The organism is Pseudomonas sp. R2-37-08W, from assembly GCF_003851705.1.
GTDB lineage: Bacteria > Pseudomonadota > Gammaproteobacteria > Pseudomonadales > Pseudomonadaceae > Aquipseudomonas.
Window position 1 is genome coordinate 5570389 of sequence record NZ_CP027728.1, and the last position, 56014, is coordinate 5626402.

57 protein-coding genes and 2 pseudogenes (2 of these 59 running past the window's edge) are annotated in these 56014 nt (G+C 60.9%); 23 read left to right on the forward strand and 36 right to left on the reverse strand.

The window, feature by feature from the left end; all coding sequences use genetic code 11:
• Positions 1-261, forward strand: partial view of a glycerol-3-phosphate transporter gene (gene glpT, locus C4J93_RS25845; protein WP_124364901.1) — the final stretch only. The gene continues 1077 nt to the left of window position 1, outside the view; only the last 261 of its 1338 coding nucleotides appear in the window; its start codon lies beyond the left edge, outside the window; it ends in the stop codon at positions 259-261.
• Here glpT and C4J93_RS25850 read toward each other — a convergent pair.
• Complete coding sequence (locus tag C4J93_RS25850; protein WP_124364902.1) at positions 258-911, reverse strand: gamma-glutamylcyclotransferase; 654 nt, start codon at positions 909-911, stop codon at positions 258-260. The two genes, glpT and C4J93_RS25850, sit on opposite strands and share 4 nt — an antisense overlap.
• A 153-nt stretch (positions 912-1064) precedes the next feature.
• Here C4J93_RS25850 and C4J93_RS25855 point away from each other — a divergent pair.
• Positions 1065-1136 (forward strand): annotated as a pseudogene (locus C4J93_RS25855) (sn-glycerol-3-phosphate transporter); the annotation flags it as partial.
• Positions 1137-1167: 31 nt separating this feature from the next.
• Here C4J93_RS25855 and C4J93_RS25860 read toward each other — a convergent pair.
• From C4J93_RS25860 to C4J93_RS25885, 6 genes are all read right to left on the reverse strand, one after another.
• Complete coding sequence (locus C4J93_RS25860) at positions 1168-2136, reverse strand: CDP-6-deoxy-delta-3,4-glucoseen reductase (protein ID WP_124372238.1); 969 nt, start codon at positions 2134-2136, stop codon at positions 1168-1170.
• Entirely contained in the window at positions 2136-3602 is a 1467-nt protein-coding gene (gene ubiD, locus C4J93_RS25865; RefSeq protein ID WP_124430751.1) for a 4-hydroxy-3-polyprenylbenzoate decarboxylase, read from the reverse strand. The genes C4J93_RS25860 and ubiD overlap by 1 nt, the downstream gene beginning before the upstream one ends.
• 59 nt (positions 3603-3661) lie before the next feature.
• Positions 3662-5644, reverse strand: coding sequence for an acyltransferase family protein (locus tag C4J93_RS25870; protein ID WP_124430752.1), 1983 nt, complete (start codon positions 5642-5644; stop codon positions 3662-3664).
• 156 nt (positions 5645-5800) lie between these two features.
• On the reverse strand, positions 5801-7060 hold the full coding sequence (gene rho, locus C4J93_RS25875; RefSeq protein WP_003176825.1) for a transcription termination factor Rho: 1260 nt from the start codon (positions 7058-7060) through the stop codon (positions 5801-5803).
• Positions 7061-7294: 234 nt separating this feature from the next.
• On the reverse strand, positions 7295-7624 hold the full coding sequence (trxA, locus tag C4J93_RS25880; RefSeq protein ID WP_124368772.1) for a thioredoxin TrxA: 330 nt from the start codon (positions 7622-7624) through the stop codon (positions 7295-7297).
• Between the two features lie 120 nt (positions 7625-7744).
• Complete coding sequence (locus C4J93_RS25885) at positions 7745-8440, reverse strand: FadR/GntR family transcriptional regulator (RefSeq protein WP_124364910.1); 696 nt, start codon at positions 8438-8440, stop codon at positions 7745-7747.
• Between the two features lie 254 nt (positions 8441-8694).
• Between C4J93_RS25885 and C4J93_RS25890 the strand changes: the two genes are divergently transcribed.
• Genes C4J93_RS25890 through C4J93_RS25905 form a run of 4 tightly spaced genes read left to right on the forward strand, consistent with a single transcriptional unit; the run spans position 8695 to position 11537 of the window.
• Positions 8695-9480 (forward strand): transporter substrate-binding domain-containing protein, encoded by a 786-nt coding sequence (locus C4J93_RS25890; RefSeq protein ID WP_064454657.1) that lies wholly within the window; start codon positions 8695-8697, stop codon positions 9478-9480.
• Positions 9481-9497: 17 nt separating this feature from the next.
• Complete coding sequence (locus C4J93_RS25895) at positions 9498-10166, forward strand: amino acid ABC transporter permease (RefSeq protein WP_124364912.1); 669 nt, start codon at positions 9498-9500, stop codon at positions 10164-10166.
• Positions 10163-10813 (forward strand): amino acid ABC transporter permease, encoded by a 651-nt coding sequence (locus tag C4J93_RS25900; protein WP_124372243.1) that lies wholly within the window; start codon positions 10163-10165, stop codon positions 10811-10813. Before C4J93_RS25895 ends, C4J93_RS25900 begins: the two co-directional genes overlap by 4 nt.
• Positions 10800-11537 (forward strand): amino acid ABC transporter ATP-binding protein, encoded by a 738-nt coding sequence (locus tag C4J93_RS25905; RefSeq protein ID WP_124411050.1) that lies wholly within the window; start codon positions 10800-10802, stop codon positions 11535-11537. Before C4J93_RS25900 ends, C4J93_RS25905 begins: the two co-directional genes overlap by 14 nt.
• On the opposite strand, the gene C4J93_RS25910 is transcribed toward C4J93_RS25905, so the two are convergent.
• The 4 genes from C4J93_RS25910 to C4J93_RS25925 all read right to left on the reverse strand — a co-directional run bounded on the left by C4J93_RS25910 (position 11509) and on the right by C4J93_RS25925 (position 16023).
• Complete coding sequence (locus C4J93_RS25910) at positions 11509-12048, reverse strand: hypothetical protein (protein ID WP_124430753.1); 540 nt, start codon at positions 12046-12048, stop codon at positions 11509-11511. The genes C4J93_RS25905 and C4J93_RS25910 overlap by 29 nt on opposite strands.
• Positions 12038-14539 (reverse strand): fimbria/pilus outer membrane usher protein, encoded by a 2502-nt coding sequence (locus tag C4J93_RS25915; protein ID WP_124430754.1) that lies wholly within the window; start codon positions 14537-14539, stop codon positions 12038-12040. The genes C4J93_RS25910 and C4J93_RS25915 overlap by 11 nt, the downstream gene beginning before the upstream one ends.
• Before the next feature lie 7 nt (positions 14540-14546).
• On the reverse strand, positions 14547-15176 hold the full coding sequence (locus C4J93_RS25920; protein WP_372238187.1) for a fimbria/pilus chaperone family protein: 630 nt from the start codon (positions 15174-15176) through the stop codon (positions 14547-14549).
• Between the two features lie 190 nt (positions 15177-15366).
• The gene (locus C4J93_RS25925) at positions 15367-16023 is read right to left on the reverse strand and encodes a DUF1120 domain-containing protein (RefSeq protein WP_124368777.1); all 657 of its coding nucleotides are present in this window, start codon (positions 16021-16023) and stop codon (positions 15367-15369) included.
• 483 nt (positions 16024-16506) lie between these two features.
• Here C4J93_RS25925 and ppx point away from each other — a divergent pair, with 483 nt between their 5' ends.
• Positions 16507-18009, forward strand: a complete 1503-nt coding sequence (gene ppx / locus C4J93_RS25930) for an exopolyphosphatase (RefSeq protein ID WP_124364918.1) — start codon at positions 16507-16509, stop codon at positions 18007-18009.
• A gap of 128 nt (positions 18010-18137) precedes the next feature.
• Here the strand turns inward: ppx and ppk1 are convergent, their stop codons facing one another.
• Both ppk1 and C4J93_RS25940 read right to left on the reverse strand, forming a co-directional pair.
• Positions 18138-20360 (reverse strand): polyphosphate kinase 1, encoded by a 2223-nt coding sequence (ppk1, locus tag C4J93_RS25935; RefSeq protein WP_124372247.1) that lies wholly within the window; start codon positions 20358-20360, stop codon positions 18138-18140.
• 44 nt (positions 20361-20404) lie between these two features.
• Positions 20405-20653: pseudogene (locus C4J93_RS25940) on the reverse strand (porphobilinogen synthase); the annotation flags it as partial.
• 208 nt (positions 20654-20861) lie between these two features.
• Between C4J93_RS25940 and C4J93_RS25945 the strand changes: the two are divergent.
• The gene (locus C4J93_RS25945; protein WP_124364920.1) at positions 20862-21497 is read left to right on the forward strand and encodes a DedA family protein; all 636 of its coding nucleotides are present in this window, start codon (positions 20862-20864) and stop codon (positions 21495-21497) included.
• Here the strand turns inward: C4J93_RS25945 and C4J93_RS25950 are convergent.
• Positions 21478-22713 carry a sterol desaturase family protein gene (locus tag C4J93_RS25950; RefSeq protein ID WP_124430755.1) on the reverse strand — a complete coding sequence of 412 codons (1236 nt, stop codon included), beginning with the start codon at positions 22711-22713 and terminating at the stop codon, positions 21478-21480. The genes C4J93_RS25945 and C4J93_RS25950 overlap by 20 nt on opposite strands.
• Positions 22714-22826: 113 nt before the next feature.
• Between C4J93_RS25950 and elbB the strand changes: the two genes are divergently transcribed.
• Positions 22827-23492 carry an isoprenoid biosynthesis glyoxalase ElbB gene (gene elbB, locus C4J93_RS25955; RefSeq protein WP_124430756.1) on the forward strand — a complete coding sequence of 222 codons (666 nt, stop codon included), beginning with the start codon at positions 22827-22829 and terminating at the stop codon, positions 23490-23492.
• A 106-nt stretch (positions 23493-23598) separates the two neighbouring features.
• Here elbB and C4J93_RS25960 read toward each other — a convergent pair whose 3' ends face one another.
• From C4J93_RS25960 to C4J93_RS25980, 5 genes are all read right to left on the reverse strand, one after another.
• Positions 23599-24054 (reverse strand): YaiI/YqxD family protein, encoded by a 456-nt coding sequence (locus C4J93_RS25960; protein WP_124430757.1) that lies wholly within the window; start codon positions 24052-24054, stop codon positions 23599-23601.
• A gap of 2 nt (positions 24055-24056) precedes the next feature.
• Positions 24057-25949, reverse strand: a complete 1893-nt coding sequence (locus tag C4J93_RS25965) for a cytochrome c/FTR1 family iron permease (protein ID WP_124430758.1) — start codon at positions 25947-25949, stop codon at positions 24057-24059.
• Positions 25950-26150: 201 nt separating this feature from the next.
• The gene (locus C4J93_RS25970) at positions 26151-26783 is read right to left on the reverse strand and encodes a LysE family transporter (RefSeq protein WP_124430759.1); all 633 of its coding nucleotides are present in this window, start codon (positions 26781-26783) and stop codon (positions 26151-26153) included.
• An 88-nt stretch (positions 26784-26871) separates the two neighbouring features.
• Positions 26872-27444 (reverse strand): mechanosensitive ion channel family protein, encoded by a 573-nt coding sequence (locus C4J93_RS25975; protein WP_015886482.1) that lies wholly within the window; start codon positions 27442-27444, stop codon positions 26872-26874.
• Positions 27444-29354, reverse strand: coding sequence for an ATP-binding cassette domain-containing protein (locus C4J93_RS25980; protein WP_124368784.1), 1911 nt, complete (start codon positions 29352-29354; stop codon positions 27444-27446). Before C4J93_RS25980 ends, C4J93_RS25975 begins: the two co-directional genes overlap by 1 nt.
• 50 nt (positions 29355-29404) lie before the next feature.
• On the opposite strand from C4J93_RS25980, the gene C4J93_RS25985 reads away from it, so the two are divergent.
• A complete protein-coding gene (locus C4J93_RS25985; RefSeq protein ID WP_177413542.1) occupies positions 29405-29869 on the forward strand; it encodes a TIGR02444 family protein in 465 nt (154 codons plus the stop codon).
• Here the strand turns inward: C4J93_RS25985 and C4J93_RS25990 are convergent.
• Complete coding sequence (locus C4J93_RS25990) at positions 29866-30918, reverse strand: AlgP family protein (RefSeq protein WP_124430761.1); 1053 nt, start codon at positions 30916-30918, stop codon at positions 29866-29868. The two genes, C4J93_RS25985 and C4J93_RS25990, sit on opposite strands and share 4 nt — an antisense overlap.
• Before the next feature lie 191 nt (positions 30919-31109).
• Here C4J93_RS25990 and C4J93_RS25995 point away from each other — a divergent pair, with 191 nt between their 5' ends.
• Complete coding sequence (locus C4J93_RS25995) at positions 31110-31787, forward strand: FKBP-type peptidyl-prolyl cis-trans isomerase (RefSeq protein ID WP_124430762.1); 678 nt, start codon at positions 31110-31112, stop codon at positions 31785-31787.
• Positions 31788-31839: 52 nt separating this feature from the next.
• On the opposite strand, the gene rsd is transcribed toward C4J93_RS25995, so the two are convergent.
• The 7 genes from rsd to C4J93_RS26025 all read right to left on the reverse strand — a co-directional run bounded on the left by rsd (position 31840) and on the right by C4J93_RS26025 (position 38228).
• Positions 31840-32298, reverse strand: coding sequence for a sigma D regulator (gene rsd / locus C4J93_RS26000; RefSeq protein ID WP_124430763.1), 459 nt, complete (start codon positions 32296-32298; stop codon positions 31840-31842).
• Between the two features lie 217 nt (positions 32299-32515).
• A complete protein-coding gene (locus tag C4J93_RS26005; RefSeq protein WP_124372255.1) occupies positions 32516-33028 on the reverse strand; it encodes a disulfide bond formation protein B in 513 nt (170 codons plus the stop codon).
• A gap of 237 nt (positions 33029-33265) precedes the next feature.
• Positions 33266-34507, reverse strand: coding sequence for a heme biosynthesis protein HemY (locus C4J93_RS26010; RefSeq protein ID WP_124430764.1), 1242 nt, complete (start codon positions 34505-34507; stop codon positions 33266-33268).
• Positions 34508-34512: 5 nt separating this feature from the next.
• The gene (locus C4J93_RS27535) at positions 34513-35628 is read right to left on the reverse strand and encodes a uroporphyrinogen-III C-methyltransferase (RefSeq protein WP_256660116.1); all 1116 of its coding nucleotides are present in this window, start codon (positions 35626-35628) and stop codon (positions 34513-34515) included.
• Between the two features lie 18 nt (positions 35629-35646).
• The gene (locus C4J93_RS27540; protein ID WP_256660117.1) at positions 35647-36405 is read right to left on the reverse strand and encodes a uroporphyrinogen-III synthase; all 759 of its coding nucleotides are present in this window, start codon (positions 36403-36405) and stop codon (positions 35647-35649) included.
• Entirely contained in the window at positions 36402-37343 is a 942-nt protein-coding gene (gene hemC / locus C4J93_RS26020; RefSeq protein ID WP_124430765.1) for a hydroxymethylbilane synthase, read from the reverse strand. The genes C4J93_RS27540 and hemC overlap by 4 nt, the downstream gene beginning before the upstream one ends.
• Positions 37344-37481: 138 nt before the next feature.
• Complete coding sequence (locus C4J93_RS26025) at positions 37482-38228, reverse strand: LytTR family DNA-binding domain-containing protein (RefSeq protein WP_124364935.1); 747 nt, start codon at positions 38226-38228, stop codon at positions 37482-37484.
• 503 nt (positions 38229-38731) lie between these two features.
• Here C4J93_RS26025 and argH point away from each other — a divergent pair.
• Entirely contained in the window at positions 38732-40126 is a 1395-nt protein-coding gene (argH, locus tag C4J93_RS26030) for an argininosuccinate lyase (protein WP_124411062.1), read from the forward strand.
• 38 nt (positions 40127-40164) lie between these two features.
• Here argH and C4J93_RS26035 read toward each other — a convergent pair whose 3' ends face one another.
• On the reverse strand, positions 40165-40824 hold the full coding sequence (locus tag C4J93_RS26035; protein ID WP_124430766.1) for a glutathione S-transferase family protein: 660 nt from the start codon (positions 40822-40824) through the stop codon (positions 40165-40167).
• Positions 40825-40950: 126 nt separating this feature from the next.
• Between C4J93_RS26035 and C4J93_RS26040 the strand changes: the two genes are divergently transcribed.
• The 3 genes from C4J93_RS26040 (at position 40951) to C4J93_RS26050 (ending at position 44597) form a co-directional block, all read left to right on the forward strand.
• Positions 40951-41235 carry a hypothetical protein gene (locus tag C4J93_RS26040; RefSeq protein WP_124430767.1) on the forward strand — a complete coding sequence of 95 codons (285 nt, stop codon included), beginning with the start codon at positions 40951-40953 and terminating at the stop codon, positions 41233-41235.
• 97 nt (positions 41236-41332) lie between these two features.
• A complete protein-coding gene (locus C4J93_RS26045; protein ID WP_003195403.1) occupies positions 41333-41587 on the forward strand; it encodes a TIGR02647 family protein in 255 nt (84 codons plus the stop codon).
• A gap of 169 nt (positions 41588-41756) precedes the next feature.
• Positions 41757-44597, forward strand: a complete 2841-nt coding sequence (locus tag C4J93_RS26050) for a class I adenylate cyclase (protein ID WP_124430768.1) — start codon at positions 41757-41759, stop codon at positions 44595-44597.
• Here the strand turns inward: C4J93_RS26050 and rnk are convergent.
• The 3 genes from rnk to cyaY all read right to left on the reverse strand — a co-directional run bounded on the left by rnk (position 44594) and on the right by cyaY (position 45692).
• A complete protein-coding gene (rnk, locus tag C4J93_RS26055; RefSeq protein WP_124364940.1) occupies positions 44594-45007 on the reverse strand; it encodes a nucleoside diphosphate kinase regulator in 414 nt (137 codons plus the stop codon). The genes C4J93_RS26050 and rnk overlap by 4 nt on opposite strands.
• A gap of 131 nt (positions 45008-45138) precedes the next feature.
• The gene (locus tag C4J93_RS26060) at positions 45139-45357 is read right to left on the reverse strand and encodes a DUF1289 domain-containing protein (RefSeq protein ID WP_003176868.1); all 219 of its coding nucleotides are present in this window, start codon (positions 45355-45357) and stop codon (positions 45139-45141) included.
• Between the two features lie 2 nt (positions 45358-45359).
• Entirely contained in the window at positions 45360-45692 is a 333-nt protein-coding gene (cyaY, locus tag C4J93_RS26065) for an iron donor protein CyaY (RefSeq protein ID WP_124364942.1), read from the reverse strand.
• Between the two features lie 238 nt (positions 45693-45930).
• Here cyaY and C4J93_RS26070 point away from each other — a divergent pair, with 238 nt between their 5' ends.
• From C4J93_RS26070 to C4J93_RS26095, 6 genes are read left to right on the forward strand one after another with little or no spacing between them, the layout of a single operon-like run.
• Entirely contained in the window at positions 45931-46098 is a 168-nt protein-coding gene (locus C4J93_RS26070; protein WP_003195417.1) for a lipoprotein, read from the forward strand.
• 9 nt (positions 46099-46107) lie between these two features.
• Positions 46108-47355, forward strand: a complete 1248-nt coding sequence (lysA, locus tag C4J93_RS26075) for a diaminopimelate decarboxylase (protein ID WP_124411065.1) — start codon at positions 46108-46110, stop codon at positions 47353-47355.
• Positions 47356-47358: 3 nt separating this feature from the next.
• A complete protein-coding gene (gene dapF, locus C4J93_RS26080) occupies positions 47359-48189 on the forward strand; it encodes a diaminopimelate epimerase (RefSeq protein WP_124364944.1) in 831 nt (276 codons plus the stop codon).
• Positions 48190-48202: 13 nt separating this feature from the next.
• A complete protein-coding gene (locus C4J93_RS26085) occupies positions 48203-48919 on the forward strand; it encodes a DUF484 family protein (protein ID WP_124430769.1) in 717 nt (238 codons plus the stop codon).
• A 2-nt stretch (positions 48920-48921) separates the two neighbouring features.
• The gene (xerC, locus tag C4J93_RS26090) at positions 48922-49821 is read left to right on the forward strand and encodes a tyrosine recombinase XerC (RefSeq protein ID WP_124430770.1); all 900 of its coding nucleotides are present in this window, start codon (positions 48922-48924) and stop codon (positions 49819-49821) included.
• Positions 49818-50513, forward strand: coding sequence for an HAD family hydrolase (locus C4J93_RS26095; RefSeq protein WP_124430771.1), 696 nt, complete (start codon positions 49818-49820; stop codon positions 50511-50513). The genes xerC and C4J93_RS26095 overlap by 4 nt, the downstream gene beginning before the upstream one ends.
• A gap of 271 nt (positions 50514-50784) precedes the next feature.
• Here the strand turns inward: C4J93_RS26095 and sutA are convergent, their stop codons facing one another.
• The 4 genes from sutA to glnK form a co-directional block, all read right to left on the reverse strand.
• Positions 50785-51117: a transcriptional regulator SutA gene (gene sutA / locus C4J93_RS26100; RefSeq protein WP_124364948.1), complete on the reverse strand. Its 333-nt coding sequence runs from the start codon at positions 51115-51117 to the stop codon at positions 50785-50787.
• Positions 51118-51219: 102 nt separating this feature from the next.
• Positions 51220-51645: a secondary thiamine-phosphate synthase enzyme YjbQ gene (locus C4J93_RS26105; protein ID WP_124368800.1), complete on the reverse strand. Its 426-nt coding sequence runs from the start codon at positions 51643-51645 to the stop codon at positions 51220-51222.
• Positions 51646-51855: 210 nt separating this feature from the next.
• Positions 51856-53196, reverse strand: a complete 1341-nt coding sequence (locus tag C4J93_RS26110; RefSeq protein ID WP_124430772.1) for an ammonium transporter — start codon at positions 53194-53196, stop codon at positions 51856-51858.
• A 35-nt stretch (positions 53197-53231) separates the two neighbouring features.
• A complete protein-coding gene (gene glnK, locus C4J93_RS26115) occupies positions 53232-53570 on the reverse strand; it encodes a P-II family nitrogen regulator (RefSeq protein WP_002555808.1) in 339 nt (112 codons plus the stop codon).
• Positions 53571-53992: 422 nt separating this feature from the next.
• On the opposite strand from glnK, the gene C4J93_RS26120 reads away from it, so the two are divergent.
• Both C4J93_RS26120 and C4J93_RS26125 read left to right on the forward strand, forming a co-directional pair.
• Positions 53993-54256 (forward strand): accessory factor UbiK family protein, encoded by a 264-nt coding sequence (locus C4J93_RS26120; protein WP_124364951.1) that lies wholly within the window; start codon positions 53993-53995, stop codon positions 54254-54256.
• Between the two features lie 201 nt (positions 54257-54457).
• Positions 54458-55954 carry a YifB family Mg chelatase-like AAA ATPase gene (locus C4J93_RS26125; RefSeq protein WP_124430773.1) on the forward strand — a complete coding sequence of 499 codons (1497 nt, stop codon included), beginning with the start codon at positions 54458-54460 and terminating at the stop codon, positions 55952-55954.
• Positions 55955-55987: 33 nt separating this feature from the next.
• Here C4J93_RS26125 and C4J93_RS26130 read toward each other — a convergent pair whose 3' ends face one another.
• Positions 55988-56014: the 3' portion of a methyl-accepting chemotaxis protein gene (locus tag C4J93_RS26130; protein ID WP_124430774.1), read on the reverse strand. Its footprint extends 1950 nt past the window's final position; 27 of the gene's 1977 nt are visible here — the last part of the coding sequence; the start codon falls outside the window, past its right edge; it ends in the stop codon at positions 55988-55990.

A 56014-nucleotide genomic window follows, 5' to 3' on the forward strand; every position in this document is an offset into this window, starting at 1 on the left:
CTGATCTACGGCCCGGTGATGCTGATCGGCCTGCAGGCGCTGGAACTGGCACCGAAGAAAGCTGCCGGTACGGCTGCGGGTTTCACCGGCCTGTTCGGCTACCTGGGCGGTTCGGTGGCCGCGAGTGCGGCGATGGGCTACACCGTGGACCACTTCGGTTGGGACGGCGGTTTCGTGCTGTTGATCGGCGCGTGCGTCCTGGCGATTGCCTTCCTGATCCCAACGCTGTGGCACACCAACAGCGTCAGCTCGGCGCGTTAACCGCCTGAGCAATCCTTTGCACAACGCTTGAGCCGCGCCTCCAGGTTTTTATCTGGCATGGCGTGGCTACGCAGGGCGTTCACGGTCTGTTCGACATAATCGCGAGTGGTGCCGTAACGCCCGCAAGCGCTTTGCAGCACATGGTTGAGCACGATATCGGGCAAGTTGCCGGCATAGCTGGGCAAGTGCCGCTCCAGCACAAACCCCAACGCCTGTACCTGGCTGCCATCTTCCAGCCGGCAACTGAGCCAGTGCGGTCGATAGGACGGGTAAGGCATTTCGCGTTGCCACAACGCATAAAGCGAAGCCTCCAGCTGATCTTCCGGCAAGCGGTAAGCAAACCCGCTGCACGAGCCGCCCCGATCCAGCCCGAACACCAGGCCCGGCAGCTCCGGCGTACCCCGGTGCTCATGGGACCACAGGTACAAGCCCCGATGATAACCATGGACCCTCGCCCGCACCCGCTCGGTGGATGAACATTCCGGGCGCCAGATCAGCGAACCATATGCAAATAGCCAGACCGGCCCACCCTTGTGCCGAGCCATGGTGGCCTGCATCGAGCTCATCAATTGTTCGTGAGTGAGTTGCGGCCCCAAGTCGAGCCGCGGAGGGTAAGCCAACTGCAAAAGATCGGTTTCAATGGCGGTCATGGCGAAAAGCGATACGCCTCCTATGTATTACCAGTTGTAAGCGACTTTACCGTAATAAAACGCGCCGCTGTAACCGTACGGCGAAAAAGTGCTGTACGCGTACGCTGGCAAGCGCTATGGCATGAGCGAGTACCTGGCGTACCTGAAGGTCACGGCCCGCTGGCGGCGGAATTGGTGCTGCTGGGCTTCAATGCGGCAATGGTGACGACGGGTTTACGTTTCTGAGCGGACAATTTCCAGTGTGGGCTTGCTCTGCTCAGGGCCGAGGGGCATAGGCAAACACGTCAGCGCGCATCTGGTGCGCATCCATACCGGCGTCGACCAACGCATCCAGCGTGCCGTAGATCATCGCCGGGGATCCACTGGCGTATACATGCACGGCCTTAAGGTCGGCAATGTCTTCGCACACGGCTTCATGCAGCAACCCGCAACGTCCTTCCCAGCCGCACAGGTCACTGACGACTTTGTGCAGGAACAGGTTGGGCAGTTGCCGCCACTGATCCCAGTGCTCGATCTCGTAGAAATCTTCCGGGCGACGCACACCCCAGTACAGGTGCACCGGGTGCTTGAAGCCCGAAGCCCGGCAATGCTCGATCAGGCTGTGCATCTGAGCCATGCCGGTGCCAGCGGCGATCAGCACCAGCGGCCCGTCCGGCAGCTCCGCCAGGTGAGTGTCACCGAACGGCAGTTCGACGCGGGCCATCTGATTGCGCTGGAGCTGGTCCAACAGGTTGCGTGCGCTGTCTTCGCGGGCCAGTACGTGCAGTTCCAGCTCGCGTCCACAGTGAGGCGCCGACGCCAGGGAAAACGCCGACTTCTCGCCGTTCTCACGCTCGATCATCAGGTATTGCCCGGCGTGGTAACGCACGGCCTTGCCTGCAGGAGCACGCAGGCGCACGCGCCACACATCGCCGCCGACTTCCACGCATTCGCTCAATTGGCACGCCAACTTGCGCAACGGCAGTTCTCCCGGCGCCAGCACGCCATCCCACAAGACAATGCAATCTTCCAACGGCTCGGCGATGCAGGTGTAGAACTCACCATGGTCACGCACCTCACCCGCCTGCTGCACCCGGCCCTCCACCAGCAGCGCCGCGCAGACGTGGCAGACGCCGTTGCGACAGGCCTGCGGGCATTCGTAGCCCAGGCGGCGCGCGCCATCGAGAATTCGTTCGCCAGGGTCCAGTTCCAGGACCGCGCCGGAAGGTTGCAAGGTTACACGCATCAATCTATTCCCAATTCTTTCCAGATTGCATCGACGCGAGCAGTCACTGCGTCATCCTTGACGATCACCCGGCCCCACTCGCGGGTAGTTTCGCCCGGCCATTTGTGAGTGGCATCCAGGCCCATTTTCGACCCAAGGCCTGAAACCGGCGAGGCAAAATCGAGGTAATCGATGGGCGTGTTGTCGATCATTACCGTGTCGCGCTTGGGGTCCATGCGCGTAGTAATGGCCCAGATCACGTCATTCCAGTCGCGGGCATTGATGTCGTCGTCGGTGACGATAACGAACTTGGTGTACATGAATTGTCGTAAAAACGACCACACGCCCAGCATTACCCGCTTGGCATGGCCCGGATACGACTTCTTCATGGTGACGATGGCCATGCGGTACGAGCAACCTTCCGGCGGCAGGTAGAAGTCGGTGATTTCCGGAAACTGCTTTTGCAGGATCGGCACGAACACTTCGTTCAGCGCCACGCCGAGAATGGCCGGCTCGTCTGGTGGCCGGCCGGTGTAGGTGCTGTGGTAGATCGGTTTGATCCGATGGGTGATGCGCCCGACGGTGAACACCGGAAAGCTGTCGACTTCGTTGTAATAACCCGTGTGGTCACCGTAAGGCCCTTCATCGGCCATCTCACCGGGGTGAATCACACCCTCGAGGATGATTTCGGCGGTGGCCGGCACTTGCAGGTCATTACCACGGCACTTCACCAATTCGGTGCGGTTGCCACGCAGCAGGCCGGCAAAGGCGTATTCGGACAGGCTGTCCGGCACTGGCGTCACGGCGCCCAGGATGGTGGCAGGGTCGGCGCCGAGGGCCACGGACACCGGGAACGGCTGGCCCGGATGCTTTTCACACCACTCGCGAAAGTCCAGGGCGCCGCCACGGTGGCTCAGCCAGCGCATAATCACTTTATTGCGGCCGATCACTTGCTGACGGTAGATGCCGAGGTTCTGGCGGTCCTTGTTCGGGCCCTTGGTGACGGTCAGGCCCCAGGTGATCAGCGGGCCGACATCGCCGGGCCAGCAGGTCTGCACCGGGAGCATGGCCAGGTCGACGTCATCGCCTTCGATGACCACTTCCTGGCACACCGCGTCCTTGACCACCTTGGGCGCCATGGCAATGATCTTGCGAAAGATCGGCAGCTTCGACCAGGCGTCCTTCAAGCCTTTGGGCGGCTCGGGCTCTTTGAGGAAGGCCAGCAGCTTGCCGATCTCGCGCAGCTCGCTGACCGCCTCGGCGCCCATGCCAAAGGCGACGCGTTCGGGGGTGCCGAACAGGTTGCCGAGCACCGGGATGTCAAAGCCGGTCGGGTTCTCGAACAGCAGCGCCGGGCCCTTGTTGCGCAAGGTGCGGTCGCAAATCTCAGTCATTTCCAGTACCGGTGAAATCGGCATCTGGATACGTTTCAACTCTCCGCGCTGCTCAAGTTGCTGCACGAAATCCCGAAGATCCTTGAATTTCATTAACCATGCCACCCGTAAAATAGGCGTACATCCTACCTGCTCTAGAGGCGGCTGGCAGCTTAATTGGCCGTCAACCCCCGTGATTGCAGCGAACTGAACAACGGCTCCAGAAAGGCCTCGATGTGCCGCGCGCCTACGTCGGAAAGGTGGTTATCGTCGGTGTACAGCGCGCGGCCATTGAGTTCCACACGGCACAAGCCGTCGGTGCCGCACAGCAAGGGCGCGGGGTCCAGCACCCTGACACCGCTGTCGGCCGCCGCCAGCTCGTCAAACAGCTGGGTAATAAAGGCCTGGCGCTTCACATGCTCGGCCACGGCAAGCCCTTCACCGTCCACCGGCCGGTTCATCATTGCCAGGCGACTGAGGCGGTAAGGCACGATGATTTCCTGCAGCGGCACCTCCTTGACCAGCCAGACCTTATGCCCGGCAGCGCGCAGCGCCTGGATGCGCTCGCGCAGGCCCTCGGCAAAGCGCTGCTCGGCGACCGCACGCACATACTCGCCAGTGCTGGGGTCCTTGAGCGCATGCTCTTTGTCGCCCGACATTTGCCCATAGACATACAGGCTCCAGCGCGCCGCCAGCACCACATCGCTGAATTTTTTCTCGGCCATCGCCTTCTCGACGCGACGGTTGAAATGCGCGCACCGAGCAATATTCTCCAGGCCATCCAACGGAATACAGCCCGCGAAGCTGGCTTCAACCAGGCTGATATCGTGGCGATCAGCGCCCTCTTTGAGTGCCGGAATCAGCGCGGTGGCATGACTGTCACCCCATACCAGCGCCGAGACGGACTGGGTTGGCGGACCAAAATGGCAGAACAACCGCTCGTCGGGCGTGTCTTTGTCAGCCATGCACGCCAGCAGGTCCGGGCTCCACTTTTTCGCCTGGGCGAAACGCAACGCCTGTTCGGACAACCGTGAAGGCACACCGTCGAATTCGCGTATCGCAAGGCCCGTAAAGCCCAGCCCCAGGATGCCGACCACGGCTGCCGCCAGAATCGACTTGCGGGCCGCCAACAGGCGTTTTTCCCGGAACGGCGTTTCCACGAAGCGCCAGGACAAGTAGCCCAGCACCAACGAGAGCAGCATCAACCCGGCCAACTCCAGGGTGCTCAAGCCATCCACCGCAGCATAGTTGGCGTACACGAACACCGGCCAATGCCAGAGGTACCAGGAATAGGAAATCAGCCCGATACCGACCATCAGCCGCGTGCTCAACAGGCGCCCGACCCAGGTGTGTTGCTGCCCGTTGGCCCAGATCAGCCCGACGACACCCAGCACCGGCAATAGCGCGGTCGCGCCGGGGAAAGGGGTTTTCGCGTCGTAACCCAATACGGCGATCAGAATCAGCGCCAGGGAGGCCAGGCTGACCCCCTGCGCCAGGGCGGGTGAGGCGCGCCACTCATATTTGGGCAGCACCGCCAGCATCGCGCCGGCCAACAATTCCCAGGCCCGAAGGTGCAGCAGGAAAAACGCTTTTTGCGGCTCATGCTCAACCGCCCAGACGCTCATGCCAAAGGAGCCCAGCAACACCGCGAACAGCGCCAGGCGCCAGTGCTTCAGGCGGCTTGAAAGCAAGGTGAGCAGCAGCGGGAAAACAATATAGAACTGCTCTTCTACCGCCAGCGACCAGGTATGCAGCAGAGGCTTGATGTCAGAGGACGCATCGAAGTAGCCATGCTGGCGCGCGAACAGCAAATTTGAGGTAAAGGTCACCTGATAGTGCGCCGACCGCCCCAACTCCTCATAGTCCTTGGGCGCCAACAGGAACCAGCCCACCGCCAGTGTCGCTGCAATCATTACAAACAGCGCCGGCAGGATGCGCCGTGCGCGACGGGCCCAGAAATCAATGAAACTGAAGCGTCCGGCCTGGCGCTCGCGCCAGATAATGGACGTGATCAGAAAACCGGAAATAACGAAGAAGACGTCAACACCAACGAAACCGCCGGTAAGGCCAGGAACGCCGAAGTGAAACAACACGACGGCGAGGACAGCGATGGCACGCAGGCCATCGATGTCTCTGCGGTAAGCAAGAGTGGTCATAAGAATTGTGGTCAGTCTGTGACGAAAGGAGTGAGCGTAGTCGCGCGTACAATTTTTGTTACTTAACGGACACTTATGCCATAAAACCCGATGAATCTCGACGCAAAAAAATGGCGCCCCCATTGGGGCGCCATTTTTCGGACCTGAAACGCGGTTTTACTTGCGCTTCATGGACAGGAAGAACTCGTCGTTGGTCTTGGTGGTTTTCAGCTTGTCGATCAGGAACTCGATGGCGGCCACTTCGTCCATCGGGTGCAGCAGCTTGCGCAGGATCCACATGCGCTGCAGTTCGTCGTCGGCAGTCAGCAACTCTTCGCGGCGCGTGCCGGAGCGGTTGATGTTGATGGCCGGGAACACACGCTTTTCAGCGATACGACGGTCCAGGGGCAGTTCCATGTTGCCGGTACCCTTGAACTCTTCGTAGATCACTTCGTCCATCTTCGAGCCGGTTTCAACCAGCGCGGTGGCGATAATGGTCAGCGAGCCGCCTTCTTCGATGTTGCGCGCGGCGCCGAAGAAACGCTTTGGCTTCTCCAGGGCGTGTGCATCGACACCACCGGTCAGCACCTTGCCAGAGCTCGGGATCACGGTGTTGTAGGCACGGGCCAGACGGGTGATGGAGTCGAGCAGGATCACCACGTCTTTCTTGTGCTCGACCAGGCGCTTGGCCTTCTCGATCACCATTTCAGCCACCTGCACGTGGCGGGTTGGCGGCTCATCGAACGTCGAGGCGACCACTTCGCCGCGCACGGTGCGCTGCATTTCGGTCACTTCTTCCGGACGCTCATCAATCAACAGCACGATCAGGTGAACTTCAGGATTGTTACGCGCAATGTTCGCCGCAATGTTCTGCAGCATGATCGTTTTACCGGCTTTCGGCGGCGCAACGATCAGGCCACGCTGGCCCTTGCCGATGGGTGCGCACAGGTCGATCACACGACCGGTCAAGTCTTCGGTGGAACCATTACCGGCTTCCATCTTCATGCGCACGGTCGGGAACAGCGGGGTCAGGTTCTCGAAGAGAATCTTGTTTTTCGCGTTCTCTGGACGATCGAAGTTGATCGTGTCGACCTTGAGCAGAGCGAAGTAACGCTCGCCTTCCTTCGGAGGGCGGATCTTGCCTACGATGGTGTCGCCGGTGCGCAAGTTGAAGCGACGGATCTGGCTCGGCGAGACGTAGATATCGTCTGGGCCGGCAAGATAGGAAGCGTCTGCGGAGCGGAGGAAGCCGAAGCCGTCCTGGAGAATCTCCAGCACGCCATCACCGGAGATTTCCTCGCCGCTTTTCGCGTGCTTCTTGAGCAGGGAGAAAATCACGTCCTGCTTGCGCGAACGGGCCATATTTTCTATGCCCATTTCTTCGGCCAGTTGGAGCAGGTCGGTAATCGGCTTTTGCTTGAGTTCAGTCAGATTCATATAGGAATGACGTAATCATTTATGGAGGGGGGAAATTAAGCTTTTGGCTTAATGAGGCCGCGCCGCAGAGAAGGCGACAGGATCGCGTACTAATCGAAAAGGAATGCGTCGGCGACGGCTTGCAGGGGGCAGTGGAGAAACCAGTGCGGGGCCGAATGTACCACCTGAATTTCGGAGCGTCTAGCCCTGTTTTACGAAAAAGCCCCGAGATTTTCGGGGCTTTTTTGGCGACGCTTAGATGTTGGCGTCGAGGAAGGCTTGCAGTTGGGACTTCGACAGCGCGCCTACTTTAGTGGCTTCGACGTTGCCGTTCTTGAACAGCATCAACGTTGGAATACCACGCACGCCGTGCTTGGCCGGGGTTTCCTGGTTCTCGTCGATGTTCAGCTTGGCAATGGTCAACTTGCCTTCATAAGTGGTTGCAATGTCGTCCAGGACCGGAGCGATCATTTTGCAAGGGCCGCACCATTCGGCCCAGTAGTCAACCAGCACCGGGCCGGCAGCCTTGAGTACTTCGGCCTCAAAGGTCGCGTCGGTGACGTGCTTGATAAGATCGTTGCTCATGGATGTCTCCGGAATGTAAGCAAAAAAAACGTTGCCCATCATAGCCGCCCTTCCCCCGTTCAGGAAGCCGCCTCTGATTGAGTCTTGCTATGGCGACGCATGACTTTGCATATCGCCGGTTCACGGTGCGACGGGTGTGACGAAGGCAATGCCCGTGCGCAATGCGGCATTACGTACATGTTCCTGCATGGTTTTCTGCGCCGCCGCACTGGTGCGCCGGGCCAGGGCACGCAAAATCCTGCGATGCTCCTGCCAGGTTTCCATGGCGCGCTCTGGCCGGATGAACGGTAGTTTCTGGCTTTCCAGGAATACATCGGCGCTGGCGCTCAGAATGCTCACCATCGCCTGGTTGCCGCTGGCCAGCAGGATGCGCTGGTGAAACTTGAAGTCCAGCCGGGCGGCAGCTTCAAAGTCACCCGCTTTGAGCACCTTGCGCATCGCCTCGACATTGTCTTCCAGGCTGTCGAGCTCGTCGGTGGTCAATGTGACCGCCGCCAACCCTGCCGCAAACCCTTCCAGGGCGTAACGCAGCTGGAAGATCTCCAGCGGCGTGGCCTGCGCCGCAAACGGCCAGGCGAGTTCGGACGGTGGGTCCGGTGCCTGCACAAACACACCCTTGCCCGGCTGCACACTGACCACACCCAAGGCGCTCAAGGACGATAACGCCTCACGCAACGAGGCCCGGCTGACGCCCAACCGCACCGCCAGATCGCGTTGCGAGGGCAATGCATCGCCCGGCCCAAAGCCCTGCTCCTTGATCAGTTTGCGGATGGCCTGCAGGGCCGCTTCCGGTACGGCTTGGGCGATGGAATTCATAAAAACTCAAGGTTCCAGTCAACTGAGCGGCTAGTTGTAAAGCTATTCACGCCTGCCGGCAAGCCACGCCCCAAAGGGGCTCGCGGGGTTTTTACGGCGCTCGAAAAGGGTGCGAAAAGTTTAATGACTGTTCAGACCAGTAAGACCATCCCACCTCAACGGATCCGTGCCTTACAGACAATTCCATGAGCGCTGGCATGGGCTGTGCACTGGGCAAATTCAGAAAATTCCTTCGCCTTTCTCGGAGAGTTGCCATGACCAAGCGCTACAGCGCCCTGCTCACTGCCCTGTTTGCCAGCCTGATGCTGAGCCAGGCACCCGCCCAGGCCAACGGTTTGGACGACATTGTTGCCCGAGGCACCCTCAAGGTCGCCGTGCCGCAGGACTTCCCGCCGTTCGGTTCGGTGGGCCCCGACATGAAACCCCGCGGCCTGGATATCGACACCGCCAAGCTGCTGGCCGACCAGCTCAAGGTCAAGCTGGAGCTGACTCCGGTCAATAGCACCAACCGCATCCCCTTCCTCACCACCGGCAAGGTCGACCTGGTGATCTCCAGCCTGGGCAAGAACCCCGAGCGCGAAAAAGTCATCGATTTCTCCAAGGCCTACGCGCCTTTCTACCTCGCCGTGTTCGGCCCGCCTGACGCGGCGATCAGCACCACCGACGACCTCAAGGGCAAGACCATCAGCGTGACCCGTGGCGCCATTGAGGACATCGAGCTGACGGCTGTCGCGCCCAAAGAGGCGACCATCAAGCGCTTTGAAGACAACAATTCGACTATCGCCGCCTATCTGGCCGGCCAGGTCGACCTGATCGCCAGCGGCAACGTGGTGATGGTGGCGATCAGCGAGCGCAACCCGAAACGCGTACCGGCGCTGAAGGTGAAGCTCAAGGACTCCCCGGTGTACGTGGGTGTGAACAAGAACGAGCCGGCATTACTGGAGAAGGTCAACCAGATACTGGTCGCGGCGAAGGCTGATGGCAGCCTGGAAAAGAACGCTATGCAGTGGCTCAAAGAGCCGCTGCCGGCTGATCTGTGACGCGACGGAGCTGACTGATGGCGTATCAATTCGACTTTGTACCGGTGCTGGCCAACACCGACCTGTTGTTACGCGGCGCCCTGTTTACCCTTGAGCTGACGGCTATCGGCGCACTGCTGGGAGTGGCCCTGGGCACCGTCGGTGCAGTTGTGCGGGCATGGAAGATTCAGCCGTTCGCCTGGTGCTTCGGCGTGTATGTCGAGTTGATCCGCAACACGCCCTTTCTGGTGCAGCTGTTTTTCATCTTCTTCGGCCTGCCGTCCCTGGGCTTGAAAATCACCGAGTGGCAAGCCGCCGTACTGGCGATGGTGATCAACCTGGGGGCCTATTCCACGGAGATCATCCGTGCCGGTATCCAGGCCATACCGCGCGGGCAACTGGAGGCTGCGGCGGCATTGGCCATGACGCGTTTCGAAGCGTTTCGCCATGTGGTGCTGCTGCCGGCACTGGGCAAGGTGTGGCCGGCCCTGAGCAGCCAGATCATCATCGTGATGCTTGGCTCGGCAGTCTGTTCGCAGATCGCTACCGAAGAGCTGAGCTTTGCCGCCAACTTCATTCAGTCGCGCAATTTCCGCGCCTTTGAAACCTATGCCCTGACCACCCTGGTGTACCTGTGCATGGCGTTGATGATTCGCCAGTTGCTCAACTGGATCGGCCGCCGCTATGTGATGAGGAACAGCCGATGAGTGATTTTTCCTTCTGGGACATCGTGCGCAACCTGCTCACCGGCCTGCAGTGGACGCTGTTGCTGTCGCTGGTGGCGTTCATAGGCGGCGGTGTGATCGGCCTGCTGGTGATGGCGATGCGCATCAGTCACAAGGCATTCCCGCGCAATGTGGCCCGCACCTATATCGAACTGTTCCAGGGCACGCCGCTGCTGATGCAACTGTTCCTGGTGTTTTTCGGTGTGGCGTTGCTCGGGGTGGATATTTCGCCCTGGCTGGCGGCGGCCATCGCCCTGACCCTGTTTACCAGCGCCTACCTGGCCGAAATCTGGCGCGGCTGCGTTGACTCTATTTCCCATGGGCAGTGGGAGGCATCGGCCAGCCTGGCGCTCAACCCTCTTGAACAACTGCGCTACGTGATCCTGCCCCAGGCCCTGCGCATTGCCGTGGCGCCGACCGTGGGGTTTTCGGTGCAGGTGGTCAAAGGCACCGCCGTGACTTCGATCATCGGCTTTACCGAACTGACCAAGACCGGCGGCATGCTCGCCAATGCCACCTTCGAACCCTTCATGGTCTACGGCCTGGTGGCCCTCGGTTACTTCCTGCTCTGCTACCCCTTGTCCCTCAGTGCGCGCTACCTGGAAAGGAGACTGCATGCCTCTGCTTAGAATTTCCGCCCTGCATAAGTATTACGGCGATCACCATGTACTCAAGGGCATCGACCTCTCCGTTGAAGAGGGCCAGGTGGTGGCGATCATCGGCCGCAGTGGCTCGGGTAAATCCACCTTGCTGCGTACTCTCAATGGCCTGGAGTCGATCAACGACGGCGTGATCGAAGTCGATGGCGAATACCTCGACGCCGCCCGCGCCGACCTGCGCAGCCTGCGGCAGAAGGTCGGGATGGTGTTCCAGCAGTTCAACCTGTTTCCACATTTGACCGTTGGCGAAAACGTCATGCTTGCGCCACAAGTGGTGCAGAAAGTGCCCAAAGCCAAGGCAGCGCAGTTGGCCAAACAGATGCTGGAACGCGTTGGCCTGGGAGAGAAGTTCGATGCCTTCCCCGACCGGCTGTCTGGCGGCCAGCAACAACGCGTGGCGATTGCGCGCGCCCTGGCCATGTCACCCAAGGTGCTGCTGTGCGACGAAATCACCTCGGCCCTCGACCCGGAACTGGTCAACGAAGTGCTCAGCGTGGTGCGCCAACTGGCTAAAGATGGCATGACGCTGATCATGGTGACCCACGAAATGCGCTTCGCCCGGGAAGTCGGTGACAAGCTGGTGTTCATGCACCAAGGCAAGGTGCATGAAGTGGGCGACCCCAAGGTCCTGTTTGCCAACCCGCAGACGCCGGAGCTTGCCAACTTCATCGGTTCTGTGGAGCAGCCGGGCTGACCAGTTCAAAACGGCCCTGCCCCTCCAGCGACGTCTGGCTCCGCACTTGCAGCGCCTCGGCGGGCAGGTCGGTGTCGATGTCGACCTGGGCGGTCAAGCGCTGACCTGTTACCGGCCTCCCTGCGACGCGTGCCGTCAGGACCTGGCCCGGTAATAACTGCCCAGCCGCACCACCGCCGGGCAGGTCCCAGTCGACGGCACGCCCATCCACCTGTGCATGCTTGAGGCTAAGCCGCAACCGCCCCTGCTGGCCAAAACGGAACGCTTGCCCATCGGCGGCACCGATAAACCGCAACGCCATCACCGACGGCTCGACGCACAACACGTTGAGCTGCAGCGTGCGCGTGGCGAGCGTCACGGTGGTGCTTTCGACCAGCGCCTCCCGGCGAATGACCCCGTAGTCGATACGCGGTTGGCTCACGGACAATCGGCAGTTTTCGGCGTGCGCCCCCTGAGCCAGCAACACCGTACAAAACAGCGCACAGCCGAGGCATTTAAGCTTACCGACCATGGCACACCGCGGCTGTTGTATCGAAGAACTTGTCATTATCAGGCTGGCTCCCAGGGGAAATGTTCAGCAGGCAACTGGCCGAGTCCGGCAATGAAACCCTCAGGTCTTGCACCTCGTTCACGTCGTTCAGAAAGATCATGCCTTCGCCCACTACGCTGGTCAGAAAACGATCGCCCTTGCCGAACACCGCAGCTCCCTGAGGCAGTGGCCGGCCTTGATCATCGCTGGCGTTGACCAGCATGCGGCGCACCTTCACCACATCAAATGCCACGGTGTTGACGGAACCGCGACCTGCGGCGAGCACACGGGTGCCGTTCTTCAGATCAACGCGTTTTGGCAAGGACTGGGTTTGCACCTCGATATGGCTGTTGGTGTAGGCAGGCAAGCTTGGAAGCACGGCCTGGCCGGTGAAGTCGGTCCACACCGGGCCTTGCGGGGTGTCGATTTTTGCAGAACCAATGTCGCCCACCGACGCAATACCAAACGTGTCCTGCACCGTGTAGGGCGAGAAGGTAATCCCACCTTCATGAGCGACCACGCCACCTTGCAGTTGCCCGGTGTAACTGGTGCCTAACGGGTCGCGACTGACACCCAGACCGACTCGGGTGTAACGCGGCGTGAGGTCTACCTGGCCGCGCATCGATTGCTCCTGCGCACTGAGGTCGCGCTCGACACCCACTTCATAGTTCACATACTCATTGACCCGTTCAGTGAGCGCCGTGCCGGTACGGGACTGCCCCCCACGGCGGCTGATATAGCTGTTCACACGACGATCACCGCCCAGGGGCACGCTGACCTGCAGCCGCAAGGACAAATCATCATCGAGGACGGTGTCGCGCCGGTTTCGATCCCGAGTGGCGTCGCGGCGTGCTTGAGTGCTGCCCACCTGGGAGTCGGCAATCAACGCAACATCGGCATAGCGAAACGATTTGTTCCATGAGGCGAACACGTGTTCGCTCGATTGCCCGTCAAATTGAGCGCTACGGGTATAGCCCAGGGAGAAGGCACCCAGGGTGGGGTCGACCCATGTCACGCCCGCCGTGTATTGATTCTTGAAGCGTGACGCCAGCACGTCGGCCGTGGTCGGGCGGCCGGCCTCGATCACCTCGCGATAGCCGCGGGTCTGGCTGGTTGCGCTGAGGTTGAGCTCGACGTTGGCGGATACCGGGCTGCTCACGGACACGCTACTGCGTGAGCCGGACACGGCATGACGGCTGTCGCGGGACAGGTTATGACGCGCGCCCACCGACACTCGCTGGAAAAACACGCTGCTCAACGTGCCACCTGCCGACCAGTACTCGTCGGTACTCAACAAGCCGAAACCACCCGTTGAGTCGCGCCCCAGGCCCCAGGTCCCGCTGCCCATGGCAACGACGGGCGACGGCCCCTCGCCCTGCCTCTCTTCACGTAGTTTGCCGAGGGACAAGTAATAACCGGGTGCCGCCGGCGCAGCGCCGGCGAACGAAGCCGCCGGCACCACGAAGCTACGTCGTCCCCCGCGTACATCGATCACACTGACCTCAAGGTCGCTTGTGCCATTGAGCAGCGGCAAACCGGTCAGTCGGAAAGGCCCTTCGGGCACCAGCGTACTGTGGATCAACACGCCGGACTGACGCACCTCGATCCGCGACTGGCTCTGTGCCAGGCCTTCCACCACCGCGTTATTGCTGCCTGCCGGCACGCGGGACTGGCCGTCGGGGGAAAACTGCACACCCGACAGCTGGATGCCACCAAACAGCGGATTGTTGCTGGATAGCTGGCCCGCCTGGAAAGTCGAGCGCAACGCGGCGATATCCCGCTGCGCATAGGCATACAGGTGCTCGTTGTGCGTCACGCCGTTATCGGAGACGTAGATTTGACGACTGCGAAGAATCCAATCACCCAGGTTGAAACCCGCTTCGGTGTAAGCCGACACGAACCGGTTGTTCCCACTGCGCGAATGGCTGTCGAAACCCTGCACATCATAGTTGAACAAGCCCGCCGCACCGCCCCGGGCGAACTCCCCGGCCTCCCACTGCGGTTCGCGCAGTGATGAGGTGGGCACCACCAGCGCCACTTCATCGTTGCCAGGGCGCAGCCGCACCATGGTCGTGGGAAACTCCCCCAGAAAGTCATGGCATGCCTGGTCGGCAGTGGCGCCTTTGCGGACGATGGCAGTGGGTTTGACCAACCCGGCTTTGTCCAGCAATGCCGGGGTAAAGCACAATTGCCCATTGGCATCGAACTGGGCGTCCACCAATCCGAGCGGGTTGCCGTTGACTTTCAACCCCACCACCTGGGTGCCCTCGCGAAAGCGCGCCGCCGTGCGGAAGTAGTCCGAGACTTTCGGGTCAATGCCGTGCGTGGTCAGTGCCGCCAGGTCAAAGCCCTCGCCCAGTTCCAAGGCAGGGGCAACGCCAGGCAAGCTCCACAGTGTTGCCATCCCCATGAGCAACGTGGGTCGGCGGGTCCATAAAAAAGCTCCGATTCGGTGACTCGACAGGTTTGTCATGGGTCGATCAACCCCCGTCGGTATTGATCGGGGCCCGGTAGTTTTCTACCGAAAAGCCGTAGATCGTGGCCGGTTGAATCTCTATATCAGTCAGTTCCTCCAAGGTTCCTTCAACCTTCACCGCCAGCGCTTCGCCCGGCAAAATGTAGGTGCGCGGCAGCGTAGCCGGGGCTCCCTGTGGCAATAACCGAACCTGCGGAGCCATGCGCACCACATAAGCGCTATCGTTGTGGACCGTCAAACGTTGCCCTGTACGTCGCCATTTCAGCAGCTCCCAGGGCGTGTGATGAACCGGCAGGCCTTGGGGATGCAGGATCAGCGGCAAATTCTGCCGCAAGGTGATACCAATGGTCGCACCGCCCGCAGCACGCGCCTGGGGAATGCCCTCGAAAGACACGCGTTTGAGCCGCTGAGTCTTCAACGGGGCCTTCAACGTGCTGATGAAACGCACCAGTTGCGTTTCGCCCCCTTCCACCCGCGCAATAGGCGGCGTCACGATCACGAGCGGTTCCACATCTTCCGGTATGTTTTCTATTACCGAATGCAGCAGCGCTGGAGCCGCGTCGGTATTCTTGATGTTTATCGTCGCTTCACCCTGCTCTTCGTTCAATACAATGACCGTGGTTTCCGGCAACATACCATCAGCCACCGCAACACCGACAAAGCACAAGAGCAACAGTGCATATAACAAACGCGTACTCTTTCTTACGGGACGACTAAGCACTCTGTGTTCCCCACAACCTTGAAGTTGACTATTGAGCGTCGTGCGCGCTTATAAAACAGCCGACCAGAAACACATGTTTCTTGATCGACTGTTGTTATGTAGCTTAGATGTAACTCAACTCAAGTGTTGCGCGCCCATCAAGGGTAACGTCACGACTCAGGTCCAGGTCCTGGCCTTTATTGATCACCGCACGCACAGCAATCGTCCCGGTCAACTGGTTGATAGAGGCAGGTGTGGCGGCCGTGCTGCTGCGCCAGGAATATTGGCTAGGCGCTTGTGCGACTTTGCCATCACTGTTCTGCCAGGCGCCGGCGCTGATTCGCATGATCGGAAACAGTGTTGCGGTCGGCGAGCGCAGGTCCCTGAGGGTAACGGCAAAGCCACCCGTTCTCCGGCCGGCCACAGTCCCCAACCCAAAGTTGTTCGCCTCGGTGTAACCACCCCCGAGCGCAGTGAGGATGCCCGTTACCTTGCTGCCGGCCTGCAGGTCGACAAATTTGAGCCCGAACTGGACAGGCGTATTGCCACAGCTGACGGTGATAGGCGTGGTTTTCTCGGTGAGCGCGTTAAACGCCGTCTGGGACAGTTGGCCCGAAGGAATATCGCCGTAGTTGATAATGCCACCGCCGCTCATACTGAGGTTACAGGCGGCGGGCTTGATGACCCCCCTGACGATCAGTTCTGCGCTGGTGGCAGCATGTGCGCCAATGTTTGCCGCCAGGCAAACGAGACCCAGGGTCAATCCAACAATTTTTTTCATATTCGACCTGTCACTTGAAAGTTATCAGGTGCTCTCTACATTCGTCTTGGCGGTTCCATCGCCAAACGGTTTATCTTCCTGGATGTCGACAACGACACATAAATAACACCAAGGCAAAATTGCCGGGTGACAGTGTGTCGCCTTGGTGCTTCATTAAAGAATCAGATAACGCCTGGGTTAATGTGAGAACTGTAAAACCTGCTGGTCATTTAAACCCAATTTAAAAGTAGGCTAAAACAAAATACCCGATGACATAATCAAACGCGTCCTGTAGGGAAAATCAAAACGCGGCTTTACTACGAGGCGAAGTTAAAACTCCTACAAAATTAATTCACTACTCCCCCGCTTGTCATTCGATGACATCCTACATATCTCACAAATTACCCCCACAGACAGCCGCAGAAAAATTACCGAAGCACAACGCGTTGGCTCCAGCGGTCGATCGTGGCACGATGGCAAGGTTATCGACCGAGACCCCAAACCATGCCGCAATCCCAAGCCAAGAACCTGTCCCTGATCGCTGCCATCGACCTGGGCTCCAACAGCTTTCACATGGTCGTGGCCAAGGCCCAGAACGGTGAAATCCGCATCCTTGAGCGGCTCGGCGAGAAAGTGCAACTGGCTGCCGGGATCAACGACGAACGCCAGCTCAATGAAGAGTCCATGCAGCGCGGCCTCGACTGCCTCAAGCGCTTTGCGCAACTGATCAACGGCATGCCGCCTGGCGCTGTACGAATAGTGGGCACCAACGCCTTGCGTGAAGCCCGTAACCGCAACGAATTCATCCATCGCGCCGAGGAAATCCTCGGGCATCCGGTAGAGGTTATTTCCGGTCGCGAGGAAGCACGCCTGATTTACCTCGGGGTCTCCCATACGCTGGCTGACACCCCGGGCAAACGCCTGGTGGCGGACATTGGCGGTGGCAGTACCGAATTCATCATCGGCCAGCGTTTCGAACCCCTGCTGCGCGAAAGCCTGCAGATGGGCTGCGTCAGCTACACGCAGCGTTATTTCAAGGACGGCAAGATCACCCCGGCGCGCTATGCCCAGGCCTACACGGCGGCGCGGCTGGAGATCATGAGCATCGAACACGCCCTGCACCGCCTGAGCTGGGATGAAGCCATCGGCTCTTCCGGCACCATCCGTGCCATCGGCCTGGCGCTCAAGGCCGGCGGCCATGGCACCGGCGAGGTGAATGCCGAAGGCCTGGCGTGGCTCAAGCGCAAGCTATTCAAGCTGGGGGATGCCGAGAAGATCGACTTCGACGGCATCAAGCCTGACCGCCGCGCCATCTTCCCCGCCGGCCTGGCGATTCTTGAAGCCATTTTCGATGCCCTCGAACTGCAACGCATGGACCACTGTGACGGCGCCCTGCGCGAAGGTGTGCTCTATGACCTGCTCGGTCGCCATCACCATGAAGATGTGCGTGAGCGCACCCTCAGCTCGTTGATGGAGCGTTACCACGTAGACGTGGAGCAAGCGGCGCGCGTAGAGCGCAAAGCCCTGCACGCCTTCGACCAGGTGGCCGATGACTGGGACCTGCAAAACGGCGTATGGCGTGAACTGCTGGGCTGGGCCGCCAAGGTGCACGAGGTGGGCCTGGACATCGCCCATTACCATTACCACAAGCACGGCGCCTACCTGATCGAACACTCGGACCTGGCCGGGTTCTCGCGGGAAGACCAACAGATGCTCGCGCTGTTGGTGCGCGGCCACCGCCGCAATATTCCCAGGGACAAATTTGCCGAGTTCGGCAAAGACGGCATCAAGCTGATTCGCCTGTGCGCGCTGTTGCGCTTTGCCATCCTGTTCCACCACATCCGTGGCACCCAGGAAATGCCCCAGGTGAAGCTGCGCGCCGACGGCGACAGCCTGGAAGTGATGTTCCCCAAAGGCTGGCTGGATGAAAACCAGCTGACCCAGGCGGACTTCGCCCAGGAAGCGGAGTGGCTGACGCGGGTGGGGTTCAGCCTGAACCTGCACTAAAGAACACCGCAAAACAAATGTGGGAGGGGCGGTGCGACGATTCGACTTGCTCCCGATGCGGTGCGTCAGTCACTTGATACTTTGACTGATACATCGCCATCGGGGGCAAGCCCCCTCCCACATGGTTGTCAGTTCACCGTCAGGATCGGGCTGCCCAGCTTCTCCAGCAACGTGGCCTGCGCACTGCGCGGGTTCTGGTTCCCGGTCGGTGTGTTGCGCACATACCGCCCATCCGACTGCAGGCTCCAGCTGTGGGTGTTGTCGGTCAGGTAGCTTTCCAGCTCCTTCTTGACCCGCATGATCAGCTTCTTGCCCTCCACCGGGAAGCAGGTCTCCACGCGCTTGTCGAGGTTGCGCTCCATCCAGTCGGCGCTGGAGAGGAACATCTGCTCTTCGCCACCGTTGAGGAAATAGAACACCCGCGTGTGCTCCAGGAAGCGGCCGATGATCGAGCGCACATGGATGTTATGCGAGACGCCGACAATGCCCGGGCGCAGGCAGCACATGCCACGGACCACCAGGTCGATGCGCACGCCCGACTGGCTGGCCTTGTACAGCGCGCGGATGATCTTCGGATCGGTCAGCGAGTTGAATTTGGCGATGATGTGCGCCGGCTTGCCCTCGAGGGCGAACTGGGTCTCGCGGGCAATCATGTCGAGCATGCCCTTCTTCAGGGTGAACGGCGCGTGCAGCAGCTTCTTCATGCGCAAGGTCTTGCCCATGCCGATGAGCTGGCTGAACAACTTGCCGACGTCCTCGCACAGGGCGTCGTCGGACGTCAGCAGGCTGTAGTCGGTATAGAGCTTCGCGTTGCCGGCGTGGTAGTTGCCGGTGCCCAAATGGGCGTAACGCACGATTTCACCGGCTTCGCGGCGCAGGATCAACATCATCTTGGCGTGGGTCTTGAAGCCGACCACGCCATAGATCACTACCGCACCGGCTGCTTGCAAGCGGCTGGCCAGTTGCAGGTTGGATTCCTCATCGAAGCGCGCTCGCAGCTCAATGACCGCCGTGACTTCCTTGCCGTTACGCGCAGCGTCGACCAGGGCATCGACGATTTCCGAGTTGGCGCCGGAGCGATACAGCGTCTGGCGCACAGCCAGGACGTGCGGGTCCTTGGCGGCCTGGCGCAACAGGTCGACCACCGGGGTGAACGACTCGAAGGGGTGCAACAGCAGAATGTCCTGCTTGCTCACCACGCTGAAGATGTTCTCGCTGTTTTGCAGCAGTTTCGGGATTTGCGGTGTAAACGGCTTGTATTGCAGCTCCGGGTGGCTGTCCAGGCCGGTGATGCTGAACAGGCGCGTCAGGTTCACCGGGCCATTGACCTGGTACAACTCGGATTCGGCCAGGTTGAACTGCTTGAGCAGGTAATCCGACAAGTGTTTCGGGCAGGTATCCGCCACTTCCAGGCGCACCGCATCGCCGTAGCGCCGCGAAAACAGCTCACCGCGCAGGGCACGGGCCAAGTCTTCGACGTCTTCGGAGTCCAGCGCCAGGTCGGCGTTACGGGTCAGGCGGAACTGGTAGCAGCCCTTGACCTTCATGCCCTGGAACAGGTCATCGGCGTGCGCATGGATCATCGACGACAGGAATACATAATTATCGCCAGCGCCCCCTACTTCTTCGGGTACCTTGATGATTCGTGGCAACAGGCGCGGCGCCGGAATGATCGCAAGGCCCGAGTCGCGGCCGAAGGCGTCGATGCCTTCGAGCTCGACGATGAAGTTCAGGCTCTTGTTCACCAGCAACGGGAACGGGTGCGTCGGGTCGAGGCCGATCGGGGTGATGATCGGTGAAATCTCGTCACGGAAGTAACGGCGCACCCAGGTCTTGATCTTGGTGGTCCAGTGCCGGCGACGGATGAAGCGGACCTGATGTTTTTCCAGCTCCGGCAGCAGGATATCGTTGAGGATCGCATATTGGCGGTCCACATGGCCGTGCACCAGCTCGCTGATGCGCGCCAGGGCCTGGTGCGGTTGCAGGCCGTCGGCACCGGCTTGCTCACGGGCGAAGGTGATCTGCTTCTTGAGGCCGGCGACCCGGATCTCGAAGAACTCGTCCAGGTTGCTCGAGAAGATCAACAGGAACTTGAGCCGCTCCAGCAACGGATAGGACTCATCCAGCGCCTGTTCCAGCACGCGAATGTTGAATTGCAGTTGGGACAGCTCGCGGTGGATGTACAGGCTGCTGTCATCCAGGTTGGTAACCACGGCCACTGGCGCCGGCGCCGGCGCTTCGGCGGCCACCACAGGCGGGGCAGGCTCAAGCTCCGGCGGGGTCTCGGTGACTTGTTCAACCACCGGATGAGCGTCTTTTACGGCAACTTCTGTAAGTCCTTCGGTATTCATCGAGTGTTCCTGTGAGGGCTATGGTTGCTCTCTAAGCAATTGGGCAGCGCCGAGATTCCCAGTTCCACCCAATGGGCGGCTTCTTCGAGCAGCAGGTCAATGCTCAAGCGCTCCACCCCCGGCATCAAGGCCACCGCTTCCCGGCGATTTTCACCGTCCAGCACGAATACCGGCAGGATCATATCATTCGTCGTCAGTACATTTTCACGTACCAGACGGCGAGAAAAATCATCACGGCGGTTGCGGCGCAGACGTGTGGCGGGAAATAGCCGGTTGGCGGGGATAAAGCTCACGACAGACTCCTGAGCCCGCGTTTACGGGCGGGCGGTGCAGTTATAAGCGGCCATTATGACGAATGAATGACAGTTGTGCTTATCGATGCGACCTGAAGTCGCATTCGGCATTTGCGTAGGAATTGTTCACTTCGTGACACATCTCGATACTTTCATGAATCTTCGTGAAGGCGTAGGCTGCGCGTTCATTTCGCCAGCACCCTAGACCATGCTTCAACAATTTCTGCATGACTTCGGCTACTTTGCCCTCTTCCTCGGCACGTTCTTCGAAGGCGAGACCATCCTCGTGCTCGCAGGCTTCCTGGCGTTCCGTGGATACATGGATATCAACCTGGTGGTGGTCGTTGCCTTTTTCGGCAGCTACGCCGGCGACCAGCTGTGGTACTACATGGGGCGCAAGCACGGCCGCAAATTGCTCGCGCGCAAACCGCGCTGGCAATTGATGGGCGACAAGGCGCTGGAACATATCCGCAAGCATCCGGATATCTGGGTGCTGAGCTTTCGGTTCGTCTACGGTTTGCGCACGGTGATGCCGGTGGCGATTGGCCTGTCCGGCTACCCACCTCTGCGGTATTTGATCCTCAACGGTATCGGTGCGGCGATATGGGCGGCTGCGCTAGGGGCTGCGGCCTATCATTTCGGCGCGGTACTCGAAGGCATGCTCGGCAGTGTCAAGAAATACGAGCTGTGGGTGCTGGGCGCCTTGCTGGTACTGGGCTTGGGCCTGTGGCTGCGACGCCGCGTCAAGAATGCCCGCATCGCCCGCGAGGCGTGTGCCGAAGCCAAGGCCCGGCTCGCTGCCGAACCCGCCCCGGTCGAACCCCCTAAGACGCCAGGCGAGTAACCCGGCTTCTGCAGCAGTAGAGGCCGATCACGCTGAGCAGGCTGTAGCTCAGCAGCGCCAGCCAGCCCAGAGTGCTGGCCGGCCATAGCGCGACCCACGGGGCCAGCCATACCAACGGCAGATTCAGCCCAAGGCGCACCCCTTCTGCCTTCAGCGCCCACGGGCGATTCTCCAGTGCGACTCCCAATGTGAACAGCCCCAGGGCCATGGCGCCCCAGCCCAGCACCAGCGCCGCCGTGGGCAGGCCTTCTGCGAAATTCATCAAATAACTGCCAAACCCCACATAGACCGCAAACTGCACGGCAACGTACACCTGCTGGCGCGTATCCAGCGGCACCTCGAATTTGCGGAACCGGGCCAGGTCCGGCTTGGCCAGCGGGTACCTGGCTTTTACATCTGCGGGTCGCCAGCCAGTACGCATGAACCAGATGCGCAGCTTGTCCCAGCGGTTCTCAGTACGACGGGCATCGCTCCACAACTGCGCATAAAACTGCAGGTTCGCCCACAGCGGATTCCAACTGGCCAGGGGCGTGGTCACGCCGAAAATCACCGGTTCATTGTCGTCTTCTTCCTGGAACGTGCCGAACAAGCGGTCCCAAAAAATGAACACCCCGCCATAGTTGCGATCCATGTAGAGGGCGTTCTGCGCGTGGTGGGCACGATGATTGGACGGTGTAACGAAGAACACCTCGAACCAGCCGAGCTTGGGCACGTGACGTGTATGCACCCAGAATTGATACAGCAGGTTGAGCGAAGCCACACTGACGAACACCACCAACGGCACACCGAGCACGGCCAGGGGCAGGTAGAAGATCCAGCTCAACAAAAAGCCGGTACTGGTCTGACGCAACGCAGTGGTGAGGTTGTAGTCCTCGCTCTGGTGGTGCACTGAGTGCGCAGCCCACAGGATATTGCGCTCATGGCCCAGGCGATGCAGCCAGTAGTAGCAGAAGTCGTAGAACACAAAGGCGAGCACCCAGGTCCACACGCTCTGGGCCGACCATTCAATCAGCGCCAGGTGCTTGAGGGCGAATGCGTAGGTGAGCAAACCTACGCCCTTGGTCAACAACCCGGTGGTGGTAGACAGCACGCCGGTGCTGAGACTGTTGATAGCGTCGGCGACTCGATAGTTGCGCGCACCGCGCCAACGGTCAGCCAGCAGCTCCACCACGATCAAGGCAATGAAAAACGGTACCGCGTAAGGCACGAAGTCCATGGGCTAGTCCGGTCTATTTTTGTTACATCAGATTAGTGCAGTCCCATGAGATCCCATTGGCAACAGGTTACAAATTAGTAGACATTTAACGCCATGAATCAGGAGAAATGCCCATGAGCAAAAATATTGCAGTGATCCTTTCCGGCTGTGGCGTGTACGACGGTGCAGAAATCCATGAAAGCGTGATCACCCTGCTGCGCCTGGACCAGCGCGGCGCTCAGGTTGAGTGCTTTGCGCCAGATATTGCGCAACTGCATGTGATCAACCACCTTACCGGCGAAGAAATGCCCGAATCGCGCAATGTGTTGGTGGAGTCAGCGCGCATCGCCCGAGGCGCGGTGAAAGATATCCGTGAGGCCAACGTGGCTGACTTCGATGCGCTGATCGTGCCGGGCGGGTTTGGCGCGGCGAAGAACCTGTCGAATTTCGCAGTGGAAGGCGCCGGCTGCAGCGTCAATCCGCAGGTGCTGGAGCTGGCGGAAGCCTTCGCCGAAGCGGGCAAGCCGGTGGGGCTGATCTGCATTTCCCCGGCCCTGGCCGCAAAAATCTACGGCCCGGGCGTGATCTGCACCATCGGCAACGATACCGACACCGCAGCGGCCTTGGACAAAATGGGCGCCACCCACCAGGAATGCACGGTGGAAGATATCGTCGAGGACAAGGCACGCAAGTTGGTGAGTACACCGGCGTATATGCTGGGCAAAAATATCAGCGAGGTGGCGTCGGGCATCAACAAGCTCGTGGACCGGGTGCTTGAACTGACCCACGAAGACGACTAACGCCCTCTTCCTGTAGGAGCGAGCTTGCTCGCGAAGAACCTGAGAGCGCCGCGTTCATCCAGAGTGCCCGCGTTTTCGTTGCCGTTCTTCGCGAGCAAGCTCGCTCCTACACAGGCTTCATCAAACGGGTAAGCAGGCGGTCCAGCGCGTTGGCGAACGCCTGTTTGTCCTTCTCGCTGTGCGGCGGCGGCCCGCCGCCCATCTGGCCTTGCTCGCGCAAGTCGGTGAACAGGTTACGCGCTGCCAGGCGCTCACTCATGTTTGCCGGGCTGAACTCTTTGCCGCGCGGGTCGAGGGCCGTGACCCCTTTCTTGACCAGGCGGTCGGCCAGGGGCACATCGCTGCAGATCACCAGCTCGCCCGGCATGGCATGTTCTACCAGGTAGTCATCGGCCGCATCAGGACCACTGGGCACCACGATCAGCTTCACACAGGCAAAGCTGGGTTTGATCTGGCTCTGGCCGGCCACCAGCACCACGTCAAACTGGCGCTTGAGGGCGAACTTCACCACCTGATCCTTGGCCGCCCGCGGGCAGGCGTCCGCATCGATCCACACCCGCATGACTATGCCGCCACCCGCTTCTCGGCCAGGCGACTGCGGCCATACAGCACCACAATCGCCAGGATCGCCACGGCCTGCGCACTCAACGAATACGCATCGGCGTGGATGCCCAACCAGTCGAAGTCAAAGAACGCCACCGGCCGCGTGCCGAAGACGCCCGCTTCCTGCAATGCTTTGACGCCATGCCCGGCGAACACCACCGACAGTGCGCACAGCAGCGCGGCGTTGATACCGAAGAACAGCGCCAACGGCAGCTTCGCCGAACCGCGCAGGATCACCCAGGCCAGGCCCACCAGCAGCACCAATGCGGTGGCACCACCCGCCAACACCGCGTTGTGCCCGGCCGGGCCGGCTTGCAGCCACAGGGTTTCGTAGAACAGGATCACTTCGAACAGCTCGCGGTACACCGAGAAGAAGGCCAGCAGCGCAAAGCCGAAACGCCCACCACCGCCCACCAGGCTGCTCTTGATGTAGTCCTGCCACGCCGCCGCGTGGCGCCGGTCGTGCATCCATACGCCCAGCCACAGCACCATCACGCTGGCGAACAGCGCCGTGCAGCCTTCCAGTAATTCACGCTGGGCGCCGCTGACATCAATCACATACGCCGCCAGCGCCCAGGTAGCCAAGCCGGCCAACAGCGCCAGGCCCCAGCCGACGTTGACGCTGCGCACCGCCGACTGCTGGCCGGTGTTACGCAGGAAGGCCAGGATCGCGGCCAGCACCAGGATCGCTTCCAGGCCTTCGCGCAGCAGGATCAGCAAACCGGAGATGTAGCTCAACGACCAGCTCAAGCCATCGCCGCCGAGCAAGCCGGCGGACTCGCTGAGCTTGCCCTTGGCTGCATCCAGGCGCTGTTGCACCTGTTCGATCGGCAGCCCGTCCTGCAAGGACTGGCGGTAGGCCATCAGCGCCTTCTCGGTGTCTTTGCGCACGTTGGCGTCGACGTTATCCAGCGAGCTTTCCACCAGCTCGAAACCTTCCAGGTAAGCGGCTACCGACAAGTCATAGGCTTGCTCGTGGTCGCCGTTACGGAACGCGGCCAGGCTTTTGTCCAGGGTGGCAGCGGTGTAGTCGAGCAACTGTGCCGGGCCACGCTTGACCTGCGGCGGCTGTGCGCGTTGGGCGCGGAAGGTCGCTGCCACCGCCGGGCCGTCAGCGGCCAGTACTTCGTTAGGCGTCTGGCGTGCCAGGTCGGCCAGGTTGAAGGTGTGTTCGCTGTTGACCGCAGCCGGGTCAGCCGTGAAACCTGCGATGTAGGTGGCGAGGTCCCAGCGCTGGCGGTCATCCAACTGGTCGGCAAAGGACGGCATGTCGGTGCCTTCGACCCCCAGGCCCAGGGTGTTGTAGATCGCGTAGAGGCTCAGGCGATCCAGGCGCGTGGCATCGCGCAGGTTAGCGGGCGGCGGGGTCATGCCCATGCCTGCCGGGCCATCGCCAGCGCCGGCCGTGCCGTGGCACACCGAACAATGCTGGGCATACAGCGGCGCACCGCGCGTAGGGTCGGGAGTGATCGCCGGCGCCTGGCTGACTTCATACGCCACCGCCAGCCTGGCGCCCAACTGACGGGCCTGGTGGGCGACAGTTGCGCCGTCTGCATGGGCGGTGACTGCCGCCAGCAACTCATCGACGCCCTTGATCAACTCGACGCGTTCGGGTTTTTCCGGCAGTTGCGCAACCAGCCCCTGCAACACGCCCAAGAACTCCACCTGTTCGCGAAATTCCGATTCGTCCACCACCTTGCCCGCCTCCACCGTGGGCGGATAGTCGGCGCCAATGTAGTCAAGCAGATGCAACGCCTGGGGTGCGCCTTCGGCCGTCGCGGCCAACAGATTGAAGCTGCACGACATCAACGCCGGCAGCACCAGCCAGGCGAGAAAACGGAAGGGGGCAGTCATGAATGAATCTCAAGTGGAAATACGAAGTAACACTATTGTTCAGCTTTAACGGATTTGACTCAAGGTGTTATTAGGCATTGCCACAAAACCAATGTGGGAGGGGGCTTGCTCCCGATAGCGGTGGTTCAGCTAGCGATGAGCTGACTGATACCCCGCCATCGGGAGCAAGCCCCCTCCCACATTTTGATCCGGTTTCGTCAATTACACCGTGGCGCGATGCAGGCTGGCGAGGAAACCGGCGGCGCCAACGAACAACCCGGCGAATGTGCGGTTCACGCGCTTCTGCTGCTTAGGCGAGCGCAACAGGCGCAGGACTTTCGAGGCCAACCCCGTATAACCGGCCATCACGATCATATCGACGCTGATCATCGTTGCCCCAATGATCAGGTACTGGACCGCCAACGGTGCCTGTGGATTCACGAACTGCGGCAATACCGCGAGCATGAACACCAACGCCTTCGGGTTGCTGGCGTTGACCAGAAAACCACGGAGCATCATGGCCATCGGCTTGCCGATCGGGCGCACCGCGGCGTCATCGGTCATGTCCATGGGCAAGGCGCGCCATTGCTTGATGGCCAGATAGACCAGGTACGCCACGCCAAACCATTTGATCGCATAAAACGCGGTGGAGGACGTCGCCAGGATGGCACCCAAGCCGCCCGCCACCACGGCAATCTGCATCGCCAGGCCCAGCTGCAGGCCAATGGCGTTCCAGTAACCGCGTACGAAACCGTATTGCAGGCCGCTGGACATCGAAGCGATGGCGCCCGCGCCGGGGGAAAGGGAGATGATCCAACTGGCCAGGAAAAAGGCCAGCCACGTGTCGAGTGCCATTGCACACCTCAGGAAGGAGTTTGCGGTTGTGCCTTAAGCTAACGCTGCCGGCCGAAGGCTGGCTATCAATTTTTGCAGGCGGTGATTTCTAGCGGTCGCCAGGAAACACATGGGTACCGGGCCAACGCCGCACCGAGCGCTGGAAGAACAGACTGTTGGGCACTTGTACCATCGCGCTGTCCGTACCGGCCTCTGCCACCTCGACCAGCGTGGTATAGAGCAGATTGATCGCCACGACGCGCCCTTTCACACCGGGTTTGTCGACGGTGTCCACCAACTCGACGATGTCGCCGAGGCGAAACGGCCCCACGGTGAAGATCAAGATCGCGCACAGCAAGTTGGACAGCACCGACCACATGGCGAAGAACGCCACCGCCGCCACCGCCACAAAGCCTGACAGTGCCGTCCACAGCACCGTGGCGGATACGCCCAGACGGCCCAATACGAAGATCAGCGCGCTGCCCATGATCAGCCAGCGCAGGCCACCGCGCAGCGGCATCAACAACTGTGGCGGGAACGGATAGCGCTCACCCAGACGGGTCAGGCCTTTGGCGACAAACCGCTGGGCAAGATAACCCGCCAGCAGGATCAGCAGGATTTGCACGCCGATCCACACAGGCTCGATCCATTGCGCCGGCAAAGGCAGCTGCAACGCTTCCATCAGGACAGCGCCTCCAGCTCCGCTTGCAGGGTTTCAAGCACTTCGAGGGCTTCCATCCAGGATTCCTCCAGTTGCCCTTCTCGCACCTTGAGCCGGGCCTGTTCGGCCAGCAGGTCGCGCAGTTCATCCTTGCGCGCGGCCTCATACACCGCGCTGTCGCCCAGGCTGGTTTCGATCTTGGCCAGGCGCTCATGCACCTTGCCCAATTCGACTTCCAGCTTGTCGGCTTCGCGCTTGTGCGGCGCCAACTGCTGACGCAGCGCGGCGGCAGCCTGGCGCTGGGCTTTCTTGTCGGTCTTGTCCGGGTTGACCGGTGTGTTACTGGCCGGCGCATTGCGCAGACGGTAGTCGGTCAGCCAGCGCGCATAGTCGTCCAGGTCGCCGTCGAACTCTTCGACCTTGCCGTCAGCCACCAGCAGGAAGTTATCGGTGGTGCTTTTGAGCAGGTGGCGATCGTGAGACACCACCAGAACCGCACCACTGAATTCCTGCAGGGCCATGGTCAGCGCCAGGCGCATTTCCAGGTCCAGGTGATTGGTCGGCTCATCGAGCAGCAGCAGGTTCGGGCGGTCCCAGGCGATCAGGGCCAGGGCCAGACGTGCCTTTTCGCCACCGGAAAAATTCAGCACCGGCTCATCGATACGCGCGCCACGGAAGTCGAAACCCCCGAGGAAATCACGCAGGGTCTGTTCGCGCTCGGTGGGCGCCAGGCGTTGCAGATGCAACAGCGGGCTCGCCTTGGAATCCAGCGAGTCCAGTTGATGCTGGGCAAAGTAGCCCACCACGGTGTTCTCGCCACGGGTCAGGCGGCCGGCCAAGGGCTCCAGCTCGCCTGACAGGTTCTTGATCAGCGTCGACTTGCCCGCGCCGTTAGGCCCCAGCAAACCGATGCGTGCGCCAGGCGTGAGCTGCAGCTTGACCTTCTCAAGGATGGTCTTGTCGCCATAACCCAGGCGTGCATCCGACAGATCGAGCAAGGGGCTGGAGATTTTCACCGACTCACGGAACACGAAGTCGAACGGCGAATCGACATGGGCCGCCGACAGCTCTTCCATGCGCTCCAGCGCCTTGATCCGGCTCTGAGCCTGCCGCGCCTTGGTGGCCTGGGCCTTGAACCGGGCGATATAGCTTTCCATGTGCGCGCGCTGCGCCTGCTGCTTCTCGAAAGCCTGCTGCTGCTGGGCCAGGCGTTCGGCACGGGCGCGCTCGAAGGCGGTGTAGCCGCCCCGATAGAGCGTGATTTTCTTCTGTTCGACATGGGCAATATTGTCGACCACGGCGTCGAGGAAATCCCGGTCGTGGGAAATCAGCAACAGGGTGCCCTGATAGTTCTTGAGGAAGTCTTCCAGCCACAGGATCGCATCAAGGTCCAAGTGGTTGGTCGGCTCGTCGAGCAGCAACAGGTCCGAGGGACACATCAGCGCCTGGGCCAGGTTCAGGCGCATGCGCCAGCCGCCAGAGAAGTCGGCGACCGGGCGATCCATCTGTTCATTGGTGAAACCCAGGCCGGCGAGCATCTTGCGGGCGCGGGCGTCGGCGGTGTAGCCGTCGGCGCTGTCCAGCTCAGAATGCAGGCGGGCTTGGGCGGCGCCGTCCTGGGCTTGTTCTGCGGCGGCGAGGTCGTGTTGCACCTGGCGCAGGCGCAGGTCGCCATCGAGCACGTAGTCGATCGCGATGCGGTCCAGGGTGTCGATCTCCTGGCGCATATGTGCGATGCGCCAGTCGGCCGGCAGCAGGCAGTCCCCGGAATCCGGGGTCAGCTCACCCAGCAACAGGGCGAACAACGTGGATTTGCCGGCGCCATTGGCACCGATCAGGCCGGCTTTGTGACCGGCGTGCAGGGTCAGCTCGGCATCTTCAAGAAGACGCTGCGGGCCACGCTGTAATGTTAGGCTTTGAAGTCGGATCATAATGGCGGCGGAGTCTACCAGCTTCGTTGGCCGCTGGCTTGGGTGTGAATATGTGCGCTGACCTGTGGAGCTTTGCCCTCTCGACTTACGCCCGCCCCGGCGTGGAGGCTGCTTGCCTGCGGTTGCAGGCGCAAGGCGCGGATGTGTGCCTGTTGCTGTGTGGTGCGTGGCTGGAGCAACGGGGTGTGGCGCGGTTGCCCGAACGCGTGGTGGCGCTGCAGCAGCTTGCGTGGCCATGGCGCACGCGTGTCGTCGAACCCTTGCGCGAAGTCCGCGTGCAATGGCGGGCGCTGGCACAGCAGGATGCGCAGTTGGCTGAATTACGGCGTCAGGTCAAAGCATTGGAACTGGAGGCCGAGCGAGCATTACTGACACGCCTGGAAGCGCTGGCGAAGACATGGCCGACCAACGAGGGGAAAGGGCAATACGAATGGCTTGAAGACCTGGCAAGCGAAGCCGCCGACCTTGACCACAACGCGCTGCAGCAGCTGCGCGTTGGGGTCACCCGCACTTAGGAAGCGCTGGTTGGGGTGGTGCTTGGCGCTACCGGTGCAGAGGTGCTGCTGGCCGATGCGGTTGGAGCGGAGGACGTTGCCGGGGTAGCGGCAGGTGCTGCAGGAGTTGCTGGCTTTGCAGGGGCTGGCTTGGCAGCGGTGGTTTTAGCGGCTGGCTTGGCGGCTGGTTTCGCAGCAGCGGTTTTAGCGGCTGGCTTGGCGGCTGGTTTCGCAGCAGCAGCTTTGGCAGCTGGTTTGGCAGCAGCGGTTTTGGCAACTGGCTTAGCGGCTGGTTTCGCAGCAGCAGTTTTGGCAGCTGGCTTGGCGGCTGATTTCGCAGCAGCGGTTTTGGCAGCTGGCTTGGCGGCTGGTTTCGCAGCAGCAGTTTTAGCAACTGGCTTAGCGGCTGGTTTGGCAGCAGCAGTTTTGGCAACTGGCTTAGCGGCTGGCTTGGCAGCAGCAGTTTTAGCAGCTGGCTTGGCGGCTGGTTTGGCAGCAGCAGTTTTGGCAGCTGGTTTCGCAGCAGCAGTTTTGGCAGCTGGCTTGGCGGCTGGTTTGGCAGCAGCAGTTTTAGTCGCTGGCTTGGCGGCAATTTTAGCCGGCGCCTTCGCTGCAACAGCTTTGCTCGCTGGCTTTTTGGCCGCGCTGGCGGTGACGGCTTTTGCCGGCGTACGCGCGCCAAGGGCCTTGGTGACGGCTTCCTTCACACGACCAATGCCCTGGGCCAGTTTCAGGCTTTCCTGAGCGTCTTTTTTGAGCTGGGAAATATAGGTGCGGGTTTCGGCTTGACGGTCTTTGAGGGCGTCCAGCAGGTCCTCAAGTTCGCTAACAGCGTCTTTGGCCTTGGCTTGTGCCTTGGCTTTGCCGGCAGTGGCGGCGTCTTGCAATTTGGTGCGGGATTTGTGCAGCTTTTCTTGCGCTTTGCCGCGTTGTTTTTCCAGTTTGGCGAGCAGTTTTTCTGCATCGGCCAAGGCCTGGGAACAAGCGCTTTCCAGATGTTCGAGCAAGCTGCCCGACAATTGTTGGAGTAAGTGCAACGGGGTATTTACAGGCTTCTGTTTGGCCGACATGGTTTACCTCCTGGCTGACGTGGGTGCGGCTCATACTAGCCCTCTGCTCTTACCGCCGCTAGGCCATGTTGACAGTATCGTTTGCGTTGCGTTGCAACGTACGAAAATTCTTATCGATATAACAGAAAACCACCCCACTGCTCAGCCACTCACGCTGGCATAATCCGTCGCACTTTCGGCGGAGAACACCCATGTTGCGTTACCTTTTCCTAGTGCTTGGCCTGGCGATTTTCAGCGCCGATGCGAGCGAGCAATCGCTGCCAAAAACCGCTACTCAAGACCAGCACGACCTCGCCTACAGCCTGGGCGCCAGCCTCGGTGAACGTCTGCGCCAGGAGGTGCCCGACTTGCAGATCCAAGCCCTCGTCGACGGTCTCAAACAAGCCTACCAAGGCAAACCATTGGCACTGGATGACACCCGCATCGAACAAATTCTTGCTCAGCATGAGGCACAGAACGCCACCGACGCCCAAGTGCCGCAGAGCGAAAAAGCACTCGCTGCCGAACAGCAATTTTTGTCGAAGGAAAAAGCTGCAAAGGGTGTGCGCGAATTGGCGGACGGCATCCTACTCACCGAGTTGACGCCGGGCACCGGCAACAAGCCGTTGGCAACTGATGAAGTGCAGGTGAAATACGTAGGTCGACTGCCCGATGGAAGCGTGTTCGATCAGAGCGCACTACCCCAATGGTTTCGCCTGGACAGCGTGATCAGTGGCTGGAGCAGTGCATTGCAACAGATGCCGGTGGGCGCGAAATGGCGCCTGGTCATTCCCTCGGCCCAAGCCTATGGCGCGGACGGCGCAGGCGAATTGATCCCACCCTACACCCCTCTGGTCTTCGAAATCGAATTGCTCGGGACTCGCCACTAGCCCATAAAAAACGGTGCGACATGCGCACCGTTTTTAATTGCATCTCAACGCTTCATGCCGGTGTAGCCGGCTCTTCTTTGTGAGCGTTGTGCAGCACTTCAATCAGGCAATCTTCCAGTTCGAAGCGCTCATGCAACAGTGCGCCCAACTCTTTGAATTTTTCAGCAACACACTTCCCCGCATCGCACAGGTCAGTGAACTCCAGCAGCTTTTCAGTGATGACATCGATGCGCGGGTAAATGGTGTCCGCTAACTCCAGGCCACGCTGATCGTCGAACGCTTCCGCCTCCTCGGTCAGTTGCTCGTAGACGCCGAAATGACCTGCAGACACATAGTCCACCAGCACTGCGCAGAAATCTTGCAGCGGCTCGCGATTCTCGGCCAGCGCCTCGGGCTTGGCACCTAGCGCATCAAAGGCCCGAACCAGTTCGTGGCGTGCCTTCAACCAGCTGTCGATCAGCTTGTGCACCCCACCCCAGCGTTCCTGAGCATTCTGACAACTTTCCAGCATGATGATCTCTCTTCCCTATGGGGACGCTGCTGCCGTGTGCCCGTGCAACACTTCAAGGTTAAAGCGGCAGCCGGACAAGGCCACGTCTGACAAGCGGTTTCGATAACGCGTGCGGGCCAGATTATGCCCGCATCACTATGGCTTCAAGGTACGCAGGAGAGAAAGTTCATACAAGCGTTTAATCCCGTCCTACGACATGAACCGTATTTTCCTCGCTTTACGCTAGATAACGCCGGCTGAGCAACAAGCGAGAAAGCGGCGTGGCACCCAGAATCAGCATCGCCACGAAAAACAACAGACTCCACTCCGGCAGGCTGAGGTCAAATAGCGTCCAATTGATTTCGACGCAATCGACGGTGCCCTTGAAGACTGACCGAGCAGCCTGCCAAAACGACAGGTTTTCAATCATGTAATCAAGGGTTGGCCAGCACTTCGGCATTTGGTCCGACGCAGTGTTCTGCAGCAGCACCTGGCGCCCGGCGGTGACGGCGCCAAACAACGCACACCCCATGCTCGCCAGCCCATACACATACACACCGGAGCGGCCAGGGTTATGAAGGAACGCGATCAGGTTGATCAGTACAAAGGCAGCAAGCAACAACCGTTGCACCTGGCACAAAAAGCATGGCTGCAACAGTGCGCCATATTCCAGATAGAAAGACACGCCCAACGTCAGCGCACCGGCCATGAACGCCAGGAAAAACAAGGAGCGTAAGGGGGCCAAAGACATTGTTTATCCGCACCGCAAGAGATAGGTCGCTACGGTAGAGGAAAGGCCCGACCCCTTTCAATACGCCTTGGAGCAGACAATTCCGCTAAAACACAGGGAGATCCCGCCAGCACACTGAGGAAATCGCCCTTCAAGACGTAAGAATTGGTTACGAGCCCACTTAAGCCGAGTGTTTACATAGGGTTATGGGATTGGCTTCTGGATCCGTCAGAGCCAACCCATTGCTCCTTTCCTACTTCAAGCTCGGGCGGGGGCTGGCAACGGTGAGGCCAGCAGACGATTGTCGAGTAACCCCAAGCCTTCCTGGAACAGCTGGTTGCTGCGTTCGGTATCACCCAATTGGGCAAGCAGGCGGGCCAATTCGGCACAGGCTTCGGGATTGCGCTGAACCTGCAGGCTGCTTTCCAGATAATCACGTGCCTTACCCCACAGGCTGTTCTGCAGGCACAGACGGCCCAGCGTCAGCAATAGGCTGGCATCGCCCGGATGATCCTTCAGCCAGCCTTCGGCAAACTTCAACTGACGGGCCGGGTCGCTGCCGCGCAGCAGGCCGTAGAGCCGAATGAGATGGCTGTCATAACTGCGCTTGAGCGCACCGCGCAGTGCTTCCTCGGCCTTGGCGTCCGCACCCAGTCGACGCAGTTGGTCAGCATACGCCAACACCAGTTGCGGCTCCTGACGCTGGGCTGAAGTCAGTTGCTCCCAGGCGCGATCAAGAGACCGCAAGCCGGCCTCACCCGGCTCCTCACGGTGTGCGGCCAGGCTGAGGTTTTCTCCCCAGGCCCGGCGCTCCAGTTCGGCCAGTTCACTGGTTGGCAGCACCTTGTCCTTACGCAGTTCAGGCAACAGGCGAATCACCGCCGACCAATCACCGCGCTGCTGGTGCAGCCGCTGCAGCTGTCGCAGGACCTGGGCATTGTGAGGATGGCGCTCATGCATCGCCTGCAGGGTGACCAGGGCACCTTCAGTATCGCCACGGTCCATCTGCAATTGCGCATGGCTCAAGGCAACGGCCAGTTCCGCCTGGGGCTGGCGAGCCAGCGCACGCTCCAGCAAACCATCCGACTCTTCGTAACGTCCCAGCTCATTGGCTGCACGTGCCGCACCAAGGTAGTACAGCAGTGGTTGACGCTCCGCTTCTGCGGCGCGGTGCAGGTGGCGCTCGGCACTGGCCCAGCGGCCTTCGGCCAGGTCCATCTGGCCTTGTTCGATTGCAATCTGCACGCGGCGGCTGCGATTGCGCCGCGACCAGGGGTTGACCACGCCACTCGAGGCAGTGACCAGGCTCAGCAGGACGCGAATCAGATAGATCGCCAGGCCTATGGCAAACACCGCCACCAAGGTGGCCCACAGGCTCGATTCGTAATGCAGCACATGAGGATAGGTAATCAGCACGTAGCCGGTGTGTTTCGAAATACCCACGGCCAACGCCAGGGCGATCGCGATTGCCAACACCAGGATCACATAGAAACGCTTCATCGGTTCTACTCCTGGGCCGCAGGCTTGGCAGCCGAAGCCTTGGCTTCGTCGGCAGACAGATGACGACGCTCAAGGTACGCCTGCACAGCCGCGAGGCTCGCGGCCAAGTCAGGCGTCACCACCGACACAGCCTTGGGCTCGAGCTCAGCGATACGCGCCAGCATCGCCTTGCTCTGCGGGTTGTCCTGGTTGAAGTTATCCTGCAGTACGCTGCGCGCTTCACCCAGCGACCGGCTATACACCGCCGATTCGCCGTTGAGTGCCGCCCACTGCGCTTGCTCCAGCGCCAGGCTCAGGGCCAGGCGCACCTGATTCAACCCTTGGCCCGCCAGCAGCGGACGAATGTTGTCATCGGGATTGAAGTCGATACGGAAATAACGGGATATCTGCTCCCACCATTGGCTCAATTGATTGCCCGTATCGCTGGTCGGGCGGCCCTGGGAAGCGGGCTCCGTGAGTTGATACTCCGGGGCGATCGCCGCCAGTTGCACCACTTGGTCGCGCAATGCGGCCAACTGCAGGTACAACCCGGTGCGGTCCGGCTGTTCGGTGCTGCGCAGCGCCGCCAGGCTCTTGGCTAGTTGCTCGCGCGCGGCGAACGCGCCGGGGTCGCTCTGCTCACGCAGAATCTCGTCGGCACCCTGGACCAGCGATTGAGCGCTGTTGATGTCCTGCAAGGCCGACAGACGCAAGCTGGCCAGACGAATCAGATGCTCGGCCTCGGCCAGGCGCCAATCCTTGCGGCTGGCGCCCAGTACGGTTTCCAGGCGCTGGTTCAGGCGTTGCTGGTCACCCTGCAACTGGGCGACCAGGCGTCGGCGCTCTTCCAGCTCATCGGCGCCGGGCAACTGCGCCAGGCGGGCGGCCAACTGTTGCTGGCTCTGCTTGAGGCTCTGGGATTGGTCATCCAGGGTCTGTACCTGACCCAGTTGCTGCTGGCTGCTGGCTTGCAGGGCACGCACCTGCCAGATTCCCCAGCCGCCGGCGGCAACGCCCGCAGCGCCAAGCAGCAAAGCGACGACTGCCAGGCCATTGCCACGGCGTGGCGCGGCGACCGGCGTTCCGACCGGCGCATCGAGCGCGGGCTGAGCTTCATCTTTAGGCAAGGCTGTTTCGCTCACGTATCCGTCCTTTGCGTATCAGAGAGTGGGAACGGGATGACTCCCTAACGCCACTAACAAAGCCGCAGCACTCGCGCCGCGACAATCCACAACTTTTTCTGCGCCAGCGGCCCGCGCCATCTCGTAGACGCGCGGGCTGGGCACGAACAACGGCAGCTGCGCCACCTCAGGCCAGTCGGAGCCGGCCACGGCCTGCAAGTGTAAAAAACCTTGCCCACTGCTGACCACCACGCCGTTCAAGCGTTCCAACTGGATGCGCTGCGTCAGTGCGCCTGGGTCGTAGGCCGGAAGCAAACGGCGATACAATTCCAGATAGTCGACACTAACACCTCGCTCGCGTAAACGCTCCGCGAGCAGCTCCCGACCGCCCTCGCCGCGCAGGATCAATACCCTGGCGCCAGGGAGTGCGATAGCCTCGCGCAACGCCGGCAATTGAAGCAAGGCCTCGCTGTCGTCACCCGTTGGCGGATAGTGCACGTCCAGACCCTGCTCGGCCAGTATCTGTGCAGTTGCGGCACCGACACTGAACCACGGCAGTCGCGGCCAGGACGCGCTCAATTGTTGCAGGGCAAGACGCGCCGCCGGCTTGCTCACCACGATCACCGCGCAGTAGCGTTGCAGCGCCCCGAAGACTGCCCGTTGTTCAGCCGTAACCGGCAAGGCTTCGATCTCCAGCAAGGGTAACTTGCTGCTGAAAACACCCGCATCGGCCAATGTCGCCGCCAAGGCTGCCGATTCCTCGGCAGGCCGTGTCAGCAGCAATCGCCACTGGGTCACTGCGGGTCGGCCTCGCCGTAGATTTTTTGCAGAATGGCGCCGGCGCCCTTGCTCAGCAGTTCCTCGGCGACCTGGATGCCCAGGGCCGTGGCGTCACGTTGCGGGCCGCGCACTTGCGCAGTCAGCAGCGTGCCGCCGTCCGGGTCCCCGACCAGGCCACGCAACCACAGGTTCTCACCTTCGAGCACGGCATAGCAGGCGATCGGTACCTGGCAGCCACCGTTGAGGTGCTTGTTCAGGGCACGCTCGGCGGTGACACGAACCTCGGTGTCCGCGTGATCAAGCGGTTTGAGCAGTGCATGAATTTCGCTGTCGGCGGTACGACATTCAACGCCGACCGCACCCTGCCCTCCAGCGGGCAAGCTGTCCTCGACGCTGATTGCGCTGGTGATACGGTCTTCGAAGCCCAGGCGGATCAGCCCGGCAGCCGCGAGGATGATCGCGTCATACTCACCCGCGTCCAACTTGGCCAGGCGCGTGTTGACGTTGCCGCGCAGAAAGCGGATCTGCAGGTCGGGGCGACGGGTCAGCAACTGGGCCTGGCGACGCAGGCTGGAGGTGCCCACGATGCTGCCCAGGGGCAAGTCATCCAGGGAGGCATAGGTGTTGGAAACGAAGGCGTCACGGGGGTCTTCGCGCTCACAGATGCAAAAAAGGCCCAGGCCTTCAGGGAAGTCCATGGGCACGTCTTTCATCGAATGCACGGCGATGTCGGCTTCGTTCTCCAGCAGAGCGGTTTCCAGTTCCTTGACGAACAAGCCCTTGCCGCCAATTTTCGACAGTGGCGAGTCCAGCAATTTATCGCCGCGACTGACCATGGGTACCAGGGTCACCCTGAGGCCAGGGTGGGCCTGCTCAAGGCGTGCTTTGACGTATTCGGCCTGCCATAAGGCCAGGGCACTTTTACGGGTGGCGATGCGGATTTCGCGAGAAGACATGGATCAATCCGTACTGAATAGATACGGCAGATAATAACAGCTCAGGCAAATACGCTTTGATTTGAATCAGCAAGTGCGGGGCCTCCCTGGCCGCGTCGCACCGGGATAAGGACTGCGCAGCTCGCCAGGGCCTCTGGGTTAAAGCTGCTGCATCATCTTGCGCACGCCGGCGACATGGCGCCGACTGACGATCAAGGCATCGCCATTGAGCCCCTTGAGGAACAGCTGAAAGTGCCCCAGGGGCGTGCGTTGCAAGCGTTCGATACGCTCACGGGCCACCAGCGCATTGCGATGGATACGCACGAAGCGGTCGCCGAATTCATCTTCCAGGGCTTTGAGCGGCTCATCGAGCAACACTTCGCCGGCTTCGTGGCGCAAGGTCACGTATTTATGGTCGGCGATAAAATAAACCACCTGACCGAGGGGAATCAGCTCGATGCCCTTGCGGGTGCGTGCACTGATATGGCTGCGGGGGCCGTTACCACTCTGGGCGGCAGGCTGGGTCAGGGCTGCGAGCTGAACACGGCTGGGGCGCTCGGCTTTCTTCAGGGCCTTGAGCAATGCTTCGCCAGTCACCGGCTTGACGAGAAAACTGACACCGCTGTCTTCCAGCGTCTGTGCAGAAAACTCTTCCTCGGCCGCGCATAACACCACGGCAGGGGGCGACTCGCGTTCGCTCAGGCGGGCGGCAACTTGCAGACCATCGAGGCCCGGCATACGGATATCGAGCAACACCACATCCGGCTTGAGGCTGTCGATCAACGTCAACGCCTCCTCGCCGCTGGTGGCGCTCGGCTCAAGGACTGTATAACCCTCGAGTTCACTGACCAGACGGCTCAGTCGCTCGCGGGCTTGGGGTTCGTCATCAACGATCAGGACATTCATATAGCGCTGGATTCCTGCGTGAGTCTCGCACAAGGATAGCGTAGACAGGTGCGGTGACTTGCGTCACAGCGATCCACGCTAAGACTAGCGCGAGCGGCAAAAAGTGCCCTGGGAGCGGCACCCAAATTTACCCGGACCTGTTCAATAGCGCCCAAGACCCGCTGCATTCGCGCAGCGTCGTAGGGTTTGCTGATACACAATCCGAATACCCCCCTTTTTTAATGGATAGTCTGGGCTCTGACCGCATGACCCGACTTTGGTGCATTCACACACTCTCAGTCCAACTGTAGACGCTCGCTGAGACGATATTGCTCAATCGTCAAATATCGTTTCAATAAGAACCTGCTCCCAGTCTCGTCCCGGACGCGGTCGGCGGCAAGGCACTTAGCCATCCTTTGCACAAATAAAATTGCCGTCCGCCCACAGCACCGCGTCTGCGGACAACCCTGTTATTATCGGCGGCACACCTCCACGCCTCTTTTAAGCAGATCACGAGCGAATCCATGAGCACCGACAAGACCAACCAGTCCTGGGGCGGCCGCTTCAGTGAACCCGTCGACGCCTTCGTCGCGCGCTTCACCGCCTCCGTCACCTTCGACCAGCGCCTGTACCGCCACGACATCATGGGCTCCATCGCCCATGCCACGATGCTGGCCAAGGTCGGCGTACTGACCGATGCCGAACGCGACAGCATCATCGATGGCCTGACCACCATCCGTGGCGAGATCGAAGCCGGTACGTTCGACTGGCGCGTCGACCTGGAAGACGTGCACATGAACATCGAGGCTCGCCTCACCGATCGCATCGGTGTGACCGGCAAAAAGCTGCACACCGGTCGCAGTCGGAACGACCAGGTGGCCACCGATATCCGCCTGTGGCTGCGCGATGAAATCGACTTGATCCTGGCTGAAATCACCCGCTTGCAGAAAGGTTTGCTGGAACAGGCCGAGCGTGAATCGGACGCCATCATGCCCGGCTTCACTCACCTGCAGACCGCTCAGCCCGTGACCTTTGGCCACCACCTGCTGGCCTGGTTCGAAATGCTCAGCCGCGATTACGAGCGCCTGGTGGATTGCCGCAAGCGCACCAACCGCATGCCGTTGGGCAGCGCCGCGCTGGCGGGCACCACCTACCCGATCGACCGTGAGTACACCGCGCAGCTGCTGGGTTTCGACGCCGTCGGCGGCAACTCCCTGGACGGTGTGTCGGACCGTGATTTCGCCATCGAATTCTGCGCCGCCGCGAGCATCGCGATGATGCACCTGTCGCGCTTCTCCGAAGAGCTGGTGCTGTGGACCAGCGCGCAATTCCAGTTCATCGACCTGCCGGACCGTTTCTGCACCGGCAGTTCGATCATGCCGCAAAAGAAAAACCCCGACGTGCCCGAGCTGGTGCGTGGCAAGAGCGGCCGCGTATTCGGCGCACTGATGGGCCTGCTGACCCTGATGAAAGGCCAGCCGCTGGCTTACAACAAGGACAACCAGGAAGACAAGGAGCCGCTGTTCGACGCCGCCGACACCCTGCGCGACTCACTGCGTGCGTTTGCCGACATGATCCCGGCGATCAAGCCCAAGCACGCCATCATGCGCGAAGCAGCCTTGCGGGGTTTCTCCACCGCGACCGACCTGGCCGACTACCTGGTGCGGCGTGGCCTGCCGTTCCGTGACTGCCATGAAATCGTGGGCCATGCCGTGAAATACGGAGTGGACACCGGCAAGGACCTGGCTGAAATGAGCCTGGAAGAATTGCGCCAGTTCAGCGACCAGATCGAGCAGGACGTGTTCGCCGTGCTGACCCTGGAAGGCTCGGTGAATGCCCGTAATCACATAGGCGGCACCGCGCCGGCGCAGGTGAAGGCAGCAGTGGTACGCGGCCAGGCCCTGCTCGCCAGCCGCTGAATAAAATGTGGGAGGGGCTTGTCCCCTCCCACACTTGATCACTTTTTAGCCGCAATCATCGCCATAAACCCAGGCATCGCCGCCTGCCGGTCCGCCTCGACTTTTTGCGCATTGGGCATCGCATTCAAACGCTCCAGCAGCGCCTTCGCCTTCGGCATTTCAGCCAGCAAATCCAGCCCAAACAGTTTCTCGCCCACGGCACAGGCGAGGTTCATGCTGTACATGAAATACAGATCGGCAATGGTGAAGCGCTCCCCCGCCACATAAGGCGCGAACTTGCCGTGCCGGCCTAAACTTCCTACCCCAAGCAGCAACTCACCCCTGGCTTTCTCCTTGATCGCCTCCGGCACCTGCATGCCAAAGAACGCCTCGGCGAAGCACGCCCGTGCGGGCAATTCAATGTACAGCTCGATCTCCCTGCACAACGCCAGCACCTGGGCACGCTGGAACGGCTCGGCCGGCAGCAGCGCCGGCCCTTCCTGAGTCTGCTCGATGTATTCGAGGATCACGCTGGTTTCATTGATAAAGCCTTGCTTGACGCCGAGCACCGGCACTTTGCCTCGTGGGCTTACCGCCAGGGCTTCAGGCGTTTGTCCTGCATAAAAAGGCACCTCTTCGAAAGGCAAGCCTTTCTCCATCAGCGCCAGCTTGACCATGTTGTAGTAGTTGCTGACCGAAAAACCGTAGAGCTTGAGCATTGCGAACGCCTCCAGGCCGGGTGTGGGGTTGGCTGCAAGCGTTATAGACGCTGAGGCGCGGCCTGACCAGCAGCATCACCCGCCTGAATGGAGTTAGACTGGCGCCCTTTCCTTGAGGAGCCTGCCATGAGCGAGCCGACCGATATCGACAACGACGAAGAAGAATTCACCGAAACCACGTTGATCGAAGCGATTGAAAACCAGATCGAAAGCGACAACCCGCCAGCGGCCAAGGCCACGTTCAACAAACTGACGCTGGTCGGATATGAGCGCGAAGAGATTCTGAATCTCATGGCCCATGTGCTGGCCTTCGAGATCGATGCAATGCTGGACGAAGACCGCGCTTTTGATACCCAGTGGTATGAAACAGCGCTGCGAGCATTGCCTGAGTTGCCGCCGGAAAAACAATAACCCTCGGCCGCGCAGCAACACGCTGGACAGTTCGGCAAAGTGCGTTCACCTTATGGCCTGCTAGCCTCTAATAAATTTTAGAAAGTCTGGAGTCCTTATGTCGTATACCCCTGAGTTGGTTGCCGAACTGGAAATCCTTGTACTCTTCCCCCTGGACAGCACCAAGGAAGGTCTGAAAGTCCATCAGACCGCCGCCCCCACTGCCATCGCCGCTGCCAAGCGCCTCCATGCGAAAGGGCTTATCGACCAACCGGATGGAGGCTACCTGACCAGCCTTGGCCGGGACGCCGCCGAGCAAGCGCAGACCTTGCTGACTATCTTGACCACCGCCTCCACCAAAGAAGCCGCCTGACACCTGATCCCGCCCATGGAGTCCGCCCCGCTGCGGATTCCGCGGGCGTTGCTGTGCAAGGTGCAAAATTCTAGCGCCAACCGCCATTTCCCTCTAAACCTCCTACGCTACTGTCTGTAAACTCCTACACGGCCGCCCACGTCGGGCCCTGCGAGCCACCGAATTCGACATGACCCGCACCCATGAAATCCGCCCCGACCTGGACGAAGGCATCGACCGTAAGGTGCTGACCCAATTGCGCGCGCGTTTCATGGCCCTCAATGAAGGCCGCATGGCCCGGGCCGTCGAAGGGCTGACCCCGCGCCAACAAAGCGTGCTCACCTTATTGCCGCTGTTTTTCCACGTTAATCACCCTTTGCTGCCAGGCTATGTCTCCAGCGGCACACCGGCCGGGCTGTCGAATTTCGAACCCGATGCCCAGGCCCTGGCCGAAGCCCAGCGCCTGACCCGTTCGTTCTCCTACAAGCCGCGCCATGGCAACCCGCCCCGCCCGATCCACGGTCTGTTCCTGATGGGCAGCCTGGGCACGTTGGCCCAGGCGGATCAGAGCGATATGGACGTGTGGGTGTGCCACGCTCCGGACCTGAATGAAAACGAGCTGGCCGAGCTGCGCAAGAAGTGCCAGCTGCTGGAAGCCTGGGCCCAGACCATGGGTGCCGAGGCGCATTTCTTTCTGATCGAACCGACGCGCTTTGTGCTCGGTGAACGGGACACCCAACTGAGTTCCGACGATTGCGGCACCACCCAGCACTATTTGCTGCTGGACGAGTTCTACCGCACCGCCATCTGGCTGGCCGGGCGCACGCCGATCTGGTGGCTGGTCCCGGTGTATGAAGAAAGCCGCTACGCCGAGTTCACCCACACGCTGATCTCCAAACGCTTCATTCGCGCCGACGAGACCCTCGATCTCGGCCATCTGGCGCGCATTCCTCCGGGGGAGTTCATCGGCGCCGGGCTGTGGCAACTGTTCAAGGGCATCGAGTCGCCCTATAAATCGGTGCTCAAGCTGCTGCTGACCGAGGTCTACGCCAGCGAACACCCCAAGGTGCACTGCCTGAGCCTGCGCTTCAAGCGCGCGGTGTTTGCCAATCAGCTGGACCTGGACGAGCTGGACCCGTACATCGTGGTCTACCGCCGCATCGAGGAATACCTCAAGGCCCGCAATGAACCCGAGCGCCTGGAACTGGTACGGCGCAGCCTGTACCTGAAGGTCAACCGCAAGCTCAGCGCCGGCCAGCGCACCGCCAGTTGGCAACGACTGCTGCTCGAACGCCTGGCCGATGAGTGGGGTTGGGACCAGCGCCAACTGGCCTTGCTGGACAGCCGCAGCCAATGGAAAGTACGTCAGGTCGCCTCCGAGCGCCGTGCCCTGGTCAACGAGCTGAACTACAGCTACCGCTTCCTTACCCAGTTCGCCCGTACGGAACAGACCGTCAGCCTGATCAACAAGCGCGACCTCAATGTGCTGGGCCGGCGCTTGTACGCAGCTTTTGAACGCAAGGCCGGCAAGATCGAGTTCATTAACCCCGGGATTGCCCCGGACCTGGCCGAAGACACCCTGACCCTGGTGCACTCCCCCAACCGCAAGGAGCCGGGCCAGCACCATTGGGGCCTGTATAACGGCAACCTCACGGCCCTGGAATGGGAGCACTTCGCGCCGATCAAACGCAGCCGCGACCTGCTGGAAATGCTCACCTGGTGCCATCGCAACGGTGTGATCGACAGCAGCACGCGCCTGGCGCTGCACCCCGGCGCCAGCGACATGACCGAGTTCGAGCTGTTCAACCTGCTGGGCAGCCTGCAACAGACCATCGCCCTGCCCCTGGCCAGCGTCGATGAAGCGCGTCTGTTGCGTTCGGCGGTACCGGAAGAAGTGTTGTTGCTGATCAACGTCGGCGTCGACCCACTCAAGCATCACCGCGACCTGAACATTCTGATGACCACCGAGCGCACCGACTCCCTGAGTTATGCCGGCGTACGGGAAAACCTGGTGCTGACCCTGGACCAGGTCACGCTCAATAGCTGGAACGAGGTTATGGTCAGCCGCTACGACGGGCCCCATGCGCTGCTCGACTGCCTGCGCGACTACCTCAACCAACTGCCGACGGCTCATTTGCCGCGGTTGCGGGTGCGCTGTTTCTGTCACAACCGAGCGCAGTTCATTGCCCAGCGCGTCGAAGAAGTATTCGACACCGCGCAGCATCTGCTGCTCGGCCAAAGCAACCACCGCTACCTGCTGCAGGTGCAGCAGCACTATCACGTCATGGAACTGATTCCCGGCCAGGCCACCCACGTGTCACTGCCGACCCAGGACGCCTTGGTCGCCTACCTCAGCGAAGAGCTGGCCAGCTACAGCCCATTGCACCTGGACGCCATGGCGCTGGAAGACCACGACCTGGCGCTGCTGCTGCCCATGGGCCAGGCCGATTGCATACAAGTGTTCTACCGAGTCAATGAAGGCTTCGCCGAACTGTATGTGCTCGACGAATTCAACGCGCTCTGGCAGCAGCGCTTGCCGTTTCATGATGAACAGAGCCTGTTGGCACCGCTGCAGCGGTTCCTGCTGTCGATCATCTATCGCCGCGAAGCGCTGTCACCGCTGGACACCCAACAGCCGCTGGGCGAAGTACAAACGCTGTACTACCAACTGTTGCCATCGGGCAGCGCCCGCGCACGCGTTGTCGAACCAAGGCCGGCGCCGCAACACCCGGCCAACAAGCCGTTTTATGACGTGCAGGCGATTATCGGCAAGGCGGCGCCCGGCCAGGTGGGTGTCACGCTGTACTGCAATCAGCGGGAATTTTCCGAAATGGAGTTTGGCGACCAGCTGTTTGCGGTGGTCGCCCGGGAGATCATCGGGCAACGCCGCGAACCCGAGCGTTACCGTTGCTACATCACCGACCTCGATCTGTCGGGCCTGCTCGGCGACGTGCAAAGCCCGAGCAATCTGTACCTGCGCTACAAGGCCGAGCTGGAGCTCGCGCTCAATGAAGCGCTGAGCCAGATTTAAAGCGGGAAGGCGCCGCCGTCTTTGGGCTGGCCTTCGACACTCAGCAATTCAAGCTTGAGGGTCTTGCCGCCCGGTGCAGGCCAATCGATGTGCTGGCCCACTTGCAGGCCGAGCAAAGCACTGCCGACCGGTGCCAGGATCGAGATCTTGCCTTCATCGGCATTTGCGTCCTTGGGGTAAACCAGGGTCAGGTGATAGTCCTTGCCACTGCCTTGTTCACGGCAATGCACGCTGGAGTTCATGGTCACGACAGTTGCAGGCACTTCATCGTGACCAACCACGTCTTCGGCGCGGTCGAGTTCGGCCTGCAACGCTTCGACGCCGGGAAACTCGTCGCCCAAGCGGTCGATCAGTTGCTCCAGACGCTGCACGTCAAGACGGGTGAGAATGATGGACGGTGCGGTGGTCATGATTCAGGCAGACTCCTTTTTTCTGCACAAAAAAGCAAAACCCCGCCAGGAAAAGGCGGGGTTCTCACGGGCCTCGATGAGTTGAGGCGTACCCGGACACTACCACAGCGTCACAAATAAACAAGATAGCGTCAGGCGTGGGCCCGGCGTTGCTCGGCCTGCGCGCAGATCACTCGACGCCGGGCATCGTCGGCGGAGCGCCATTCACGGATGTCTTCGACATGCCGGAAGCAGCCGAGGCAGACTTTTTGCTCATCCAGGCGACACAAACTGATACAAGGCGACGGCACCGCCGGGCTGACGTTGCTGAACAGCGGCTTGGGCGGGCGTACGGGAGCAGGCTGGGTCACTGTCAGATCTCGTCGAAGTCCAGCTCGGCGCCGGTATATTCCTCGACCAGCCGCGTGAGCATCTCGCCCAGCAACTCTTCACTTTTGTCGCACTGCCATTTGCCGCTGTCTTCGTCGTAGTCGAAGTGAACGCCACCGGAGCGCGCCGCCAGCCACAACTGACGCAGCGGTTCCTGGCGACTGAAGATCAGTTGCTGGCCGCTCTCGAATTTGACGGTCAGCACACCGGCCGAGTTTTCCAGATCCACATCCAGGTCGCTGTCGTCGAAAATATCTTCCAGCTTCTCCTGGGTGGCATCCACCAGGTCGTGAAAACGGGCTTCGGTCAAACTCATTGTGGCAACCTCAAAAGTGTCTGGTTCTGCTCAAGCGCCGCACGATACGGACGCGCCCCGCCGATTGCAAAGGATACCGATTTCAACGCGATTGACGGCGTGAAATATCCTCAAACAGCGTAGTCCGCTTCCCGACCCTCTCAGCAAACCCCCGCCGGACGGGTATTCCGGCGCATAGGCAAGCTGGCGGGTGGTCGGTATACTCGGGCGCAATTAATGCATATTCAAGGATTTCGCCATGAAGCGCCTGATCTCTTCCCTTGCTGCGCTCGTCGCGGTCGCTTGCCTCGTTAGTGCCTGTGGTCAAAAAGGCCCGCTGTACCTGCCCGACGACAGCAAAGACCCGAACGAACAGGCGCAGTCGTCGCAAAAGCCATCGAAAGCGCACAAGCACGACACTTACTAAGGGACCCTCATGGACGCTTTTAACTACCGGGACGGCGAGCTGTTCGCGGAAGGCGTGGCGCTGTCTGCGATTGCCGAGCGCTTTGGCACCCCGACGTATGTGTATTCCCGTGCACATATCGAAGCGCAATACCGCTCGTTCACCGACCCGCTGGAAGGCGTGCCGCACCTGGTGTGCTACGCGGTGAAAGCCAACTCCAACCTGGGTGTACTCAATGTCCTGGCGCGTCTGGGCGCTGGTTTTGACATTGTGTCCCGTGGCGAACTCGAACGTGTATTGGCCGCCGGTGGCCAGGCCGACAAGATCGTGTTCTCCGGCGTCGGCAAGAGCCGCGAAGACATGCGCCGCGCCCTGGAAGTGGGTGTGCACTGCTTCAACATCGAGTCCACCGACGAGCTGGAGCGCCTGCAGGTCGTGGCCGCCGAGATGGGCGTTCGCGCGCCGATCTCCCTGCGCGTCAACCCGGACGTCGATGCGGGCACTCACCCGTACATTTCCACCGGCCTCAAGGAGAACAAGTTCGGCATCGCCATTGCCGACGCCGAAGACGTGTACATCCGCGCTGCCCAATTGCCGAACCTGGACGTGTTGGGCGTCGACTGCCATATCGGCTCGCAACTGACCACCCTGCCGCCGTTCCTGGATGCGCTCGACCGCCTGCTGGCGCTGATCGACCGCCTCGGCGATTGCGGCATCTACCTGCACCACATCGATCTGGGTGGCGGTGTGGGCGTGCGGTATCGCGATGAAGAGCCGCCGTTGATCGCCGACTACATCAAGGCCGTGCGCGAGCGTATCGAAGGCCGCGACCTGACGCTGATGTTCGAGCCGGGCCGCTACATCGTCGCCAATGCCGGTTTGCTGCTCACCCAGGTCGAGTACCTCAAGCACACCGAGCACAAGGACTTCGCCATCGTCGACGCGGCGATGAACGACCTGATCCGCCCGGCGCTGTACCAGGCCTGGATGAATGTCAGCGCCGTGGTCCCTCGCGCCAGCGAAACGCGCGCGTACGACATCGTCGGCCCGATCTGTGAGACCGGCGACTTCCTGGCCAAGGATCGTCAACTGGCCCTGGAGGAAGGCGACCTGCTGGCCGTGCATTCGGCCGGTGCCTATGGGTTTGTCATGAGTTCCAACTACAACACGCGCGGGCGAGCCGCCGAGGTGCTGGTGGACGGTGATCAAGCGTTCGAAGTGCGTCGCCGCGAGACGGTAGCCGAGTTGTATGCTGGCGAAAGCCTGCTGCCGGAGTAAGCCATGCTGCTGCGTTTTACCAAGATGCACGGGCTGGGCAATGACTTCATGGTTCTCGACCTGGTCAGCCAGCACGCACACATCCTGCCCAAGCACGCCAAACAATGGGGCGACCGGCACACCGGTGTCGGCTTCGACCAATTATTGCTGGTGGAAGCGCCGACCAACCCGGAGGTGGATTTCCGTTATCGGATCTTCAACTCCGATGGCTCTGAAGTGGAACAGTGCGGCAACGGTGCGCGCTGCTTTGCGCGCTTCGTGCTGGACAAGCGCCTGACCGCCAAGCGCCAGATTCGCGTCGAAACCAAGGGCGGCGTGATCGAACTGGATATCCGCAGTGACGGCCAGATCAGCGTCAACATGGGCGCGCCACGCCTGGTGCCGGCGGACATTCCGTTCCAGGCGCCCGAGCAGGCCCTCAGTTACGCGCTGGAGGTGGACGGCAACAGCGTGGATATCGCCGCCGTGTCCATGGGCAATCCCCATGCGGTGCTGCGGGTCAATGACATCAACAATGCGCCCGTGCATGAACTGGGGCCGAAGATCGAACATCACCCGCGCTTTCCGGCGCGGGTCAATGTGGGCTTCCTGCAGGTGATCGACCGTTCCCGCGCGCAATTGCGTGTGTGGGAGCGCGGCGCCGGCGAAACCCAGGCCTGCGGCACCGGTGCCTGCGCCGCTGCCGTGGCCGCGATCAGCCAGGGGTGGATGGATTCACCGCTGCTGATCGACCTGCCGGGTGGGCGCTTGTCCATCGAATGGGCAGGCCCTGGCCACCCGGTGATGATGACCGGGCCGGCCTCGCGTGTATACGAAGGACAGGTCCGTCTATGAGTGAGCCAAACCAATGACCGATAAGCCTCAAGTACCCGCACAAATCACCCCAAGTGAAAGCCTGGAGGCCGCTGCAGTCGCGGCGTACCTTGAGGCTCATGCGGATTTTTTCGTCGAGCACGAGCAATTGCTTCCGGCCTTGCGCATCCCCCACCAACGCGGCGATACCGTGTCGTTGGTGGAGCGGCAAATGCAGATCCTGCGCGAGCGCAATATCGAAATGCGCCACCGGCTCTCGCACCTGATGGATGTGGCCCGCGACAACGATCGCCTGTTCGACAAGACCCGTCGCCTGATCCTGACCCTGATGGACGCCGCCAGCCTGGAAGAAACGGTGATAGCTGTGGAAGACAGCCTGCGCCAGGACTTCCAGGTGCCGTTTGTCAGCCTGATCCTGTTCAGCGATAACCCGATGCCGGTGGGTCGCTGGGTCAGCGGTGGCGAAGCGCAAACCGCCATCGGCGGCCTGCTTTCCGAAGGCAAGACCATCAGCGGCACCCTGCGCGAGCATGAACTTGACTTCCTGTTTGGTGCCGAACAGCGCCAACAGATCGGCTCCACCGCCGTGGTTGCCCTCAGCCACCAAGGCCTGCATGGCGTACTGGCCATCGCCAGCCGCGACCCCGCGCATTACAAAAGCTCGGTGGGCACCCTGTTTTTGACCTACATCGCCGAAGTGCTGGGCCGCGTCTTGCCGCGTTTCACCACTGCCCTGCGCGCGGTGCGCTAGCCATGGAACGGCATCTGGACGCTTACTGCGCTCACCTGCGCAACGAGCGCCAGGTGTCGCCTCATACCCTGGAAGCCTACCGGCGGGACTTGAACAAGGTCCTGGCCTATTGCGAAAAGCAGCAGATCGCCAGCTGGGAAGCCCTGGATATCCAGAGCCTGCGCAGCCTGATCGCACGGCTGCACCAGCAAGGCCAGTCCTCGCGTAGTTTGTCGCGCCTGCTGTCGGCGGTGCGCGGCCTCTATCACTACCTGAACCGCGAAGGCCTGTGTGACCACGACCCGGCCAATGGCCTGTCGCCGCCCAAAGGCGAGCGCCGCCTGCCCAAGACCCTGGACACCGACCGCGCTCTGCAACTGCTCGATGGCGCGGTCGAGGATGACTTCCTGGCGCACCGCGACCAGGCGATCCTCGAGTTGTTTTACTCCTCGGGCCTGCGCCTGTCCGAGCTGACCGGCCTGAACCTCGATCAACTGGACCTGGCCGATGGGCTGGTGCAGGTGCTGGGCAAAGGCAGCAAGACGCGGGTGCTGCCGGTCGGCAGAAAAGCCCGTGAAGCCCTGCAACTGTGGTTGCCGTTGCGCGCGCTGGCCAATCCGCAAGACGACGCGGTATTTATCAGCCAGCAAGGCCGACGCCTGGGGCCACGGGCCATTCAGTTGCGCGTAAAAGCCGCCGGCGAGCGCGAACTGGGGCAGAACCTGCACCCGCATATGCTCAGGCACTCCTTTGCCAGCCATATGCTGGAGTCGTCCCAGGACCTGCGCGCGGTACAGGAGCTGCTCGGCCACTCCGACATCAAGACCACGCAAATCTACACCCACCTCGACTTCCAGCACCTGGCAACGGTGTACGACAGCGCCCATCCACGGGCCAAACGCATCAAGGGCGGCGACTCATGAGCATCAAGCTGATCACCTTCGACCTGGACGACACGCTCTGGGACAACGTACCCGTCATCATCAGCGCTGAAGCGTCAATGCGCGAATGGTTGGCGCTCAACGCATCCAAGGTCGGCGACTTGCCCCTGGAGCATTTCGCCAGCCTGCGCCAACAGGTGCTGCAACGTCATCCTGAACTCAAACACCGCATCAGTATCCTGCGCCATCGGGTGTTGATGCATGCGTTTGAGGAGGCAGGTTATCCACAGCCTGAAGCCACGCAAATGGCCGACGTGTGTTTTGAAGCGTTCATTCATGCGCGGCATCAACTCACCGTCTTCCCCGAAGCCGAGCCCATGCTCAAAGCCCTGCGCCAGCACTTCCTGCTAGGAGTGATCACCAATGGCAATGCCGACGTACAACGCGTAGGCCTGGCGGACTACTTTCACTTTGCCTTGCGTGCCGAGGATATCGGCATCGCCAAGCCGGATGCGCAGTTGTTTCAGGAGGCATTGCAGCGCGGCGGCGTGAAGGCCGAAGCGGCGGTGCATGTTGGCGATCATCCGGGCGATGACATTGCCGGGGCGCAGCAGGCGGGGCTGCGCGCTGTCTGGTTCAACCCGGCGGGCAAGGCGTGGGAAGGGGATAAACTCCCGGATGCGCAAATTCGCAGCCTGACGGAGCTACCGCAATTGCTCCGCAGCTGGCAGTAACACCAGCGATCCAAATGTGGGAGGGAGCTTAAAAGGGTTCCCTGTAGGAGCGAGCTTGCTCGCGAAAAACGCACAGGCAACGCGTTCATTCTGGATGAACGAGGGAGCCCTGAGTTCTTCGCGAGCAAGCTCGCTCCTACAAAAAGCCTTCACTGACTGGCATTAGGGCTTGCCCCTCCCACATCTGGATCACCACAACGCTCGTATAATCAGCAGACATGAAAAAACCCGCAGCGACGGCGGGTTCTTTCTTACAAGCAGGTAGCTGACCTCAGATAGGACGGCTGCCGTATTTGTTATCCGGCTTCTTCGGTGGATCAGCCACCACGTTGGGCTCGACTTCGACCACTTTGCCGCCTTTGGCGAGGAATTCTTCCATCGCACGGGCCAGGGCATCGCGCTCTTTGTTCTTGGCTTCAACGCTGGGCAGCTCGTCTACCGAAACAGCCGCCTTGGCCTTGCCTTTGGCTTTGGGCGCGACATCATCGCCAGCACTGTCATCAAGGTCTTCAGCAACGTCATCAGCCGCCGCTTCAAGACTTTCCTCAGTGTCGTCTTCGTCACCTACTTCGAGGTCGTCGTTTTCCAGATCATCGTCGCTCATGTTCTACCTCATGACTTGCGAAAAGCAGATTAGTTATAGCCCAGCTTCACCCTCTGTCGAGGTCGCCGGAAAAAAATCAACATCCACCGGGTCACCAGTGGCTTATGCCCCTTCACCGTGCAAGGTGGCGAGGACTTTACGAGCACCGCCATGATCACGGTGCTCGCCCAGATAAACACCTTGCCAGGTCCCCATCGCCAAGCGGCCAGCCTTCACCGGCAAACTCAGCTGGCAGCCCAGGAGACTGGCCTTGAAGTGCGCCGGCAGATCATCCGGACCTTCGTCGTTGTGTTCGAACCCTGCATGGCCTTGCGGCACCAGCAAGTTGAAGAAACGCTCGAAGTCACGGCGAACCGCCGGATCGGCATTCTCGTTGACCGTCAACGAGGCCGAGGTGTGCTGCAGCCACAGATGCAACAGGCCCACGCGACACGCCTTCAATTCAGGCAAGCCGGCAAGCAACTCGTCGGTCACCAGGTGAAAGCCCCGGGGCTTGGCCCGAAGGGTAATCAGGGTCTGTTGCCACATACAGTTCTCCGCCCATCGGCGCGCATTCTAGCGCGCTCTGGAAAAAAACAAAGTGCCGAATACGCCTACATGCCTGTAAGACATTCGCACCCTTAAAAGTGCCGTGTGGATCCCATCACAAAGTTGATGAAAAACCCATGCCACTTATAGGCAGAGACAAACGCCAGACAAAAAAATGCCCGGCAAGCCGGGCATCTTTTTTTCGCGTACTTACAGGTTGTAGCCGCGCTCGTTATGTTGCGCCAGGTCGAGACCGACCGCCTCTTCCTCTTCGGTGACGCGCAGGCCCATGACCATGTCCAGCACCTTGAGGATGACGTAGGTGACGATCGCCGTGTAGATCACGGTGAAGCCGACGCCTTTGCACTGGATCCACACCTGGGCGGCGATGTCAGTGGTAGCGGCGTTGAAGCCACCCATCGATGGAGCCGCGAACACGCCGGTCAGGATCGCGCCGAGGATACCGCCTATACCGTGCACGCCGAAGGCATCCAGGGAGTCGTCGTAGCCCAGCTTGCGCTTGAGGGTAGTGGCGCAGAAGAAACACACCACGCCCGCCGCCAGGCCAATGACCAGGGCGCCCATCGGGCCCACGGTGCCAGCTGCAGGAGTGATCGCAACCAGGCCGGCCACCACACCCGAGGCGATGCCCAGTGCGCTCGGCTTACCGTGGGTGATCCACTCGGCGAACATCCAGCCCAGCGCCGCAGCAGCGGTAGCAATCTGGGTAACCAGCATCGCCATGCCGGCCGTGCCGTTGGCTGCGGCAGCGGAACCGGCGTTAAAGCCGAACCAGCCGATCCACAGCATGGCCGCGCCGATCAAGGTGTAACCCAGGTTGTGCGGGGCCATCGGGGTGGTCGGGAAGCCTTTACGTTTGCCGAGCACCAGGCACGCCACCAGGCCCGCCACACCGGCGTTGATGTGCACCACGGTGCCACCGGCGAAGTCCAGCACGCCCCAGTCCCACATCAGGCCGCCGTTGCCGCTCCAGACCATGTGCGCAATCGGCGCATAGACCAGGGTGAACCAGATGCCCATGAAAATCAGCATCGCGGAGAACTTCATGCGCTCGGCGAAGGCACCGACGATCAGCGCCGGAGTGATGATGGCGAACGTCATCTGGAAGGTGATGAACACCGCTTCCGGAAACAGCGCCGCAGGCCCGGTAATGCTAGCTGGAGTGACCCCTGCCAGGAACGCCTTGCCCATGCCGCCGAAGAAGGAGTTGAAGTTGACGACGCCCTGCTCCATACCGGTGGTATCGAACGCAACGCTGTAACCGTAGACGACCCACAGGATGCTGATCAGGCCAGTGATGGCAAAGCACTGCATCATCACCGACAGAATATTCTTGGAGCGGACCATGCCGCCGTAGAACAGCGCCAGGCCAGGAATGGTCATGAACAGCACCAGTGCGGTGGCGGTCAGCATCCAGGCAGTGTCGCCGGAGTTGAGGACTGGAGCCGCCACTTCGTCTGCCGCCATTGCAAGGCCTGGCATTACGATGGACAACAGGGCTCCGAGCCCTGCGAATGTACGCAGAGTCATAGTGTTTTTCTCCTGGGGCGTTGGGGTTTGGCGGCTTAGATTGCGTCGGTATCGGTTTCGCCGGTACGGATGCGGATAGCCTGTTCCAGATTGACCACGAAGATCTTGCCGTCACCGATCTTGCCGGTGTTGGCGGCCTTGGTTATCGCCTCGATAACCCGGTCAAGATCCTTGTCGTCAATGGCGACATCAATCTTCACCTTCGGCAGGAAATCGACCACATATTCCGCGCCGCGATACAGCTCGGTATGACCCTTCTGCCGACCGAAGCCCTTGACCTCAGTAACGGTAATGCCCTGCACGCCGATCTCGGACAGTGACTCGCGTACGTCGTCCAACTTGAACGGCTTGATGATGGCAGTGACTAGCTTCATGAAAACTCTCTCCCGAATTGGTGGACTTGCCCCAGGAAAACAAACCCGTCTCAAGTCTAAGCGCAGTGCCTGGCTTTGTAACGCATCGTCGCCTCGGCATTTACCGTAGCGACGCCAGCGAACCACTGGTGACGAAACCTGTACCCCTGATCCGTCGGCGCACTGCATTCGTCACAGCGACTGCATCAGTGCATGGGTCATGATCGTCTAAGCAGAAACCTTGCCAGCTCCGTAAAACTCACTGAAATCAGTCCATTGCCCACTCATGCCCACCTGCGGGGCGTTCCGGCGGTGGCGATGCGCATCAAAACAGTGCGCAAGCGTCCATCCCGATGCGCGAAAAGCGTGCGCGTCAGGGCCGTGAAAAGACTATAGACGCTGCGTGATACACTGCCTGCCAACAGTTTTCCGGAATATTTCCCATGCTCGCGCCCAAAGACTTCCTCGACGCCCTGAGCGGCCACGCCTCTCGCCTGTTCAGCGGCGACACTCCGCTGCCCCGCAATGAAATCGAAAGCCAGTTCAAGGCATTGCTGCAAAGTGGCTTCAGCAAGCTTGATCTGGTGAGCCGTGAAGAGTTCGACAGCCAGATGGTGGTGCTCGCCCGCACGCGTGCGCGCCTGGAAAGCCTGGAGGCAAAAGTGGCGGAACTGGAAGCGCGGCTGACGCCACCGTCAGCCCAATAGTGTGGGAGGGGGCTTGCCCCGATAGCGATTTTTCAGCTGATGAACGCTTTGCTGACACACCGCTATCGGGGGCAAGCCCCCTCCCACATTTGTCCTGCATCTCTGCCTGATACGTTCTGTAAAACCTCCCCCGCTTTGCTTTTCCCACCCTCGTCTACCCTTGAATAACCCGCAGGAAGCGGCCCCATTCAAGGATTGAGCATGTCCCTCGCCATCGTCCACAGTCGCGCCCAGATCGGCGTTGAAGCCCCCGTCGTCACGGTTGAAGTGCATATGGCTAATGGCTTGCCATCACTGACGCTGGTGGGCTTGCCGGAGACGGCGGTAAAGGAAAGCAAGGACCGTGTACGCAGCGCCATTCTCAATTCGGCCCTGCAATATCCGCCGCGTCGCATCACCCTCAACCTCGCGCCCGCCGACCTGCCCAAGGACGGCGGGCGTTTTGATTTGGCGATTGCCCTGGGGATCCTGGCGGCCAGTATGCAGGTGCCGGCGTTGATGCTCGATGACGTTGAGTGCCTGGGCGAGTTGGCGCTGTCCGGCGAGGTACGCGCGGTGAAAGGCGTGTTGCCGGCCGCATTGGCGGCGCGCAAGGCCGGGCGCACCTTGATAGTGCCCAGGGCGAACGCTGAGGAAGCGTGCCTGGCATCGGGATTGAAGGTGATTGCGGTGGACCACTTGCTGCAAGTGGTGGCGCACCTGAACGGGCATGTACCGATCGAGCCCTACCAGTCCGACGGCTTGCTGTATTTGAACAAACCTTACCCGGACCTCAGTGAGGTACAGGGCCAGTTGACTGCCAAGCGTGCCTTGCTGATCGCGGCTGCGGGGGCGCACAACCTGTTATTCAGCGGGCCGCCCGGCACTGGCAAGACCTTGCTCGCCAGCCGCCTGCCGGGGTTGCTGCCACCACTGAGTGAGCACGAAGCGCTGGAAGTCGCGGCGATTCAATCGGTGGTCAGCCTGGCGCCGCTGAGCCATTGGCCGCAACGGCCGTTTCGCCAGCCGCACCACTCGGCGTCGGGCCCCGCGCTGGTCGGCGGCGGATCGAAGCCGCAACCGGGGGAAATCACCCTGGCCCACCACGGCGTGCTGTTCCTCGACGAATTGCCGGAGTTCGATCGCAAAGTCCTGGAGGTGCTGCGTGAGCCACTTGAATCGGGGCATATCGTGATTTCCCGCGCCCGCGACCGGGTAAGCTTCCCGGCGCGCTTCCAACTGGTCGCGGCGATGAACCCCTGCCCTTGCGGCTATCTGGGCGAACCCAGCGGCCGTTGTCGATGCACACCGGAGCAGATCCAACGCTATCGCAACAAGCTGTCCGGGCCGTTGCTGGACCGGATCGATTTGCACTTGACCGTGGCGCGGGAGGCCACGGCACTGAGCCCGGCACAACAGACCGGTGACAACACTGCGAAAGCTTCTGCAGCAGTGGCCGATGCACGGGAACGCCAGCAACGCCGCCAAGGATGCGCCAACGCCTTCCTCGACCTGCCGGGGTTGCGCGAGTACTGCAAGCTGGCAAAGGTTGATGAAGGCTGGTTGGAAAGCGCATGCGAACGACTGACGCTGTCGCTGCGGGCGGCCCACCGGTTACTCAAGGTAGCGCGTACCCTGGCGGACCTGGAACAAACAGAGAACATCGCCCGCCACCATCTGCAAGAGGCCTTGCAGTACCGTCCGGCGGCGAGCACGTGAGCCATGCGCCCGCGCATTCTGAATGGCGGTGGCTTAGCGGAACCGGTCTACTTCATGCCG

Coding starts and splice junctions, on each gene's coding strand:
- C4J93_RS25850 (WP_124364902.1), bottom strand. CDS start 911: ATGACCGCCATTGAAACCGATCTTTTGCAGTTGGCTTACCCTCCGCGG.
- C4J93_RS25860 (WP_124372238.1), bottom strand. CDS start 2,136: ATGCGTGTAACCTTGCAACCTTCCGGCGCGGTCCTGGAACTGGACCCT.
- ubiD (WP_124430751.1), bottom strand. CDS start 3,602: ATGAAATTCAAGGATCTTCGGGATTTCGTGCAGCAACTTGAGCAGCGC.
- C4J93_RS25870 (WP_124430752.1), bottom strand. CDS start 5,644: ATGACCACTCTTGCTTACCGCAGAGACATCGATGGCCTGCGTGCCATC.
- rho (WP_003176825.1), bottom strand. CDS start 7,060: ATGAATCTGACTGAACTCAAGCAAAAGCCGATTACCGACCTGCTCCAA.
- trxA (WP_124368772.1), bottom strand. CDS start 7,624: ATGAGCAACGATCTTATCAAGCACGTCACCGACGCGACCTTTGAGGCC.
- C4J93_RS25885 (WP_124364910.1), bottom strand. CDS start 8,440: ATGAATTCCATCGCCCAAGCCGTACCGGAAGCGGCCCTGCAGGCCATC.
- C4J93_RS25890 (WP_064454657.1), top strand. CDS start 8,695: ATGACCAAGCGCTACAGCGCCCTGCTCACTGCCCTGTTTGCCAGCCTG.
- C4J93_RS25895 (WP_124364912.1), top strand. CDS start 9,498: ATGGCGTATCAATTCGACTTTGTACCGGTGCTGGCCAACACCGACCTG.
- C4J93_RS25900 (WP_124372243.1), top strand. CDS start 10,163: ATGAGTGATTTTTCCTTCTGGGACATCGTGCGCAACCTGCTCACCGGC.
- C4J93_RS25905 (WP_124411050.1), top strand. CDS start 10,800: ATGCCTCTGCTTAGAATTTCCGCCCTGCATAAGTATTACGGCGATCAC.
- C4J93_RS25910 (WP_124430753.1), bottom strand. CDS start 12,048: ATGGTCGGTAAGCTTAAATGCCTCGGCTGTGCGCTGTTTTGTACGGTG.
- C4J93_RS25915 (WP_124430754.1), bottom strand. CDS start 14,539: ATGACAAACCTGTCGAGTCACCGAATCGGAGCTTTTTTATGGACCCGC.
- C4J93_RS25920 (WP_372238187.1), bottom strand. CDS start 15,176: ATGTTGCCGGAAACCACGGTCATTGTATTGAACGAAGAGCAGGGTGAA.
- C4J93_RS25925 (WP_124368777.1), bottom strand. CDS start 16,023: ATGAAAAAAATTGTTGGATTGACCCTGGGTCTCGTTTGCCTGGCGGCA.
- ppx (WP_124364918.1), top strand. CDS start 16,507: ATGCCGCAATCCCAAGCCAAGAACCTGTCCCTGATCGCTGCCATCGAC.
- ppk1 (WP_124372247.1), bottom strand. CDS start 20,360: ATGAATACCGAAGGACTTACAGAAGTTGCCGTAAAAGACGCTCATCCG.
- C4J93_RS25945 (WP_124364920.1), top strand. CDS start 20,862: ATGCTTCAACAATTTCTGCATGACTTCGGCTACTTTGCCCTCTTCCTC.
- C4J93_RS25950 (WP_124430755.1), bottom strand. CDS start 22,713: ATGGACTTCGTGCCTTACGCGGTACCGTTTTTCATTGCCTTGATCGTG.
- elbB (WP_124430756.1), top strand. CDS start 22,827: ATGAGCAAAAATATTGCAGTGATCCTTTCCGGCTGTGGCGTGTACGAC.
- C4J93_RS25960 (WP_124430757.1), bottom strand. CDS start 24,054: ATGCGGGTGTGGATCGATGCGGACGCCTGCCCGCGGGCGGCCAAGGAT.
- C4J93_RS25965 (WP_124430758.1), bottom strand. CDS start 25,949: ATGACTGCCCCCTTCCGTTTTCTCGCCTGGCTGGTGCTGCCGGCGTTG.
- C4J93_RS25970 (WP_124430759.1), bottom strand. CDS start 26,783: ATGGCACTCGACACGTGGCTGGCCTTTTTCCTGGCCAGTTGGATCATC.
- C4J93_RS25975 (WP_015886482.1), bottom strand. CDS start 27,444: ATGGAAGCGTTGCAGCTGCCTTTGCCGGCGCAATGGATCGAGCCTGTG.
- C4J93_RS25980 (WP_124368784.1), bottom strand. CDS start 29,354: ATGATCCGACTTCAAAGCCTAACATTACAGCGTGGCCCGCAGCGTCTT.
- C4J93_RS25985 (WP_177413542.1), top strand. CDS start 29,405: ATGTGCGCTGACCTGTGGAGCTTTGCCCTCTCGACTTACGCCCGCCCC.
- C4J93_RS25990 (WP_124430761.1), bottom strand. CDS start 30,918: ATGTCGGCCAAACAGAAGCCTGTAAATACCCCGTTGCACTTACTCCAA.
- C4J93_RS25995 (WP_124430762.1), top strand. CDS start 31,110: ATGTTGCGTTACCTTTTCCTAGTGCTTGGCCTGGCGATTTTCAGCGCC.
- rsd (WP_124430763.1), bottom strand. CDS start 32,298: ATGCTGGAAAGTTGTCAGAATGCTCAGGAACGCTGGGGTGGGGTGCAC.
- C4J93_RS26005 (WP_124372255.1), bottom strand. CDS start 33,028: ATGTCTTTGGCCCCCTTACGCTCCTTGTTTTTCCTGGCGTTCATGGCC.
- C4J93_RS26010 (WP_124430764.1), bottom strand. CDS start 34,507: ATGAAGCGTTTCTATGTGATCCTGGTGTTGGCAATCGCGATCGCCCTG.
- hemC (WP_124430765.1), bottom strand. CDS start 37,343: ATGTCTTCTCGCGAAATCCGCATCGCCACCCGTAAAAGTGCCCTGGCC.
- C4J93_RS26025 (WP_124364935.1), bottom strand. CDS start 38,228: ATGAATGTCCTGATCGTTGATGACGAACCCCAAGCCCGCGAGCGACTG.
- argH (WP_124411062.1), top strand. CDS start 38,732: ATGAGCACCGACAAGACCAACCAGTCCTGGGGCGGCCGCTTCAGTGAA.
- C4J93_RS26035 (WP_124430766.1), bottom strand. CDS start 40,824: ATGCTCAAGCTCTACGGTTTTTCGGTCAGCAACTACTACAACATGGTC.
- C4J93_RS26040 (WP_124430767.1), top strand. CDS start 40,951: ATGAGCGAGCCGACCGATATCGACAACGACGAAGAAGAATTCACCGAA.
- C4J93_RS26045 (WP_003195403.1), top strand. CDS start 41,333: ATGTCGTATACCCCTGAGTTGGTTGCCGAACTGGAAATCCTTGTACTC.
- C4J93_RS26050 (WP_124430768.1), top strand. CDS start 41,757: ATGACCCGCACCCATGAAATCCGCCCCGACCTGGACGAAGGCATCGAC.
- rnk (WP_124364940.1), bottom strand. CDS start 45,007: ATGACCACCGCACCGTCCATCATTCTCACCCGTCTTGACGTGCAGCGT.
- cyaY (WP_124364942.1), bottom strand. CDS start 45,692: ATGAGTTTGACCGAAGCCCGTTTTCACGACCTGGTGGATGCCACCCAG.
- C4J93_RS26070 (WP_003195417.1), top strand. CDS start 45,931: ATGAAGCGCCTGATCTCTTCCCTTGCTGCGCTCGTCGCGGTCGCTTGC.
- lysA (WP_124411065.1), top strand. CDS start 46,108: ATGGACGCTTTTAACTACCGGGACGGCGAGCTGTTCGCGGAAGGCGTG.
- dapF (WP_124364944.1), top strand. CDS start 47,359: ATGCTGCTGCGTTTTACCAAGATGCACGGGCTGGGCAATGACTTCATG.
- C4J93_RS26085 (WP_124430769.1), top strand. CDS start 48,203: ATGACCGATAAGCCTCAAGTACCCGCACAAATCACCCCAAGTGAAAGC.
- xerC (WP_124430770.1), top strand. CDS start 48,922: ATGGAACGGCATCTGGACGCTTACTGCGCTCACCTGCGCAACGAGCGC.
- C4J93_RS26095 (WP_124430771.1), top strand. CDS start 49,818: ATGAGCATCAAGCTGATCACCTTCGACCTGGACGACACGCTCTGGGAC.
- sutA (WP_124364948.1), bottom strand. CDS start 51,117: ATGAGCGACGATGATCTGGAAAACGACGACCTCGAAGTAGGTGACGAA.
- C4J93_RS26105 (WP_124368800.1), bottom strand. CDS start 51,645: ATGTGGCAACAGACCCTGATTACCCTTCGGGCCAAGCCCCGGGGCTTT.
- C4J93_RS26110 (WP_124430772.1), bottom strand. CDS start 53,196: ATGACTCTGCGTACATTCGCAGGGCTCGGAGCCCTGTTGTCCATCGTA.
- glnK (WP_002555808.1), bottom strand. CDS start 53,570: ATGAAGCTAGTCACTGCCATCATCAAGCCGTTCAAGTTGGACGACGTA.
- C4J93_RS26120 (WP_124364951.1), top strand. CDS start 53,993: ATGCTCGCGCCCAAAGACTTCCTCGACGCCCTGAGCGGCCACGCCTCT.
- C4J93_RS26125 (WP_124430773.1), top strand. CDS start 54,458: ATGTCCCTCGCCATCGTCCACAGTCGCGCCCAGATCGGCGTTGAAGCC.